Consider the following 54,583-nt stretch of genomic DNA (forward strand, 5'->3'; position numbering starts at 1 on the left):
GAACTGGGCAAGATCAATAGGATGCACGGCGGCAGCAGGGAGTGGGGGTTGGTGTGTTTGGCGACTGCCAATTTACCCACTTCCCTGACTGTCAACTCGCTCTTCCCCCAGACTCCGCGAAGAACCTAAAAAAAGGCCACCCGAGGGTGGCCTTTGAAGTCAGGAAAGAGGGTATTGCTTAAACGGCTGCTACCGGTCGCATGTAGGAGATAGGTGCAGTCCTGGCATCCTCGAAGGTCACCACTTCCCAGGCGTCCTTCTGCTCGATGAGCTGGCGCAACAGGCGGTTGTTCAGCGCGTGGCCGGACTTGAAGCCCCGGAACTCGCCGATCAGGCTATTGCCGAGCAGGTAGAGGTCACCGATCGCATCGAGAATCTTGTGCTTGACGAACTCGTCCTCGTAACGCAGGCCGTCTTCGTTGAGCACCTGGTTCTCGTCAACCACGATGGCATTCTCCACGCTGCCGCCGAGTGCCAGGTTCTGCGAACGCAGGAACTCGATGTCACGCATGAAGCCGAAGGTCCGCGCGCGGCTGACCTCCTTGACGAACGAGGTGCTGGAGAAATCCACGCTCGCACTCTGGGTACGGTTGCGGAATACCGGGTGATCGAAATCGATCTCGAAGCTCACCTTGAAACCGTCGAAAGGCACGAAAGTGGCGCGCTTGTCGCCTTCTTCCACTGTCACCTCGCGCAGGATCCGGATGAACTTCTTCGGCGCGTCCTGCTCCTGCAGACCGGCAGATTGAATCAGGAACACAAAGGGACCGGCACTGCCGTCCATGATCGGCACTTCCGACGCGGAGAGTTCGACGTAGGCGTTGTCGATGCCCAGGCCTGCCATGGCCGAAAGCAGGTGCTCCACGGTGTCCACCTTGACCTCACCGTTGATCAGTGTGGTCGACATGGTGGTCTCACCGACGTTCTCGGCACGGGCAGGGATATCCACCACGGGTTCGAGGTCGGTACGGCGGAACACTATGCCGGTATCCACCGGCGCGGGCTTGAGGGTTAGGTAGACCTTTTCCCCGGAATGCAGCCCTACGCCAGTGGCACGGATAATGTTCTTGAGAGTGCGTTGTCTGATCATGGCATTGGCCGCTTGTACGCAAGTTGCGAACTGTTTTCAACAATGGGCGGCGATAATAGCAGAACCGCCCTTTGCTGAACACCAATCACCCTAATACTCCTGATACAGTCCATCAATCAGCCTGGCGACGCAGGAATGCCGGAATATCCAGGTAATCCAGGTCATCCTGCGTATTGAGCTTTGCCGCGGTTGCCGCGCCGGCGTGTGCCTGGTTGCGCATCACGGTCGGGCGATCCAGGTCACGGTAGTTGACCGACGGCTGCTCCGGACGAGTGGCAACAGTGGCCGCGGCCACTGCGGCTGTCTGAACGGTGTTGTCGACCACCTTGACCGGCTTCTCGATGCGCGCACCCAGGCCAGTGGCCACGACCGTCACGTGCAGTTCGTCGCGCATGTCCGGATCGATCACGGTGCCCACCTTGACGGTGGCGTGGTCGGAAGCGAACTGCTCGATGATGTTACCCACGTCGGAGTACTCGCCGAGGGACAGGTCGGGACCGGCGGTGATGTTCACCAGGATGCCGCGGGCGCCCTGCAGGTTGACGTCGTCCAGCAGCGGGTTGCGGATGGCCGCTTCGGTGGCCTCGCGGGCGCGGTTCGGGCCGCTGGCGCAGCCGGTGCCCATCATCGCCATGCCCATTTCGCCCATGACGGTTTTCACGTCGGCGAAGTCGACGTTGATCATGCCGGGACGCTTGATGATGTCGGAGATGCCACGGACAGCGCCGGCGAGCACGTCGTCGGCCTTGGCGAAGGCGGCCAGCAGGCTGGCGTCCTTGCCGAGGATGGTCAGCAGCTTCTCGTTGGGGATGGTGATCAGCGAGTCGACGCTCTCGGCCAGCGAGCGGATGCCTTCGTCGGCGATCTGCATGCGCTTGCGACCTTCGAAGGGGAACGGACGGGTCACCACGGCGACGGTGAGGATACCCATCTCCTTGGCTACCGAGGCGATCACCGGAGCCGCGCCGGTACCGGTGCCGCCGCCCATGCCGGTGGTGATGAAGACCATGTCGGCACCCTGCAGCACTTCGGCGATGCGCTCACGGTCTTCCATCGCGGCCTGGCGGCCGACTTCAGGATTGGCGCCAGCGCCCAGTCCCTTGGTCACGCCCGGGCCGAGTTGCAGCACGGTACGTGCGCCGATGTTCTTCAGCGCCTGGGCATCGGTGTTGGCGCAGATGAACTCGACGCCTTCGATGTTGCTCTTGGACATGTGGTTCACGGCGTTGCCACCGCCACCACCGACACCTATCACCTTGATGACCGCTGTTTGCGGAACGTTATCTACGAGTTCGAACATATCCCCTCTCCTTCCTTTTTTAGTTTTTCGCCTACTGCGTACCGCGGTTAAAAATTGCCCTGGACCCAGCGCTTGAGCCGTTCCAGTACGGGAGCCTTGGCTTCTTCGGCAAAACCGAAGTTGCCGGAGGAAGAAGGCATGCCATCGGACTGCTTGCGCAGCCCGTACATCAGCAGGCCCACACCCGTTGAATAGATGGGGTTGCGCACGACGTCGGCGAGCCCCTTGATGCTATGTGGCAGGCCCAGGCGCACCGGCATGTGGAAGATTTCCTCGGCCAGTTCCACCGCACCTTCCATCTTTGCCGTGCCGCCGGTGAGCACGATGCCCGCCGGGATCAGGTCCTCGTAGCCGCTACGGCGCAGCTCCGCCTGGACCAGGGTGAAGAGTTCGTCATAGCGCGGCTCGACCACCTCGGCCAGGGCCTGGCGCGACAGTTCGCGCGGCGGACGGTCGCCGACGCTGGGCACCTTGATGGTCTCGCCGGCGCCGGCCAGCTTGGCCAGGGCGCAGGCGTAGCGGATCTTGATCTCTTCGGCGTACTGGGTCGGCGTACGCAGGGCCATGGCGATGTCGTTGGTCACCTGGTCGCCAGCGATCGGGATCACCGCCGTGTGACGAATGGCGCCCTCGGTGAAGATGGCGATATCCGTGGTGCCTCCGCCGATGTCCACCAGGCAGACACCCAGTTCCTTCTCGTCATCGGTGAGCACCGAATAGGCCGAGGCCAGTTGCTCGAGGATGATGTCGTCCACCTCGAGGCCGCAGCGGCGCACGCACTTTTCGATGTTCTGCGCCGCGTTCACCGCGCAGGTCACCACGTGCACCTTGGCTTCCAGGCGTACGCCGGACATGCCCAGGGGCTCGCGCACGCCTTCCTGGTTGTCGATCACATAGTCCTGGGCCAGGGTGTGCAGCACGCGCTGGTCGGCGGGGATGGCCACCGCCTGGGCGGCGTCCAGTACACGTTCGATATCGGCGCCGCTGACCTCGCGGTCGCGAATCGCCACGATGCCGTGGGAATTCAGACTGCGGATATGGTTGCCGGCGATGCCGACGAAAGCCGAGTGGATGCGGCAACCCGCCATCAACTGGGCTTCTTCCACCGCGCGCTGGATCGATTGCACGGTGGATTCGATATTCACCACCACGCCCTTCTTCAGGCCGCGCGACGGGTGGGTGCCAATGCCGACGATTTCCAGTTGGCCGTCGGCGGCGATCTCGCCCACCAGCGCCACCACCTTGGAAGTGCCGATGTCCAGGCCGACGATCATCTTGCCGCTCTGTACGTTTGCCATGGTTCTAACCTTCTCTCTAATTCACTGCACGGCGACCGTGGTCGCCGCGGGGGCCTCGACCGGCGCCCGCCAGGCCACGGCCAGGCCGTTGGGATAGCGCAGGTCGACGCGCTCTATGTTCGCTATCTGATCCTTCAGCGTTTTCTCGTAGATCGAGATGAAACGTCGCATCTTCTCCACCAGATGATCCCGCCCCAGCAGCAGCTCGACGCCCTGGCCGGTGGACAGGAACCAGCTGCCGCGCTCACGCAGCTCCAGCCGGGCAATGGAGAAGCCGAGCGGGCGCAGCATCTGGCTGAGCATCTGGTATTGCTGCATCACCTGCTCCTGGGCCCGCTGCGGGCCCCAGAGCTGGGGCAGTTGTTCGTAGTGGGCCAGCTCGCGCGGGGCGAAGGCCTGGCCCTGGTTGTTCAGCAGCGCCTCGTCGCCCCAGCGGGCGATGGGGAGCTGTTCTTCCAGGCGGACCATGACCTGGTCAGGCCACACCCGGCGTACCTCGGCATGGGCGATCCAGGGCATCTGCTCCAGCTCGCGGCGCATGCCCGCCAGGTCGATGCTGAAGAAGCTCGCGGCGATGTAGGGCGCAATGCGCTGCTGCACCGCCTGCTGGCTGACATAGCTCAGGTCGCCCTGGACATTCACCTTGGCGATCGGCCGGTCGGCGTAGGGCAATAGCCGCTGCGCCGCCTCGTAGGCGCCCAGGCCGAGCACTGCCAGCATCAGCGGCCACATCAGCTTCCTGAGGAAGCCGAAGCTGGGCTTTGGCAGGCGCTGCGACAGGGGCTCCTTGGCCACCATCCGACTGGCGCCACGCGGCACCGGCTTGCGCGACGGGACGGCGCGACCGATTACCGGTTCCTGACGACGGATAGTGGCGCTTCGCATGGGATCAGCCCCTTGCCTCGACGCTGTCAGCGAGGATCGCCAGCACCAGCTGCTGGAAATCCAGGCCTGCAGCGCGTGCGGCCATTGGCACCAGGCTGTGGTCGGTCATGCCCGGTGCGGTGTTGACTTCGAGGAGCCAGAAACGCCCTTCGGCGTCCTGCATCACGTCGGCACGGGCCCAGCCCTGAATGCCAAGCGTTTCGCAGGCGCGCGCGGTGAGCCGCTTCAGCTCCTCCTCCTTGTCCGCATCCAGGCCGCAGGGGATCTGGTAGCGGGTATCACTGGCCAGGTACTTGGCGTCGTAGTCATAGAAGGTGTGCGGGGTGCCGAGACGGATGGGCGGCAATACCTCGCCGCGCAGCCAGGCAACGGTGAACTCCGGCCCCTGGATCCACTGCTCCACCAGTACCTGCGGGTCGTAAACGGCGGCGTCACGCCAGGCCTCGACCAGCGCCTCGACGCTCTCAACCTTGGCCATGCCGATGCTGGAACCTTCATGGGCCGGCTTGACGATCAGCGGGAAGCCCATCTCGGCCGCGGCGCTGCGGCAGTCGTCCTCACTGGCGAGCACCGCGTGGCGCGGGGTCGGCAGGCCGAGGCTGATCCACAGCTGCTTGGTGCGCAGCTTGTCCATGGCCAGGGCGGACGCCAGGATGCCGCTGCCGGTGTAGGGAATGTCCAGGCACTCCAGCAGACCCTGCATGCTGCCGTCTTCGCCGCCACGGCCGTGGAGGATGATGAAGGCGCGGTCGATCCTTTCCGCCTGCAGGCGCTCGAGCAGGTCGTCGCCGACATCGATGCCGAAGGCGTCCACGCCAGCGGCCTGCAGGGCCTGCAGCACCATGGCGCCGGACTTCAGCGAAACCTCGCGCTCGGCACTCTTGCCGCCGTAGAGCACGGCGACCCGACCGAACGCAGCGGGCTCGAGGGTGGAATTCAGTTGCGCGCTCATTTCGTCTTCCTCTTGGCGGCGTCGTCGGACTGGCCACCAAACAGCGGGTTCTGGATCAGTTGCGGCGCCAGCGCGCCGATGTCACCGGCGCCCTGGCAGAGCAGGATGTCGCCGGGACGCAGCAGCGGTTTGACCAGGGGTGCCAGGTCGACACCGCGCTCGATATAGATCGGGTCCAGCTGGCCGCGCTGGCGGATGCTGTGACAGAGCTGACGGCTGTCGGCACCGGGGATCGGCTCTTCGCCGGCCGGATAGACCTCCATCAGCAACAGGACGTTGGCTTCGCCCAGCACCTGCACGAAATCGTCGTAGAGGTCGCGGGTGCGGCTGTAGCGGTGCGGCTGGTAGACCATCACCAGACGGCGCTCCGGCCAGCCGCCGCGCACGGCCTTGATCACCGCCGCCACTTCGCGGGGGTGGTGGCCGTAGTCATCCACCAGCATCACGTTGCCGCCTTCCACTTCCAGCTCGCCGTAGACCTGGAAGCGCCGGCCGACACCCTGGAAGCCGGACAAACCCTGGACGATGGCCTCGTCGCTGATACCTTCGTCGGTGGCGATGGCGATGGTGGCCAGGGAGTTCAACACGTTGTGGTTGCCCGGCATGTTCACCGAGACGTCCAGCGGCTCGCGGTCCTTGCGCAGGACGGTGAACCAGGTGTGCATGCCTTCCTGGCGAACGTTGATGGCGCGGACGTCGGCATCTTCGGCGAAGCCATAGGTCACGGTGGGACGCGCCACCTGCGGCAGGATCTCGCGGACTACCGGATCATCCACACAGAGCACGGCCAGGCCGTAGAACGGCAGGTTGTGGAGGAACTCCACGAAGGTCTTCTTCAGCTTGTTGAAGTCGCCCTCGTAGGTGCTCATGTGGTCCGCATCGATATTGGTGACCACGGCCACCATCGGCTGCAGGTGCAGGAAGCTGGCGTCGCTCTCGTCGGCCTCGGCCACCAGATAGCGGCTGGTGCCGAGCTGGGCGTTGGTGCCGGCGGCGTTCAGGCGACCGCCGATGACGAAGGTCGGGTCCAGTCCACCGGCAGCGAACACCGAAGCGATCAGGCTGGTGGTGGTGGTCTTGCCATGGGTTCCGGCGACGGCGATGCCATGGCGATAGCGCATCAGCTCGGCGAGCATCTCGGCGCGCGGCACCACCGGAATGCGGCGCTCGAGGGCGACGGCCACTTCGGGGTTGGACTTGTTGACGGCGCTGGATACCACCAGCACGTCAGCGTGCTCGGCGTTCTCGGCGCGGTGGCCGATGAAAATCTGCGCACCGAACTTTTCCAGGCGCTCGGTCACGGCCGAGGTCTTGAGGTCGGAACCGGACACCCGGTAGCCCAGGTTCAGCAGCACTTCGGCGATCCCGCACATGCCCACGCCGCCGATGCCGACGAAGTGAATGCGGCGGATCCGGCGCATCTCGGGCTGGGGCATGGCTTTCTGGCTCTCAACCACGGGCCACCTCCAGGCAGATCTCGACCACGGTACGGGTGGCGGCGGGTTTGGCCAGACGGCGGGCGGTGGCGCCCATGGCCTTGAGTTTCTCGGGCTGCATCAGGACCTCGGTCAGCTGAGCGGCCAGCTTGGCCGCGTCAGTGGAATGTTGCGGAAGAAGGACAGCCGCGCCCTCCTTCGCCAGGTATTGGGCATTGCGCGACTGGTGGTCGTCGATCGCATGGGGCAGCGGCACCAGGAACGAGGGCAGGCCGGCGGCGGCCAGTTCGCTCACGGTCAGGGCGCCGGCACGGCAGATGACCAGATCGGCCCAGGCATAGGCACGCGCCATGTCCTTGATGAAGGGCGCGACCTGGGCTTCGACCGCGACTTGGCGATAACGCTCCGCGGTGATCTCGTCATGTTTGCGACCAGCCTGGTGGAACACCTCCGGACGCAGGTCCGCGGGCACCTTGGCCAGGGCTTCCGGCAGCAGTTTGTTCAACGGCTCGGCGCCCAGGCTGCCGCCCAGCACCAGCAGGCGCGGCTTGCGGCCGCCCAGCGCGTCCCGCGGGGTCTCCAGGAACAGTTCCTCGCGTACCGGATTGCCGGTGGTACGCCGCTTGTCGCTTTTGCCGAAGGTGTCGGGGAAGGCTTCGCACACACGGCTGGCGAAGGGCACCAGGCTACGGTTGGCGGTACCGGCCACGGCGTTCTGCTCATGGATGACCAGCGGCACGCCGGACAGGCGCGCAGCCAGGCCGCCGGGGCCGGTGACATAGCCGCCCATGCCCAGTACACAGACCGGCTTGAGTTCGCGCAGGATGCGACGCGCCTGGAACAGCGACTTGAGCAGTACGAAGGGCGCCTTGAGCAATGACATCAGGCCCTTGCCGCGCAAGCCACTGACCTGGATCAGATGCAGCGGCAGGCCGGCCTGGGGTACCAGCTCGTTCTCGATGCCTTTCGGCGTGCCCAGCCAGTGCACCTTGAAACCGCGCGCCTGGAACTCGCGGGCGCAGGCCAGGGCCGGGAACACGTGGCCGCCGGTGCCGCCGGCCATGATCAGCACATTGCCGCTCATGGGCGCACCTCCTCGTCGAAGAAATCGCTCTCGACGAACTCCGTTTCCTCGTTGCCCAACTGGGTGCGCCGCTCCCACTCGATACGCAGCAGCAACGCGAGGCTGACGCAGCAGATCACCAGGGAGCTGCCGCCATAGCTGAGGAACGGCAGGGTCAGGCCCTTGGTCGGCAACAGACCGACGTTCACGCCGATGTTGATCAGTACCTGGCCGATCCAGAGGAAGGCCAGGCCATAGGCGACATAAGCGGAGAAATACTGACGTGCCTTCTCCGCCCAGAGGCCGATGTACAGGGCTCGGACGCTGACGAAGACGAACAGGCCGACAGTGGCCAGGGCACCGATCATGCCCAGCTCTTCGGCCAGCACGGCGAAGACGAAGTCGGTGTGCGCTTCCGGCAGGTAGAACTGCTTCTGGACGCTGTTGCCCAGCCCAACGCCGAACCATTCGCCACGGCCGAAGGCGATCAGCGCCTGGCTCAGCTGGTAGCCGGCGCCGTACTGGTCCGCCCAGGGATCGATGAAGTTGGTCAGTCGCTGCATCCGGTAGCTCTGGCTGGTCATCACCAGCACGCCGGCGGCGAGGACCCCACCGGCCAGGGGGATGAAGCGCAGCAGGTTGATGCCGCCGAGGAACAGCATGGCGATGCAGGAGCCCACCAGCACCACCGTGGCGCCGAAGTCCGGCTCGGCCAGGAGCAGCACGGCGATGGGGCCCAGCACCAGCATTGGCTTGATGAAACCGGTGAGCTTTTCGCGTACCTCGTCCTGCCGGCGAACCATGTAGCCGGCAATGAACATCACGGTGAACAGCTTGGCCAGCTCGGAGGGCTGCAGGTTGAACAGGCCGAAGCCGATCCAGCGCTTGGCACCGTTGATCTCACGGCCGATGCCGGGCAGCAGCACCAGGATCAGCAGGACAGTGGCGGCCAGCATCAGGCGCGCACCGTGGCGCTGCCAGAACGCCATGGGCACCTGCAGGGTGAGCACCCCGGCGCAGATTCCGATGGCCAGGTAAACCAGGTGGCGGATCATGTGGTACAGGGGATTGCCGGACTGCGCCGCAGCGACTTCCGACGAAGCCGAGGTGATCATCACCAGGCCCAGGCCGAGCAGCGTCAGGCAGCCGGCCAGCAGCGGGAAGTCGATGTCGATGCCGCGGCGGCTGCGCAGCGGCGACGGGGCGGCGAGCAGACGGGCCAGCATCAGGCGAGCCCCTCCACGGCCTGGGCGAACAGTCGCCCGCGCTCTTCGAAGTTCTTGAACATGTCCAGGCTGGCGCAGGCCGGGGACAACAGCACCGCATCCCCCGCCTCGGCCAGCTCGGCACAGCGCTGCACTGCCTCGTCCAGGGTCTTGACCCTTACCAGCGAAACGGCATCGCCCAGGGCCGCGGCGATCAGTTCGGCGTCGCGCCCCAGCAGCGCTACGGCCCGGCAGAAGCGTGCCACCGGCGCCTTCAGACCGGAAAAGTCTGCACCCTTGCCGTCGCCGCCGGCGATCAGCACCAGCTTGCCGTCGATATCGGCACCCAGGCCTTCGATGGCCGCCAGGGCCGCACCGACATTGGTGGCCTTGGAGTCGTCGTAGTAGGACACCCCGCGCAGCTCACGCACCCACTGGCAACGGTGGGCCAGGCCGGCGAAGGTCCGCAGGGTGTCCAGCATGGGCTGGAACGGCAGCCCCACGGCATGGCCCAGGGCCAGGGCGGCCAGGGCATTGGACTGGTTGTGGGCACCGCGGATCTTCAGTTCACGCACCGACATCAGCTTGTCGAACTGGTAGGCCAGGTACTTCTCGCCCTCTTCCTCGATCAGGCCGAAGGACTTGAAATCGGGTTTGTTCAGGCCGAAGGTCCAGCAGGGCAATTGGTCGGCCACCAGCGGACGCGACAGCGCATCGCCACGGTTGACCACCACTTGGCGCGCACCACGGAAGATGCGGTGCTTGGCCAGGTGGTAGGCCTGCATGTCGGCGTAGCGATCCATGTGGTCTTCGCTGATGTTGAGCACGGTGGCCACCTCGGCGTTCAGCCGGTCAGTGGTTTCCAGCTGGAAGCTGGACAGCTCCAGCACATAGAGCTCGATGTCATCGGCCAGCAGGTCCAGCGCCGGCGTACCGAGGTTGCCGCCCACGGCGACGCGCTTGCCGGCGGCCTTGGCCATGTCACCTACCAGGGTGGTGACGGTGCTCTTGGCGTTGGATCCGGTGATGGCGACGATCGGCGCCTTGGCATGGCGGGCGAACAGTTCGACGTCGCCAGACAGCCGGCTCCCGCGCCGCGCGGCTTCCTGCAGGGCAGGCGTGGCCAGGGCGAGGCCGGGGCTCACATAGAGCTCGCTGGCGCGGCAGAGGAAGTCCGGATCGAGCTCGCCACAGCGCACCTCCACCTGCGGGAACTGGCTCCGGAGCGTCGCCAGTTCCGGCGGGTTCGCGCGGGTATCGGCCACGGCAAACGGAACGCCCTGGCGCGCCAGGAAGCGCACCAGGGACATGCCGCTCTTGCCGAGGCCGACAACGATGCGGAACTGGTCGGAAGCGATCAGCGTCACTCTCGGTTACCTCAGTTTCAGGGTTGCAAGGCCGACCAGTACCAGGATCACAGTGATGATCCAGAACCGTACGATCACCCGGGGTTCGGGCCAGCCTTTCAGTTCAAAGTGGTGATGAATAGGGGCCATGCGGAAAACACGACGACCGGTCAGCTTGAAGGAAGCGACCTGGATCATCACCGACAGGGTCTCCATGACGAACACGCCGCCCATGATGAACAGCACCACTTCCTGGCGCACGATCACGGCGATGGTGCCGAGGGCGGCGCCCAGGGCCAGGGCGCCGACGTCGCCCATGAAGACCTGGGCCGGGTAGGTGTTGAACCAGAGGAAGCCGAGACCGGCTCCCACCAGGGCGGCGCAGAACACGATCAGCTCGCCCGAGCCCGCCACGTACGGGATCAGAAGGTAATCGGCGAATTTGATGTTGCCCGACAGGTAGCAGAAGATCCCCAGCGCACCGCCGACCATCACAGTGGGCATGATCGCCAGGCCGTCGAGGCCGTCGGTCAGGTTCACCGCGTTGCTGGAGCCGACGATCACGAAGTAGGTCAGCACCACGAAGCCGATGCCCAGAGGAATCTCGATGTTCTTCACCAGCGGCAGGATCAGCGTGGTCTCGGCCGGGGTGCTGGCGGTCATGTAAAGGAAGACCGCGGCGGCGATGCCGAACACCGACTGCCAGAAATACTTCCAGCGGCTCGGCAGGCCGCGGGAGTTCTTCTCGATCACCTTGCGGTAGTCATCCACCCAGCCGATGGCGCCGAAGGCCAGGGTCACGGCGAGCACGACCCAGACATAGCGGTTGGACAGGTCCGCCCAGAGCAGGGTGCTGATGGCGATGGCGGTCAGGATCAGCGCGCCGCCCATGGTCGGCGTGCCGGATTTCGACAGGTGCGATTGCGGGCCGTCATTACGCACGGCCTGGCCGATCTGGCGGATCTGCAGGGTGCGGATCATCCAGGGACCGAGCCAAAGCGACAGCGACAGGGCTGTCAGGACGCCGAGAATCCCGCGCAGGGTCAGGTACTGGAATACGCCGAACCCTTTGTAGAACTGTTGCAGGTACTCAGCGAGCAGCAGCAGCATGATTAGTGAGCCTCCCCCGTCCCACAGAATGCCGCGACGACTTTATCCATCGCCGCGCTGCGGGAGCCTTTGATCAGAATTGTGGTGTTTGTGTCCTGCTCGCCGGCCAGCGCCTGGATCAGGCTGGCCTGGTCGGCGAAGTGGCGACCCTGGGCACCGAAGGCAGCGACCGCGTGCGCCATCAGCGGACCGACGGCGTACAAGGCACTGACCTTGCCGCGAGCGTATTCGCCGACTTCGCGGTGGCCCTGCTCGGCCCATTCCCCGAGTTCGCCCATATCCCCGAGCACCAGGACGGTGCGACCGGAAAAGCCGGCGAGTATATCAACGGCGGCGAGCATCGACGCGGGGTTGGCGTTGTAGCTGTCGTCGATCACGCGCATACCGCTGGTGGCGAGTTGCGCTACGGCGCGGCCCTTCACGGGCTGCAGGTTTTCCAGGCCTGCCTTGATCCCGACCAGCGGCACGCCCAGCGCATGGGCGGCGGCAGCAGCGGCCAAGGCGTTGGCGACGTTGTGCGCCCCCAACAGGTTGAGCTGGATGTCCGCGTCGCCGACCACGCCACGGAGGCTGAAGGCCATGCAGCCGCGGGCATCGCGGGTCAGGTTCTCGGCGCGCAGGTCGGCGCCGACATCGTTCAGGGCGAAGCTCAGCACCTTGCGCCCGGCTGCGCGCTGGTGCCAGGTGGCGTAAGCGCGGTCGTCACGATTGAGCACCGCCACGCCGTCGGCGGACAGGCCTTCGAGGATCTCGCCCTTGGCCTCGACTATCTTCTCCGGGCCACCGAACTCGCCCACGTGGGCGGTACCGGCGTTGTTGATGATGGCCACCTGCGGCCGGGTCAGGCCGACGGTATAGAGGATCTCGCCCACGCGCGAGGCGCCCAGCTCGATGACCGCGCTGTCGTGTTCGGCGCCCAGCTCCAGCAGGGTCAGGGGTACACCGAGGTCGTTGTTCAGGTTGCCGCGGGTAGCCAGGACGGAACCCTGGGTACGGAGGATGCTGGCCAGCATTTCCTTGACCGTGGTCTTGCCGCTGGAACCGGTGACCGCCGCCACGCGACCGGTGAAGCCGTCGCGGTTGTAGGCGCCCAGGCGGCCCAGGCCTTCCCGGGTGTCGGCCACCAGCAGTTGAGGGATCGGTGCATCGGCCACCTTGCGCTGCACCAGGGCGGCGACGGCGCCCTTGGCGGCGACGTCGGCCAGGTAGTCATGACCGTCGAATCGCGGACCGACCAGGGCGATGAACAGGTGGCCCGACTCGATCTTGCGGCTGTCGCTGGAAACGCCGGTGAACCCGACGTCAGCGCCCACCAGCTCGGCCTGCAGCGGCCCGAGGAGTTCGGACAGACGGAAGGGCTTAAGCATGGGGCACCTCCCAGGCATCCAGGACCTTGGCGGCCTCGTCCAGATCGGAAAACGGATGGCGCACGCCAGAGATCTCCTGGTAATCCTCGTGGCCCTTGCCGGCCAGCAGCACCACATCGTCGACGCCAGCGGTACCAATCAACCGGGCGATGGCCTGGCCGCGACCGGCGACGAATTCCACGCTTGCGGCATCGGCGAAGCCCGGACGGATATCGTCGAAGATCTGTGCGGGGTCTTCGCTGCGCGGGTTGTCATCGGTGATCAGGACGTAGTCGGCCAGGCGCTCGGCCACTTCGGCCATCAGCGGACGCTTGCCGCGATCGCGGTCGCCGCCACAGCCGAACAGACAGAGCAGGCGGCCACGCACATGGGGACGCAGGGCTTGCAGGACTTTCTCCAGGGCATCCGGGGTGTGCGCGTAGTCGACCACCACCAGCGGTTTTTCTCCGCCGCCCAGGCGCTGCATGCGGCCGACCGGCCCTTGCAGCGACGGCAGGACTTGCAGCACTTCATCCAGCGGGTAATCCATGGCTAGCAGCGCGCCGACCACGGCCAGCAGGTTGCTCAGGTTGAAGCGGCCCAGCAGCGGGCTGCGCAGCAGGCCCTCGCCTTGCGGAGTGACCAGCTGCGCGCGTACGCCATGGTCGTCGAACTGCGCTTCGCGGCAATAAAGGAAGGCACCGGCGTCTTCCAGGCTGTAGCTCAGCAGACGCGACTCGCGCGGCTCGGCGGCGAGCTGGCGACCAAACTCGTCGTCCAGGTTGATCACCCGCGCGCGCAGGTCCGGCCAGCCGAACAGGCGGGCCTTGGCCGCCCCGTAGGCCTCCATGGAGCCGTGATAGTCCAGGTGGTCGCGGGACAGGTTGGTGAACACCGCCACGTCGAATGCCAGGGCGGCGACGCGCCCCTGCTCCAGGCCATGGGAGGAGACCTCCATGGCCACGGCGCGAGCGCCGGCCTGCTTCAGGTTCGCCAGGGTAGCCTGCACGGCCAGGGGATCGGGCGTGGTATGGCGGCCGCTTTCCAGCTCGCCATAGAAACCGGTGCCAAGGGTGCCGACGATGCCGCAGCGCTCACCAAGCAGGTCGAGGGCCTGGGCCAGCAACTGGCTGACGCTGGTCTTGCCGTTGGTGCCCGTTACGCCAACCAGGTTCAGGGCGCGGCTCGGCTCGCCATAGAAGCGGCCGGCGATGGCCGACAACTGGGCAGCCAGGCCCTTGATGGCGATCAGTTCAGCGCCGGCGATAGCGGCCACGTCGGCGCCTGCCGCCTCATAGGCAACGGCAACGGCACCACGGGTGACGGCATCGGCGATATGGGCGCGACCATCCTGCTGGGCGCCGGGCACAGCCAGAAACAGATCGCCCGGACGCACCTTGCGGCTGTCCAGGGTCAGTTCACGAATCAGAGTGGCGCCTTGCGCCTGGGGCAATAGCTGGTTCAGTGGCATGGGCATCAGATCCGCCCTCCTTTGCCGGTGGCCGCGTTCGCGGTCTGTTGTTCCTCGGTGGGCAGGTTGTCCGGCGCGATGTTCATCAGCCGCAGCGCGCCGGCCATGACCTTGCCGAATACCGGGGCCGAGACCAGGCCGCCGAAATAGCCCGCCTTGCTGGGTTCATCGATTACCACCACCATCGCGATGCGCGGGTTGGTGGACGGAGCGAAGCCGGCGAACAGCGAGCGGTAGGCGTTCTGGGTGTAGCCCTTGGTTCCTACGCTGGCTTTACGCGCGGTGCCACTCTTGCCGGACACGTGGTATCCGGGGACCTGGGCACGGAAGACACCGCCGGGCGCCTCGACCACCTGCTGGAGCATTCCCTGCAGGGTCTTGGCCACCTGCTCGTCGATCACTTGCACGCTTTCGACCTGGCTGTCGGTACGGGTCAGGGACAGCGGCACGCTCTTGCCGTTGTTGGCGATCACCGAATAGGCGTGGGCCAACTGTATGGCGGTCACCGAGAGGCCGTAGCCGTAGGCCAGGGTCGCGGTTTCGGCCTTGGGCCATTTGCGATGGTTGGGCAGGTTGCCCACACGCTCGCCGGGGAAGCCGAGGCCGGTGTCCTGGCCCAGGCCCACCTGCTGCATGACCCGGTAGATGGACTCGGCACCGATATCGAAGGCGATCTTGCTGATGCCGACGTTACTGGACTTGATCAGGATGCCGGTGAGGTCGAGCGCGCCACTGCTGCGCGAAACGTCGCGAATGGTATAGCGGCCGATCTGCAGTGTACCGGGGTACACATCGACCACGTCCGTCGGTTTCCAACGCCCGCTTTCCAGGGCTGCGCTCATGGAGAACGGCTTGACCGTCGAGCCGGGCTCGAACACGTCGATCATGGCGCGGTTGCGCATCGCCGCGGGCTGCAGGTTGCGGCGGTTGTTCGGGTTGTAGGTGGGCTGGTTGGCCATGGCCAGCACTTCGCCGGTCTTCACATCCATGATCACCAGGCTGCCGGCCTTGGCGCCGTTCTCCACCAGGGCGTTGCGCAGCTCGCGGTGGGCCAGGTATTGCAGGCGCAGGTCGATGGAGAGGGCCAGGGTCTTGCCGGGCTTGGCATTGCGCGCGACCTGCACATCCTTGATCAGGCGGCCGCGACGGTCCTTGAGCACCTGGCGCTTGCCGGGGACGCCGGCCAGCCACTCGTCGAAGGACAGTTCGACGCCTTCGCGGCCACGGTCGTCAACGTCGGTGAAACCCACCACATGGGCGGTCACCTCGCCGGCCGGGTAGAAGCGGCGAAACTCTTCAATGCCGTATACGCCAGGCAACTTGTTGACCAGGATGGCCTGCCCCTGCTCCGGGGTGAGGCCGCGAACCAGGTAGAGGAACTCGCGATTGGCGTTCTGCTCGATGCGCTGGGCGAAGGTCGTCGGGTCCTGGCCCAGCGACTCGGCGATACGTGGCCACTGGTCGCGCAGCCCCATCAGGTCCTTGGGGTTGGCCCAGAGGGTGGTGACCGGGGTACTCACAGCCAGGGGCTCGCCATTGCGATCCGTGATCAGGCCACGATGGGCGGGGATCGGAATGTGGCGGACACTGCGCGCATCACCATGGGCCTTGAGGAAGTCATGGTCGATCACATGCAGGTCGACGATGCGCCAGGAAATGGCGCCGACCATGATCGCGAGCAGACCCAGCACGAGGCGAAAGCGCCAGGGATAGAGCGCGCCTTCGAGCTTCATCATGGCGCCACCATCCGCACTTCGGCCGGATCGGGGATGCGCATCTTCAGCTGTTCGCTGGCCAGCGACTCGATGCGGTTGTGGGCGGTCCAGGTGCTCTGCTCGAGGATCAGGCGCCCCCATTCGGCCTGTGCCTTGTCGCGCACGCTGAGCTCGGCATAGAGCTCGTTGAGCAGCTTGCGATTCCAGTGCGCGCTATAGGACACGGCAATTGCCGACAGCAGCACCGCCACGAACAGCAGCAGCATCACCGTGCTGCCGGGGGGGAGTGGCTTGGCATAGAGGCGGCTCACCGCAGCTTCTCCGCCACACGCATGACCGCACTGCGCGAGCGCGGGTTGGCCTTGAGCTCGGCCTCGGAGGCGTACTGCGGCTTGCCCAGGAGCTTCAGGCGCGGATCGAAGGCCGCCTGGCGCACCGGCAGGTCGCGGGGCAGCTTGTCGGCTTCGCCCTTGGCGTGCTTGCGCATGAATTGTTTGACGATGCGGTCTTCCAGGGAGTGGAAGCTGATCACCACCAGGCGACCGCCAACCGCCAGGGCCTCGAGCGCGGCGTCCAGCCCCTGCTCCAGGTCGCCCAGCTCGTTGTTCACGTGGATTCGGATGCCCTGGAAGGCACGGGTCGCGGGATTCTTGCCCTTCTCCCAGGCCGGATTGGCGGCGCTCAGGACGGCCGCCAGGTCAGCGGTGCGCTCGAACGGCTTTTCCCCACGGCGCTGCACCACGGCGCGCGCCATGCGCTTGGCGAATCGCTCTTCGCCGTATTCCTTGAATACCCGGGCGATCTCATCCTCGCTGGCGCTGGCGATCCACTGCGCGGCGCTCTGGCCACGATCCGGATTCATGCGCATGTCCAGCGGGCCATCATTGAGAAAGCTGAAGCCACGTTCCGGGTCATCCAGCTGTGGCGACGACACCCCCAGGTCGAGCAGCACGCCGTCCACCTTGCCGTCCAGACCGCGCTGGTGCACCTCGTCTCCGAGCTCGGCAAAGCTGCGCTGCACAATGACAAAGCGGCCGTCTTCGGCCGCCAGAGCTTGCCCCGCCGCAATCGCTTGCGGGTCTTTATCGAACCCCAGCAAGCGCCCACCGGGCCCGAGCCGCTCGAGCACGAGCCGGCTATGCCCCCCGCGCCCGAAGGTCCCATCCAGGTAGCAGCCGTCCGCGCGCAGGGCGAGTCCCTCCACAGCCTCTTCGAGCAGTACGGTGATATGGCGGAAGCTGCTGATCGTGCTCACAGGATAAGGTCACGTAGTTCGTCCGGCAGGCCGCCGGGTTGTTTTATCGCCATGAGGTCGGCCTCGGAAATCGCGTTCCAGGCATCCTCATCCCACAGTTGAAATTTGTTCAGTTGGCCAACCAGCATCGCCCGCTTGTCCAGGCCGGCGTGTTCGCGCAGGCGCGGCGGGACCAGGAATCGCCCGGCGCTATCCAGCTCCAGATCCACGGCATTGCCGATCAGCAGACGTTGCAGGCGGCGAGTTTCCTCGCGCAGGGACGGCAGCTCACGCAGCTTGGCCTCGATGAGCTCCCATTCAGGCAGGGGGTAGACAGTCAGACAGGGATCCACGGCATCGATCGTGACGATGAGCTGCCCACCACAACGCGACATGAGCTCATCACGATACCTGCTAGGCATCGCGAGTCGGCCCTTTGCGTCGAGACTGATGGCGTTGGCTCCGCGAAACACGGCTGCGCTTCCCCTTTGATTGGCTTTCCCTGCCAGTAAATCCCACTTCTACCCACTTCGCTCCACTTGCGCACACTATAGAAATGGCCCCGCCCCACCGTCAAGGCAGGCAAAAGGGGAAAATTCCTTACAGGACGGCAATTTAGCGAGGGCAAAGAAGGGTTTTGGGCAGTTTTGACGGGATAAAGGAGGAATAAAATCCAGCACTTACGGGAGGCTGAACTTCGAACTTAAAGTGGATTGTTAAGATTAAGATCTTTTCGGTATTTCGACGGCAGGAAAGAAGGGAAAGCAGAGCTATGTCGAAGAGAAGAGAAAAGCAGAGAGTCGATCTGTAAGCCGGGTTCTGTCGAGGACAGTCATTCATCTACGGCTGCCATCACTGACAGCCTTTAGCAACCTACCCGAATCCGACGCGGGCCACGCCATGGATTCCTATTTGGTCTTGCTCCGAGTGGGGTTTGCCTAGCCACGAACTGTTACCAGTCGTGCGGTGCGCTCTTACCGCACCTTTTCACCCTTACCGGCGCTTGCGCGCTTAGGCGGTTATTTTCTGTGGCACTTTCCGTAGGCTTGCGCCTCCCAGGCGTTACCTGGCACTCCGCCCTGTGGAGCCCGGACTTTCCTCCCTCTCATAATCGTTGAACGATATGAGACAGCGACTGTCCGATCGACTCTCCGCCGCCAAGGTTACCGGCGGCGACTGCAAGCTGCAAGCTGCAAGCTGCAGCCTTAAGCGCAGTTACTCGCCCCTTCCGTTTTTGTCCGTTTTCGGTTGCCTGTCCAGCGCGGCCTGGTAGAGGAGATTCTTGCGCACGCCGGTAATCTCCGCCGCCAGTGCGGCGGCGCGCTTGACCGGCAACTCGCCCAGCAACAGGTCGAGCACTCGCAAGGCTTCCGCGCTCAAGGCACTCTCGCCCTCCGGCGCCTGCCAGCCCCCCACCAGCACCACGCATTCGCCACGCTGCTGATTGGTGTCGGCCGCAACCCAGCCGCACAGTTCGTGCAAGGCCGCACCCTTCAGGGTCTCGAAGGTCTTGGTCAGCTCCCGCGCCAGCACCGCCGGACGATCAGCACCAAAAACGCCGCGCATATCCTCCAGGGACTCCAGGAGGCGATGGGGCGCTTCATAGAAGATGAGGGTACGCGGCTCTTCCTTTATTTCTTCCAGACGCGAGCGGCGGGCAGTCGCCTTGGCCGGCAGGAAGCCTTCGAAGATGAAGCGGTCCGATGGCAGCCCCGCGGCGGACAGCGCCGCGATCAAGGCGCAGGCGCCGGGCACTGGCACCACCGGGATTCCAGCGGCGCGCGCCTGGCGCACCAGATGGAAGCCGGGATCGGAAATCAGCGGCGTGCCAGCGTCGGAGATCAACGCCACATCATCCCCCGCCTGCAGGCGCGCGAGGAAACGCCCACCCTGGTCGCGCTCGTTGTGTTCGTGGCAGGCAGCCAAGGGCGTTTCAATGCCGAAATGCTGCAGCAGACGAGACGAATGCCGCGTGTCTTCGGCTGCGATCAGTGCCGCTTCACGCAATACACGCAGGGCCCTGGCCGTGATGTCGTCCAGATTGCCGATCGGCGTTGCGACCACGTAGAGCGTGCCCGGGGCACTGCCAGCGGCTGAAGAAAGAGTCACAAGGCACCTCGGAAACGGCTGAAAGCGCGCATTGTATCCCGATTCACCGGCCCGACATCGCGCCCCAACCAGGGCTTGGGTACAATCGCCACTTTCTTTAACGAGTATCGGGACCGATAAATGATCGCTTGCCTGCGTCCGCTCTCCGCCCTCTGCCTCGCCGGCTTGCTGGCCGCCTGCGCCAGCTCGCCCTCGTCCAGCCTTGGCGAACTGCCCCGCACCCCCCAGGCCAGCATCGAGCAATTGCTGCAGCAGGCCGGCGAAGCCGAGCCGGAAGAGGCTGCCCTGCTGCGCCTGTCCGCCGCCGACCTCGCCTACCAGCAGAAGGATGTCGGCCGTTCGGCACGCATCCTCGAGCAGATCCCGCTGGACAGCCTGAAACCTGCTCAACAGGTCTTCGCCAGCACACTCACCGCCGAGCTGGCGATGGCCCGGAACCAGCCCAAGAGCGCCCTCAAGGCCCTGAACCATCCGAGCTTCGAACGCCTCGCCGAACTGCCGGTGGAACAGCAGGTGCGCACCCAACTGGTCCGTGCCCGCGCCCTGGAAGCCGACGGCCAGACCCTTGCCGCCGCCCGTGAGCGCGCCTACATCGCCCCCCTGCTCAGCGGCGAATCCGCGAACGCCAACCACGAAGCCATCTGGGCCCTGGTGTCCAGCCTACCGCTGGACCAACTGCAAGGCGGGGGCGACAAGGATCTGGCCGGCTGGCTGGAACTGGCGCGCCTGACCAAGACCGCCTCCACCCTGGAACAACAGCAAGCCGCCATCGACAACTGGCGCGCGCAGAATCCGGATCACCCGGCCGCCAAGCAACTGCCGGAAGCGCTCACCAAGCTCAAGGAGATCGCCGGCCAGCCGCTGACCAAGATCGCCCTGCTGCTGCCCCAGGAAGGCCAGCTCGCCTCGGTATCCCGCGCCCTGCGTGACGGCTTCCTCGCCGCCCACTACCAGGCCAAGCAATCCGGCCAGCCGCAACCGGCCATCGAAATCTACGACAGCTCCAAGCTGACCTCCATCGACGATTTCTACCGCAAGGCCCAGGCCGACGGTGTGCAACTGGTGGTCGGCCCGCTGGAAAAGCCCCTGGTGAAGCAACTCAGCGCCCGCGAGCAGTTGCCCATTACCACCCTGGCCCTGAACTACAGCGAATCCGGCCAGGAAGCGCCGGCCCAGCTCTTCCAGTTCGGCCTCGCCGCCGAGGACGAAGCCCGCGAAGTGGCCCGCCGCGCCTGGGCCGATGGCATGCGCAGCGCCGTTGCGCTGGTGCCGCGCGGCGAATGGGGTGACCGCGTCCTGCTCGCGTTCCAGCAGAGCTGGCAAGCCGAAGGCGGCCGCCTGATCGCCGCCGAGCATGTCGACCAGCCGGTCGCCCTGGCCCAGCAGATCGCCGATCTCTTCCAGCTCCGCCAGAGCGAATCCCGCGCCAAGCGCCTGCAGGGCACCCTGGGCGTACCGGTGGCCGCGCAACCCGCGCGCCGCCAGGACGTCGACTTCATCTTCCTCGCCGCCACCCCGCAGCAGGCCCAGCAGATCAAGCCGACCCTGGCCTTCCAGTACGCGGGCGACTTGCCGGTCTATGCCACCTCGCACCTCTACTCCGCGAGCAACGACCCATCCCAGTACCAGGACCTGAACGGCATTCGTTTCTGCGAAACCCCCTGGCTGCTGAACAGCGACGATCCGCTGCGCCAGCAGGTGGGCAACCAGTGGCCGCAGGCCGGCGGCAGCCTCGGACGCCTTTACGCCATGGGTGCCGACGCCTACCGCCTGGCGCCGCGCCTGGCACAGCTGAAAGCCCTGCCGGAAACCCAGGTGGACGGCCTGTCCGGCCGTCTGAGCCTCAGCCCCGCTCGCCGCATCGAGCGCCAGCTGCCCTGGGCGGAATTCCGCAATGGCCAGGTCCAGCGCCTGCAAGACAGCGGCTCTTGACCGATCGGCGAGCCCGCGGGCAGGCGGCGGAAGCCCTTGCCCGCACCCACCTAGAAGCACAGGGACTGCGCCTGCTGTCCCAGAATTGGCTGTGCCGGCGTGGCGAGCTCGATCTGGTCATGCTCGACGGCGATACAGTAGTATTCGCCGAAGTCCGCTACCGGCGTCATGCCGGCTGGGGCGGCGCCCTCGAGAGCGTCGATGCCCGCAAGCGCGAGAAACTGGCATACGCCGCCCAGCAGTTCCTGCAGCAGGAATCGCGCTGGGCAAAATACCCTTGTCGATTTGATGTGATCGCCGTCGATGCAATGGACGGCGATTCGCCCCCGCGACTGACCTGGCTGAAGAATGCCTTCGACACCTGATCGGTCGCCCCACTGAAGGTCTTACCCGATGGACATGCAACCCCGTATCCGACAACTCTTCCAGGCCAGCATCGACACCAAGCTGCAGGCCATGGAAGTGCTGGCTCCGCACATCGAGCACGGCAGCATGGTGATGGTCCACGCGCTGCTCAATGAGGGCAAGATCCTGTCCTGCGGCAACGGCGGCTCGGCCGGCGATGCCCAGCACTTCTCCTCGGAATTGCTCAACCGTTTCGAGCGTGAACGTCCAAGCCTGCCGGCGATCGCACTGACCACCGACAGCTCGACCATCACCTCCATCGCCAACGACTACAGCTACAACGAAGTCTTTTCCAAGCAGATCCGTGCACTTGGCCAGCCGGGCGACGTGCTGCTGGCCATTTCCACCAGCGGCAACTCGGCCAACGTGATCCAGGCCATCCAGGCCGCCCACGACCGGGAAATGGTAGTGGTCGCCCTCACCGGCCGCGACGGCGGCGGCATGGCCTCCCTGCTGCTGCCGGAAGACGTGGAGATCCGCGTCCCGTCCAAGATCACCGCACGCATCCAGGAAGTGCACCTGCTGACCATCCATTGCCTCTGCGACCTGATCGACCGTCAACTGTTTGGGAGTGAAGAATGACCCGTTCCCCCCTGCTGCTCGCCGGCCTCGCCCTCTGCCTCGCCCTGTCCGGCTGCGGCGGCCGCACCATCGGCAAGACCATCGACGACCAGTCCCTGCCGTCCAAGGTGCGCGCCAAGGTAGAGGGCGCAAGCGCCGATCTGAAGACCAACTCGCACGTCGTGGTCGCCAGCTACAACGGCGTGGTGCTGCTTGCCGGCCAGACGCCGCGAGCCGACCTCAAGGAGCTGGCCGGCCAGGCCGCCCAGACCGCCCAGGGCGTACGCCGCGTGCACAACGAGCTGCAGGTGATGCAGCCCTCATCCACCCTGGCGCGGATGAACGACAGCACCATCACCACCAAGATCACCACCCAGCTGCTGGCCGACGAAAAGGTTCCCAGCTCGCAGATCAAGGTGATCACCGAGAACGGCATCGTCTATCTGCTGGGCCTGGTGACCCGCCAGGAAGCGCAACTGGCCACCAGCATCGTCCAGAACGTTTCCGGCGTGCAGAAGATCGTCCGACTCTTCGAGTACACCAACTGACCGGCTACGGCGGGCAGAAAAAAGGCGATCCGGAGGATCGCCTTTTTTATTACTTGACCACTTTCAGGCTGGGGCGGCCGCTGGGGCGCGAAGGTTCACCCCCCGGACCCGGCGGCTCACCGCCGGACGGGCCGTCATCCTCCGGCCCCGGGTCATCCCCAGGCAGTGGAGGCTCCAGGTCGAAGACCATGCCCTGACCGTTCTCGCGGGCATAGATCGCCATGACCGCAGCCGAGGGAATGTAGAGGCTGTGGGCAACCCCGCCGAAACGCCCCTCGAAGCTGACCGCTTCGTTGTCCATGTGCAGGTGGCGCACGGCGCTGGGCGAGACATTGAGCACGATCTGACCGTCATTGGCGTAGCCGGGCGGCACGCGCACGCCGGCATGCTCGGCATTGACCAGCAGATGGGGTGTGCAATTGTTGTCGACTATCCACTCGTAGAGGGCGCGAACCAGGTAGGGACGACTGGAATTCATCTTGGTCTCCTCAGCGCATATCGCGCTCGACGGCGGACAGGCTGGCCCGGAATGAGTCGCGCGCGAAGCCCCGCTCCATATAGTCCAGCAGCGGCTTGGCCGGTCGCGGCAGCTCGATGCCCAGGACAGGAAGGCGCCAGAGTATCGGCAGCAGGCAGCAATCCACCAGACTGAAATCTTCGCTCAGAAAGAAGGGCTTGTCCGCAAACAGCGGCGAAACACCGGTCAGGCTCTCCCGCAGCTCCTTGCGCGCCTGGGCCTTCTCGGCATCCTTGCTGCGGGGATCGAGAATGCGGTCCACCAGAGAGCACCAGTCGCGCTGCACGCGATGGATGAGCAGACGGCTGTTGGCACGCGCCACCGGATAGACCGGCAGCAGGGGGGGATGGGGATACCGCTCTTCGAGGTACTCCATCACCACGGTCGATTCGTAGAGCGCCAGATCACGGTCCACCAGGGTCGGCACGCTGCCGTAGGGGTTGACCTCAGCCAGTTTGGGCGGGCAACGCCCCGGCTCGACATTGATGATTTCGGCGGCGACACCCTTCTCGGCGAGCACGATGCGCACGCGATGGGAATAGTGGTCGGCAGGGTCGGAATAACAGGCCAGCCTGTTGGTGACGGCCATTGCGCCCTCCTCGCTTGGGATTATTCAGGGGCAGAAAGACGCGCGCGCCCATGAAGGGCGCGCGCTTTTACAAAGGTGCAGCAGTGTATCAGTGCACGTCCTTCCAGTACTCGCGCTTGAGCAGGTAGGCGAACACGAAGAAGAACGCCAGGTACAGCAGGACGTAGGTACCGATGCGCTGGCTTTCCAGCTTGACCGGGTTGGCCGAGTAGGCGAGGAAGGTCACCAGGTTCTGGACCTTCTCGTCGAACTCGGCTTCGGTCAGCTTGCCGGTCTTCGGCAGAACGGTGAGCTGGTCGCAGGCCTCGTGGGTCAGCGGAGCACCGGTCAGCGGGTCGAACTGCTTCTTGCCGCCCTCAACCACCTGGACCTGCTTGCAACCGACAACCTGACGACCCTGCAGGCCGGCCAGGACGTTCGGCATGCCGACGTTCGGGAAGACCTTGTTGTTCACGCCCCACGGACGCGCCGGATCTTCATAGAAGGCGCGCAGGTAGCTGTACAGCCAGTCGGTGCCGCGTACGCGGGCAACCAGGGTCAGGTCGGGCGGAGCGGCACCGAACCACACCTTGGCATCCTGGGGCTGCATGCCGGTCTTCATGTGGTCGCCGATCTTGGCGCCGGTGAGGACCAGGTTTGCCATCATCAGCTCTTCAGGAATGCCCAGGTCCTTGCCCACACGCTCATAGCGCTGGAACTTGGCGCTGTGGCAGCCCATGCAGTAGTTCGCGAAGGTACGCGCGCCGTCCTGCATGGCGGCCTTGTCGGTCAGGTCGATATCGACCTTGTCCAGATGCACGTCATGACCACCGGCGGCAAAGGAAAGAGCCGGCAGCGCAGCAAAAACAAATGCAGCAAATAGCTTTTTCATCAGCCTGTCACCCTTTCCGGTACCGGTTTGGTTTTTTCCATCCTTGTGTAGAACGGCATCAGGATGAAGTACGCGAAGTACAGGATGGTGCACACCTGGGACAGCAACGTACGTTCCGGGGTCGGCGCCAGAACACCCAGCACGCCGAGGATGACAAAGGAGATGCAGAACACCAGCAGCCAGATCTTGCTCAGCCAGCCCTTGTAGCGCATGGACTTGACGGGACTGCGGTCCAGCCACGGCAGCACGAACAGCACAGCGATGGCGGCACCCATGGCGATTACGCCAAGGAGCTTGTCCGGTACTGCACGGAGAATCGCGTAGAAGGGGGTGAAGTACCACACCGGCGCGATGTGCTCAGGGGTCTTGAACGGGTTGGCCTGTTCGAAGTTCGGCTTCTCGAGGAAGTAACCGCCCATTTCCGGGAAGAAGAACACCACGAAGCAGAACACGAAGAGGAACACCACCACGCCGACGATATCTTTCACGGAGTAGTAGGGGTGGAACGCGATGCCATCCAGCGGGATGCCGTTCTCGTCCTTCTTCTTCTTGATGTCCACGCCGTCCGGGTTGTTCGAACCCACTTCGTGCAGCGCCAGGATGTGCAGCACCACCAGGCCGAGCAGGACGATCGGCAGGGCGATCACGTGCAGGGCGAAGAAGCGGTTCAGGGTGATACCGGAGATCAGGTAGTCACCACGGATCCACTGGGTCAGGTCATCGCCCACCACCGGAATCGCACCGAACAGCGAGATGATCACCTGGGCACCCCAGTAGGACATCTGGCCCCAGGGCAGCAGGTAGCCCATGAAGGCCTCGGCCATCAGGGCGAGGTAGATCAGCATGCCGAAGATCCACACCAGCTCGCGCGGCTTCTGGTAGGAGCCGTAGAGCAGACCGCGGAACATGTGCAGGTAGACAACGATGAAGAACGCCGATGCACCGGTGGAGTGCAGGTAGCGGATGATCCAGCCGTACTCCACGTCGCGCATGATGTACTCAACGGACGCGAAAGCTTCTTCGGCGGACGGGGTGAAGCTCATGGTCAGCCAGATCCCGGTGAGGATCTGGTTGACCAGTACCAGCAGTGCCAGCGAACCGAAGAAGTAGAAGAAGTTGAAGTTCTTCGGGGCGTAGTACTTGCTCAGATGGTCTTCCCACATCTTGGTCGCGGGGAAGCGCGCATCGACCCATTCCATGAATTTGCTCATTTAAGCCTTCTCCTGGTCCACACCGACGACGATGACGTCATCCGACTCGTACGTGTGCGGCGGCACCGGCAGGTTTATAGGCGCTGGCTGCGCCTTGTAGACACGACCAGCCAGGTCGTAGCGGGAACCGTGGCAAGGGCAGAAGTAGCCACCGACCCACTCGGCGCCCAGGTCAGCCGGCGCGACTTCCGGGCGGAAGGACGGCGAGCAGCCCAGGTGGGTGCAGATGCCGACCAGCACCAGGATCTCGGGCTTGATCGAACGACTTACCGGGTCCACGTAGGTCGGCTGCACGGAAACCTTGGACTCCGGGTCAGCCATGCGGTCGTGGATCTTCGGCAGGTTCGCCAGGATTTCCTCGGTACGACGCACGATGAACACCGGCTGACCACGCCATTCGGCAATGATCTGCTGGCCGGCCTCGACCTTGCTTATGTTTACCTTGACCGGTGCACCCGCGGCTTTCGCCTTGGCACTTGGCAGCCATGACCCCACGAACGGGACAGCAGCCCCGACCGCTCCCGCCGCACCGACCACGGACGTGGCCGCTACGAGGAAGCGACGCCGGCCTGCATTCACGCCGTCATTGCTCATTCAGTCGTCTCCCATCAGCTTCTAGGCCTGTTGTTCAGGCCTTTACTAAGTAAAAAATCGAGCCGCGCAAAAAATTCGCCAAATGGTAAAGAAAACCCCCTTTGCTGACAAGGTAATAGCCGGATACAAATTGGCCAGAAGCCTTGAATGACGGGGGATTCAGGAGTGCGACAAGCTGTCGCAGGGCATAACTTTCAGCGCATAAAAAAACGCCCAGTTCCGAAGAAACTGGGCGCTTTTGGCAAGCGTCGAATTAACGCTTGGAGTACTGCGGACGCTTACGCGCTTTACGCAGACCGACTTTCTTACGTTCAACTTCGCGAGCGTCGCGAGTCACGTAGCCGGCCTTACGCAGCGGGCTGCGCAGGGTCTCGTCGTATTCGATCAGGGCGCGGGTGATGCCGTGGCGGATAGCGCCGGCCTGACCGCTAACACCACCGCCAACGACGGTGACGTAGATGTCGAACTTCTCGACGGTCTCGGTCAGCTCCAGCGGCTGACGCACGACCATGCGAGCGGTCTCGCGGCCGAAGAAGGTATCCAGGCTGCGGTTGTTGATGGAAATCTTGCCAGTGCCCGGACGCAGGAAGACGCGAGCGGTAGCAGTCTTGCGACGGCCGGTGCCGTAGTTTTGAGTCGCCGACATAATGAACTTATCCCGTTAAATCTTCAGTTCTTGGGGCTGCTGAGCGGTGTGCGGGTGAACAGCACCCTTGTACACCTTCAGCTTGCGATACATGTCGCGGCCCAGCGGGTTCTTCGGCAGCATGCCTTTTACCGCGGTCTCGATCACGCGCTCGGGGGCCTTGGCAATCAGCTTCTCGAAGTTGATTTCCTTGATGCCACCCGGGAAGCCGGAGTGAGAGTAGTACATCTTGTCGGTGGTCTTGGCACCGGTAACACGTACCTGCTCGGCGTTGATCACGACGATGTAGTCGCCGGTGTCAACGTGCGGGGTGTATTCCGGCTTGTGCTTGCCACGCAGACGGCTGGCAATTTCGGTGGCCAGACGACCCAGGGTCTGACCTGCAGCGTCGACGACGTACCAGTCGCGCTTAACAGTTTCCGGTTTTGCAGTAAAAGTCTTCATTCGCTATAGCCTCAGGGGCCGCCCTGAAAATAAGACGGCGGATCTTACTGAATAGTGCTCGCCCTGGCAATACAGGGCAGCCGGAAACAGACGCTATCGGGGGCTCGGGTCAGCGCGTCCGCTACGGCAAAGGTTTGTTCGGCAGGCTAGGCATCCCCGCCTTCCTTCTCCGCAGGCTAGGCATCCCCGCGAAGAAAGCCGCGGAATTATGCCGATTGCAGGAAAAATTTCAACCTGATTTCATGCCTTCTTCACTTGAACCAAGGAGGCAGCGATGGAATACCGCCAACTCGGCCGCACCGACCTCAAGGTCAGCAGCCTTTGCCTGGGCACCATGACCTGGGGCGAGCAGAACACCGAGGCAGACGCCTTCGCCCAGATCGAGCGCGCCAAGGCCTACGGCATCAACTTCATGGATACGGCGGAGATGTATCCGGTGCCGCCGCGGGCGGAGACCTACAGCGCCACCGAAACCATCATCGGCAATTGGTTCGCCAGGCGCGGCGACCGCGCCGACTGGATCCTGGCGAGCAAGGTGGCCGGCCCCGGCAACGGTATCAGCCATATCCGCGGCGGCAACCTGAAGCACAACCGCGAGCACATCACCGCCGCCCTGGACGCCAGCCTCAAGCGCCTCAAGACCGACTGGATCGACCTCTACCAGCTGCACTGGCCCGAGCGCAGCACCAACTTCTTCGGCCAGCTCGGTTATCAGCACAAGGGCGAAGACTTCACGCCGCTGCAGGAAACTCTCGAAGTCCTCGGCGAACAGGTCAAAGCCGGCAAGATCCGCCATATCGGCCTGTCCAACGAAACTCCCTGGGGCGCCATGAAGTTCCTCCAGTTGGCCGACCAGCGCGGCCTGCCTCGCACCGTGTCGATCCAGAATCCCTACAACCTGCTCAACCGCAGCTTCGAGATTGGCCTGGCCGAAGTGGCGCTCCGCGAACAGTGCGGCCTGTTGGCCTACTCGCCGATGGCCTTCGGCATGCTTTCCGGCAAGTACGAGAACGGCGCGCGACCGGCCAATGCACGGATCACCCTGTTCAGCCGCTTCACGCGCTACACCAATCCGCAATCCCAGGCGGCCTGCTCGCGCTATGTGCAACTGGCCCGCGAACACGGACTCGACCCTGCGCAGATGGCCCTGGCCTTCGTCACGGCGCAGCCCTTCGTGACCAGCAACATCATCGGTGCCACTTCGCTGGAGCAACTGGAAGCCAACCTGCGCAGCACCGAGCTGAGGTTGTCCGACGCGGTACTGGAGAGCATCGCCGCCATCCACAAGGACCAGCCGAACCCGGCCCCCTGAGCACGAAATAGCCCGGCGAATGCCGGGCTTCTTTTTCCACTCGCTGCCTCAGACGAGGGAGCGGGCGATGATTTCCTTCATGATTTCGTTGGTACCGGCGTAGATCCGCTGCACCCGCGCATCGGCCCAGGCCCGCGCCACCGCGTATTCCCACATGAAGCCGTAGCCGCCGTGCAGTTGCACGCACTCGTCCAGCACCTTGCACTGCAGGTCGGTACCCCAGTACTTGAGCATGGCCGCGGTCGGCACATCCAGCTTGCCCTCCAGGTGCAATTCCAGGCAGCGGTCGACGAAGACGCGCCCGACCTGGATCTCGGTGGCCATCTCCGCCAGCTTGAAGCGGGTGTTCTGGAATTCGGCGATGGATTTGCCGAAGGCCTTTCGATCGCGGGTGTAGTCCAGGGTCCACTTGAGCGCCGCCTCGGCCGAAGCCAGCGCACCGATGCCCACGGTCAGGCGCTCCTGCGGCAGCTCCTGCATCAGGTACGCGAAGCCCATGCCCGCCTGGCCCAGCAGGTTTTCCTTGGGTACGCGGACGTCCTGGAAGAACAGCTCGGAGGTGTCCTGGGCCTTCATGCCCACTTTTTCCAAGCGCTTGCCTTTGGCGAAGCCCGGGGTGCCCGCCTCGACCAGGAACAGACTGGTGCCCTTGGCACCGGCCTTGGGATCGGTCTTGGCCACCACTATCACCAGGTCGGCGAGAAAGCCGTTGGTGATGAAGGTTTTGGAACCGTTGATGACGTATTCGTCACCATCGAGCACCGCAGTGGTCTTGACGCCCTGGAGGTCGGAGCCGGCGCCGGGCTCGGTCATGGCGATGGCGGTCACCAGTTCGCCGCTGACCAGCTTGGGCAAGTAGTTCTTTTTCTGCGCCTCGGAGCCGTAGTGAAGGATGTAGGGCGCGACTATGTCCGAATGGAGCGAGAAGCCGATACCGGTCAGGCCCAGGCGACCGATCTCCTCGATCACCACTGCGCTGTAGAGAAAATCGGCGCCCATGCCGCCATATTCTTCCGGGATGTGCGAGCAGAGCATCCCTGCCTCGCCAGCCTTGTTCCAGAGGGCGCGATCGATATGCCCGTCCTTTTCCCACTGCTGGTGATAGGGCACCGCCTCCTGTTCGAGGAACTTGCGCACGCTGTCGCGGAAGAGTTCGTGATCGGAGCTGAACAAGGTTCTTGGAATCATGGCTTCACCTGGAGTCGGTATTCATGTCGTTGCTGGGAGAGGCGGAGGCCAACGACTCTAGGCTAGTCCCCTCCCCCGCCATACTGGACACTTAGGACAAAAAATAAGACGATCCAGCCGAAGAATGACCGCTTTCCCCTAATAAGAACAACACCATGACCACGACGCAGCCCCCCACCCTTCGGCAGGTCAGCATCCTGGCCACCGAAGGTGTCTTCGCCTCCACCCTGATGCAGGCCAAGGACTTCTTTCACATGGCCAGCCTTCGCTTCGGCAAGCTGCAGGGAAAGGGCCTGACCCCCGCCTTCCAGACTCGCCTGGTCAGCCCCGACGGCCATCCCGTGGGCAGCTTCAGCGAAGTGCGCATTCCGGTGGACGGTCCACTGGATGCAGCGGACATCGTCATTATTCCGACCTTCTGGGGCGACTTCGACGCCCTGCTCGCACGTTATCCACAGGTCTGTGACTGGCTGCGCGAGCGCCATGCCGCCGGCAGCGCCATCTGCGGCGAGGCTTACGGGGTATTCTGGATGGCCCAGGCCGGCCTGCTGGACGGCAAGGAAGCCACCACCTACTGGCGCTTCTTCGGCGAGTTCGCCGAACGCTTCCCGAAGGTGCTGTTGAACCAGGAAAAACACCTGTCCGACGCCGACAACCTCTATTGCGCCGGTGGCGTTACCTCGGCCTGCGACCTGTACATTTACCTGATCGAACGCTTCTGTGGCGTCAGCATCGCCCAGGCGGTCGCCCGCGACATCCTCTACGAAGTCCAGCGCAGCTACACCCCGGGGCGCATCGGCTTCGGCGGGCAGAAGCTGCACCACGACATGACCATCCTGCAGATCCAGCGTTGGCTGGAGGAACACTTCGCCGACAAGTTCCGCTTCGAGGACGTCGCCCGCGACCACGGCATGAGCATTCGCAACTTCATGCGCCGGTTCCAGGCCGCCACCGGCGACAAGCCCCTGCACTACCTGCAGCGGCTACGCATCGAAACGGCCAAGGGGCTGCTCTCGGCCACCCGCAAGAGCATCAAAACCATCAGTTACGAAGTGGGCTACGACGACGCCAGCTTCTTCGCCCGCCTGTTTCGCCAGCACACCCAGCTGTCGCCAAACCAGTATCGACGCCAGTACCAGCAGAAAGGCGAGTAAAAGCTACTGCGCTCGCTCGTGACGTTTTCACGTTGGTAGCGCGGCCATCCCAAGGATGGGTTGGCCTCGGCCGGCGCCGCCCTATGATCGACCCATGCCCGATCGGGACGCCCGCACCCGCGCCAACCCGGCGCGGGCGGACGACAACAAGAAAAGGTCCATCGCCATGCGCCGCTACCTGCTTGTCCTGCTGGCCGCCTGCAGCCTCACCGCTGTTGCGGACGAGAACTGGAAACCCTTTCCCTACAACCAGGCCGCCTATGACTATTCCGGCGACAAGCTGCGCCAGGCCTGGCCGCGCCTGACCCGCGGTTTCGGCCCCGACTACCCCTACCCGGATGCCGACTGGGTGGTGAGCATGGCCACGAAATACCCCAAGGCGCTGGAGCTGACCGTGACCGGCAATACCGGCTTCACCGGCAAGCCCGAGGACGCCGAGGCCTACGCGGCCAAACTGCAGGACGTCTGGCGCCTGATGTTCCGCGGCGACTTCGCCGAAGCCAAGAAGCAGGGCCTGGCCCTGGGTGTCGGCGGCCAGGTGCCGGCGATGTTCGCCCAGGTGGTCTACGCCCTGTTCCTGGTGCCGGACCAGGCTGAGAAGCACCGGTTGCTGGAAGAAGTGATCCGCTACACCGACGAGGCCGGCGACCTGGTCAAGGCCGATGTGGTCGCCCAGTTCGGCCGCGCCTACGCCAAGGCCCGCCTGGGCGAGGAGTTGCCGGTTGCGGTGGTGCTCAAGCGCGGCTACACCAGCCAGATTCCCGAGGAGTTGGACGCCCTGCTGGCCCGCCAGCCGCAGCAACCCTTTGCCCTCGCCCTCTACGGTGGCTATGAAGCCGGCGTGATCCGCAAGGTGGGCACGCTGGTGGGCAAGATGACCTATGGGGTCAGCCCGGAAAAGATGGAGCAGTACTTCGCCCGCTCCTTCACGGCCGCCAGCGACCTGCCCATCGGCCACTACGAATACGCCAACGCCCTGGTCTACAGCTATGGCGAAGATGAGGAGAGCAAGGTGCTGGAACACCTGAAGAAGGCCGTATCGATCAAGCCGATCAATGCCATGGAGGCCCTGGAGGTCGCCCATGCGCAGCAACTGCTGAAGCAGCAGGAGCAGAACTAGCCGGCCGGAGGCCGGAGCTGCAAGTGACAAGCTACAAGCTTCAAGAGATCGGTCTTGCAGCTTGTAGCTTGTAGCTTGCCGCTGCCGTTAGGGTTTGTGCGGCCGCGACAGGAATTCGTGGGACTGCATCTCCAGCAGGCGGCTCAGGGTGCGCTGGAACTCGAAGTTCAGGCGACCGCCCGAATACAGGTCCTTCAGCTCCACCTCGGCGGAGATGATCAGCTTCACGTTGCGGTCGTAGAACTCGTCCACCAGGTTGATGAAGCGCCGCGCCATGTCGTCCTTGGTCACGCCCATCTGCTCGACGTTGGCGAGGATCACCGCGTGGAAGATCTTGCCCAGCTCGATGTAGTCGTTCTGGCTGCGCGGGCCGTCGCAGAGCTCGCGGAACTCGAACCAGGCGACGTCTTCGCAGACGCGCACGGCGCGGATCTCGCGGTTTTCGATCATCAGGGCTTCGTCTTCCTGGGCCATGGTGCAGTCCGGCAGCAGGCTCTTGAAACTGCGGCTCAGGCTGGCCTCGGCCTCGGCGTCCAGCGGGAAGTGGAACAGCTCGGCCTGCTCCAGGGCGCGCAGGCGGTAGTCCACGCCGCTGTCGACGTTGACGATATCCGTGTGCTCCTTGAGCAGGGCGATCGCCGGCAGGAAGCGCGCGCGCTGCAGGCCGTCCTTGTAGAGGCCGTCGGGGACGATGTTGGAGGTCGCCACCAGGCTGACGCCATTCTTGAACAGCTCCTCGAGGAGCGTGGCCAGAATCATGGCGTCGGTGATATCCGACACGAAGAATTCGTCGAAGCAGATCACCCGGGCTTCGTCGGCGAAACGCTTGCCGATGATGGTCAGGGGGTTCTTCTCGCCCTTGAGGGTCTTCATCTCCTCGTGGACGCGCTTCATGAAGCGGTGGAAGTGGGTACGCATCTTCTGCTTGAACGGCAGCGCGTCGTAGAAGGTATCCACCAGGTAGGTCTTGCCGCGACCGACGCCGCCCCAGAAGTAGAGGCCCTTCACGGGGCCCTGGCGCTTCTTGCCGAACAGGCTGCCAAGCAGACCAGGCTTGCCGCGGTCGTCGGCGATCAGGTCGTCATACAGCCGCTGCAAATGACGAACAGCGTTTTCCTGGGCAGCGTCGTGGAAGAAGTCCGGCCGCTTCAAATCGGCCTGGTAGCGCTCGAGGGGGGTCATGATCGGTAGCAAGGCAACGAAAAACGGGGCAGGTACTTTAGAGCCTGCCCCGTGGATTGGCAATCGGCCGGCAGTGTCGGCCGCTGGAAAGACAGTTATTCCTGGGGTGCGAGGGCCGTGTACAGGCGCTGGATGGCCGCATCGCGGGCGGCGTCATCGGCGAAGGCCGGGCTGGTCGCCACCTGCTCGTCGTCCAGCCAGATACCGAAGGTTTCGCCCTCGACGCGCAGATCCAGTTCATCGCCGGCCTGCAGTCGCTTGCTGACCTGGCCCGCGGCCTTGCCATCGGCGAAGGAACGGGACAGCAGCAGTTGCTCGCCATCGGCGTCCAGCAGCCGGAAGCGGAAACTGCCGTCCTCGTCGCGGAAGCTGACGAAGCGCGCACTCTTGGCCGCCTTCTTCTTCACTTCACCGGCCTGCACACTGGTGCGGAAGGAGCGCAGGCCAACGGCCTCGCGCAATTCGCCGAGGAAGGGCGTGGCAATCCTGCGGGCCTTGGCGGCGCCGGCGAGGAGGATGTCCTCCAGGTCGGACGGACGCTCGATCAGCGCCTGGTAGCGCTCGCGAGCTTCGCCCAACTCGTTGTCGAGCAACTGGAACAGGCGTTGCTTGGCTTCGCCCCAGGCGAGGCCGGCCAGCAGGTCGGCACGGAACTCGGCAAGCTGCGCCGGGGTGGCAAAGGCCTGGTAGAGGGTGAACAGGTGGGAGTTGTCCGGATCCTTCGGCTCGCCCGGCGCGCGGGAGTCGGTGACGATGCGCGCGATGGCGTCCTTCAGCTGTTTGGCGCTGCCGAACAACGGGATGGTGTTGTCATAGCTCTTGGACATCTTGCGGCCGTCGAGACCAGGCAAGGTGGCCACTTCTTCCTCGATCACCGCTTCCGGCAGGGTGAAGAATTCGCGGCCGGCGCCGAACAGGTGGTTGAAGCGCTGGCCGATGTCGCGGGCCATCTCCACGTGCTGAATCTGGTCGCGGCCGACCGGCACCTTGTGGGCGTTGAACATCAGGATGTCCGCCGCCATCAGCACCGGGTAGCTGTACAGGCCCATGGTGACGCCGGCATCCGGGTCTTCACCGTTCTCCAGGTTCTTGTCCACCGAGGCCTTGTAGGCATGGGCGCGGTTGAGCAGGCCCTTGGCGCTGACGCAGGTGAGCAGCCAGGTGAGCTCGGGGATCTCGGGAATGTCGGATTGGCGGTAGAAGGTCGCCTTGTCGGTATCCAGGCCGCAGGCCAGCCAGGTGGCGGCGATTTCCAGGCGCGAACGCTGGATGCGGGCCGGGTCGTCGCACTTGATCAGGGCGTGGTAGTCGGCCAGGAAGTAGAAGGAATCGACGTCGCTGGCGCGGCTGGCAACGATGGCCGGGCGAATGGCGCCCGCGTAGTTGCCGAGGTGCGGCGTGCCGGTGGTGGTGATGCCGGTGAGGATACGAGTGGTCATGGTGTTCGCTTGTCGGACTTCGTTCGGAATCAGAGACGCGGCAGGACCAGGTCCTTGAGATCGGTCAGCTTGCCGTGGAAGAAGTGCCCGCATTCTGCCACTTTCAGCAGCTCATGGGGGCGCGTCAGGCCGGCGGACCAGTCGTAGACCGCCTGGGGCGGTACGACCTCGTCGGCGTCGGGCTGGATCACCGTCAGCTCACCGCCTTCGGGTAGTGGCTGGTCCGCGGTCATGCGCATCACCGCGGGCGCCACCATGAACAGGCGCGGCACCGGGATGCCCTGGCGCTCCAGGCGCCCGGCGAGAGTGGCGGCGACGAAGCCGCCGAAGGAGAATCCGAGCAGGGTCAGCGGCAGCTCCGGGCGCTGGGCGCGGAACCAGTGGGCGACGGCTTCGGCATCGTCCACCTCGCCGGTGTCCATGTCATGGCTGCCGGCACTGGCGCCGACGCCCCGATAGTTGAAGCGCAGGGTGCTGTAGCCCGCGTCACGGGCGGTGCGCTGCAGGGTGGAAACCACCTTGTTGAGCATGGTGCCGCCCTGCACCGGGTTGGGATGGCAGATCAGCGCCAGGCCCCGGGCCTCCGGCAGATCGAGATGCAGCGCTTCGAGCTGGCCACAGGGGCCATCGAGCAGAAGAGGGTTTTCGCGGCTCAACTAGGGAAACTCCGTGACCCCGTGGCGGGTCGACTCGTCTTGGATTAGCACAACAGGGCTTGCGTCGCGGTATACAGCGCGGATTCGAGCCGTTAACGTAAAGCAAAGCCGCTTATAGAGGAAGGACTCGTGGAACAGTCGCTCATCATCTGGTTGCTACCAGTCTTGACCCTGCTCGCCGGTATCGGCATCGGTTTCCTGATCGCCCGTCTGGTGCCCAACGCCGCCCCGGGCCGGACGCAGCGCCAACTGGATGACCTGCAGGAACGCTTCGATACGTACCAGAGCGAGGTGGTCACCCACTTCAACACCACTGCCAACCTGGTGAAGAAGCTCACCCAGAGCTACCAGGAAGTGCAGGAGCACCTCTCCGAGGGCGCCAGCCGCCTGGCCCTGGACGAGCTGACCCGCCAGCGCCTGCTGGCCGCGCTGCACGCCGACGAGGCCGCCAGCCCGCGCGAGCGCCTGACTCCGCCGAAGAGCAACGAGGCACCCAAGGACTATGCGCCCAAGGCGCCGGACGCTCCCGGCACCCTGGACGAGACCTTCGGCCTGAAAGGCAAGTACTGATTCCCCTTCGGCTGAGCCGGGCACCCGGCCGGCCGAACTGCAAGCCAACAAAAAGCCCCGCATCTGCGGGGCTTTTCGTTACCGGGCCGTTTAGATCGCGCCGCGTTCGCGGAGCAGATCCAGCACCTGCTTCACACCCTCTTCCACATTGGTGGACTGGGTGTCGATCACCAGGTCGGCATCCAGCGGGACGTCGAAGGGGAAGGACTCGCCCGGGATGTTGTCCTGACCGGCAGCGTATAGACCCTGGGGGTCGCGCTCGCGGCAGGCCATGGGCGATGCCTGGACGTACACGGTGATCAGGCGCTCGGCGCCGATCAGCGCCTTGGCCTGCTCGCGGCCTTCGGCATCGGGGGCGACGAAAGCAGCCAGGGTCAGCATGCCGGCTTCGTTGAACTGACGGGCGACGTGGGCGGCGCGGCGCCAGTTCTCGGTACGGCCAGCGCGATCCTGCGGCAGCCCCTTGTTCAGGTCGTGGCGCAGATTCTGACCATCCAGCACGTAGACGGCGCGGCCCATGTCGAACAGCTTGCGCTCCACGGCATAGGCCAGGGTGCTCTTGCCGGCGCCGGAGAGGCCGCTGAACAGCACGGTAGCCGGCTTCTGGCCGAAGCGCGCGGCACGCTCCTCGGGAGACACGTGGGCCTGCTTGCCATGGTGGCCTTGGACATTACGCCCGGCCTGCGGGTCGGCGATGATCATGCCGGCGCCGACGGTGCCATTGGTCAGGCGGTCGATGACGATGAAGGCACCGGTGGTGCGGTTCTGCTCGTAGCCATCGAGGGCGATGGGCGCATCCAGGCTGACCTTGACCTTGGCGATCTCGTTCAGCTGCAGGCTGCTGGCAGCGGTTTCCTCGAGGGTGTTCACGTCCACCTTGTGCGCGATGCTCGGGATGGAACCCGGCACGTAGCTGGTGGCGCGCTTGATGTCGTACTTCTTGCCCGGGAGCATCGGCTCCTCGGACATCCACACCAGCATGGCGTCGAAGCCGTCGACCACCTCGGGCTGGTTGTCAGCGTGCACCAGCATGTCGCCGCGGGACACGTCGATCTCGTCTTCCAGGGTCAGGGTAACGGCCTGGCCCGGACCGGCCTGCTCAAGTTCGCCCTCGAAGGTGACGATGGACTTGATCCGGCTGCCCTTGCCCGACGGCAGGGCCACCACGTCGTCGCCCTTGCGCACGATGCCGCTGGCCAGGGTGCCGGCGAAACCGCGGAAGTTCAGGTTCGGGCGGTTCACGTACTGCACCGGGAAGCGCATGTCGGAGACGTTGCGGTCGCCAGCGATTTCCACGGTCTCGAGGATTTCCATCAGCGACTGACCGGAGTACCAGGGCGAACGCTCGCTCTTGTTGACCACGTTGTCGCCCTTCAGCGCCGACATCGGCACGAAGTGGATCGAGGTGGGATTGAGCTTGATGCGTTCGGCGAACTGCAGGTAGTCGGCCTTGATCGCTTCGAAGACGCCCTGATCGAAGTCCTTCAGGTCCATCTTGTTGACCGCGACGACGATGTGCTTGATCCCCAGCAGCGACGCGATGTAGCTGTGCCGGCGGGTCTGGGTCTGCACGCCGTAGCGGGCGTCGACGAGGATGATGGCCAGGTCGCAGGTCGACGCGCCGGTGGCCATGTTGCGGGTGTACTGCTCATGGCCGGGGGTGTCGGCAATGATGAACTTGCGCTTGGCGGTGCTGAAGTAGCGATACGCCACGTCGATGGTGATGCCCTGCTCGCGCTCGGCCTGCAGGCCATCGACCAGCAGCGCCAGGTCGACGTCGTCACCGGTGGTGCCGACTTTCTTCGAATCGCGGGTAATGGCTTCCAGATGGTCTTCGTAGATCATCTTGGAGTCGTGCAGCAGGCGCCCGATCAGGGTGCTCTTGCCGTCATCGACGTTGCCGCAGGTGAGAAAGCGCAGCAGTTCCTTGCGTTCGTGCTGGGCCAGGTAGGCGAGGATATCCTCGCTGATCAGATCGGATTGATGACTCATTCTTCGTCGCTCCAAGCTGCAAGCTTCAAGCGGCAAGCTAAAAGCATGCAGCTAGCCTGAAATTCTGTTGATCAACCCACTGAGCATTCTGGAAAGCTCGCGGGTTTCCTGTATCCACTGAGTTGCAAGCGGCTCGGGGATATAGCCGATATCACTGCCTATCAGGAGTTGCGTACGAAGCTCGGCGCAAGAGCCCTTGGCGATACGCAGGTAATGGCATTTCTCTCTGCCACTCCCTCGCTCCATGCCCTCGGCAATATTGCTGGGGACGGATAGTGCCGAACGGCCTACTTGATCCCGAAAGCCGTAATCACGGCAGTCACGCAACGCCTGAAAGACCTGGACGGCCAGTTGCCTGGCCCGCTGCCAGACTTCGAGTCGTTCGAAATCCATTTCCCCGGGCTCCGCTCCACTTGAAGCTTGTCGCTTGCAGCTTGTGGCTTAGAAATACCCCTGACGTTTTTTCTCTTCCATCGACCCGGCGGCGTCGTGGTCGATGACCCGCCCCTGGCGTTCGGAAGTTCGGGTCAGGAGCATTTCCTGGATGATTTCCGGCAACGTGGTCGCCGTGGATTCCACCGCGCCGGTCAGCGGGTAGCAGCCGAGGGTGCGGAAACGCACCATGCGCTTCTCGATGCGTGCTTTCTCTTCGTCGGAGAGGTGCTCGAGGATGCGCTCGTCGTCGATCATGATCAGCGTGCCGTTCTTCTCGATGACCTCGCGCTCGGCGGCGAAGTACAGCGGGACGATCGGGATCTGTTCCAGATAGATGTATTGCCAGATGTCCAGCTCGGTCCAGTTGGACAGCGGGAAGACGCGGATCGATTCGCCCTTCTTCACCTTGCCGTTGTAGACGTTCCACAGCTCGGGGCGCTGGTTCTTCGGGTCCCAGCGGTGCTTGCTGTCGCGGAAGGAGTAGACGCGCTCCTTGGCGCGGGACTTCTCCTCGTCGCGGCGGGCGCCGCCGAAGGCTGCGTCGAAGCCGTACTTGTCGAGCGCCTGCTTGAGGCCCTCGGTCTTCATCACGTCGGTATGCTTCGCGCTGCCATGGGTGAAGGGGTTGATGCCCTGGGCGACGCCTTCCGGATTCACGTGGGTGATCAGGTCCAGGCCCATCTCGGCGACCATCTTGTCGCGGAAGCTGTACATCTCCTGGAACTTCCAGCGGGTATCGACGTGCATGACCGGGAACGGCAGCTTGCCGGGGAAGAACGCCTTGCGCGCCAGGTGCAGCATGACGGCGGAGTCTTTGCCGATGGAGTAGAGCATCACCGGGTTGTCGAATTCGGCGGCCACTTCACGAATGATGTGGATGCTCTCCGCCTCCAGCTGTTTCAGGTGCGTCAGTTTATCGAGCATGGCTACTCACGAAGGTCTTTCTGATACGACGGCCGGCGGGCCGTGGACGAAGCGGCACTCTAACACAGCCCCTCATTCTATTGAGGGACCTGGTTAGATCGAAACAATCTAGCGATATACCTGCCCGATAGGTGCCTGCAGGCCGCGCATCACACGGGATTCGGGCAATCGATGAAGAGGTGTTCGAGGGCGAAGCGCCGCGCCAGGTAATCCCCCAGCGCCTGTATCCCGTAGCGCTCGGTGGCGTGGTGGCCGGCAGCGATGAAGCTGATGCCGTTCTCCCGCGCACTGTGGAAGGTCTGCTCCGAGGCCTCGCCGGTCAGGTACAGGTCGACGCCCGCGGCGATGGCCTGGTCGATATAGCCCTGGCCGCCGCCGGTACACCAGCCGATCCGGCTGATCATCCGTTCACCCTCGACCAGCAACGGCTCGCGCCCCAGCACCTCACGCACACGGCGGGTGAAGTCTCTGGCGGTCATGGGCTCGGCCAGGGAGCCGATCAGCCCGACGGTACGCGGGTTGTCCGGTTCCAGCGGGCCTTCGACAATGATGTCCAACTGACGCGCCAGCTGCACGTTGTTGCCGACTTCGGGGTGCACATCCAGGGGCAGGTGATAGGCCAACAGGCTGATGTCGTTGGCCAGCAGGGTCTTCAGACGACGCTGCTTCATACCCACCACGCACGGATTCTCGCCTTTCCAGAAGTAGCCGTGGTGCACCAGGATCACGTCGGCCTCAGCCTCCACCGCTGCGTCCAGCAACGCCTGGCTGGCGGTGACGCCAGTGACGATCCGGCTGACCTGGGGACGCCCCTCGACCTGCAGGCCGTTGGGGCAGTAATCCTGGATGCGCGAGGCGTTCAGATAGCGCTCCGCTTCTTCCACCAGGGTGTTCAGGGCAATGGCCATGGCATTCCTCACAAGCTGTTTCGGACGACTCGTTTTTGACACGCGCCCTCGTATAATGGCGCCACCTTAAGGGGCACCCCTGCCCCTCGCAACCCTCAGGATTCCCCCTCGATGCTCAAGGCCCTGCGATTTATCGGCTGGCCCCTGATTGTCGGCGTGCTCGTTGCACTGCTGATCATCCAGCAATACCCGGACTGGGTCGGCCTGCCCCGCGAGGAAGTGCATCTGCAGGAAGCGCCCAAGTTCAACTTCACCCGCCAGGGGCCGGACTCCTATGCCGATGCCGTGACCAGCGCATCCCCCGCCGTGGCCAACCTCTACACCACCAAGATGGTCAGCAAGCCGGCCCACCCGCTGTTCGAGGACCCGCAGTTCCGCCGCTTCTTCGGTGACAACCTGCCCCGCCAGCGGCGCATGGAGTCGAGCCTGGGTTCGGCGGTGATCATGAGCCCCGAAGGCTATCTGCTCACCAATAACCATGTGACCGCCGGCGCCGACCAGATAGTGGTAGCCCTCAAGGACGGCCGCGAAACCCTGGCACGCCTGGTGGGCAGCGACCCGGAAACCGACCTCGCAGTACTGAAGATCGACCTCAAGGACCTGCCGCCCATCACCCTCGGCCGCTCGGACAACATCCGTATCGGCGACGTCGCCCTCGCCATCGGCAACCCCTTCGGCGTCGGCCAGACCGTGACCATGGGCATCATCAGCGCCACCGGCCGCAATCAGCTGGGCCTGAATACCTACGAGGACTTCATCCAGACCGACGCGGCGATCAACCCTGGCAATTCCGGCGGCGCCCTGGTGGATGCCAGCGGCAACCTGATCGGCATCAACACCGCGATCTTCTCCAAGTCCGGCGGTTCCCAGGGCATCGGCTTCGCCATCCCGACCAAGCTGGCGCTGGAGGTGATGAAGGCGATCATCGAGCACGGCCAGGTCATCCGTGGCTGGCTCGGCATCGAAGTCCAGCCGCTGACCCCGGAACTGGCCGAATCCTTCGGCCTGGAAGGCCGCCCAGGAATCGTCGTCGCCGGCATTTACCGCGACAGCCCGGCCCAACGCGCCACCCTGCAACCGGGCGACATAATCCTCAGCATCGATGGCGAGCCGGCCGGCGATGGCCGCAAGTCGATGAACCAGGTCGCCCGCACCCACCCGGGCGAGAAGGTCGCCATCCAGGTGATGCGCAACGGCCAGGAACTGGACCTGACCGCCGAGGTCGGCGTCCGCCCGCCGGCCAGCAGCAACGGCGGCAACTGATTCATGCGAACGGCGCCCCAGGGCGCCGTTCTTCGTTTCAAGATTGGAACATGCCTGCGGCAGGCACTAAGGCTCGCTAACAAGCGCCCAAGAAAAAGCCGAGGCAATGGCCTCGGCTTTTTTGTCCCTCACCGGGGATCACAGTCTACCCAGCGCATCCAGCAATGCCTGGTTCTGCTCCGGCGTACCGACGGTGATGCGCAGGAACTGGGCAATGCGCTCCTGCTTGAAGTGCCGCACGATCACGCCCTGCTCACGCAGGCCGGCGGCGATGCCGGCGGCATCCTTTTGCGGGTGGCGGGCGAAGACGAAGTTGGCGGCCGAAGGCAGCACCTGGAAGCCCAGCTTGCCCAGTTCAGCCACCAGCTTCTCGCGGCTGTCGATCACCTTGCGGCAGGTTTCCTCGAAGTAGGCCGTGTCCTCGAAGGCCACCGCCGCGCCGGCGATGGCCATGCGGTCCAGCGGGTAGGAGTTGAAGCTGTTCTTGATCCGCTCCAGCGCCTCGATCAGGTCCGGATGGCCCACTGCCAGGCCCACCCGCAGGCCCGCCAGGGAACGGGACTTGGACAGGGTCTGGGTCACCAGCAGGTTCGGGTAGCGATCCACCAGACTGATGGCGGTCAGGCCGCCGAAGTCGATGTAGGCCTCATCCACCAGCACCACCGAATCCGGGTTGGCCTGCAGCAGACGCTCGATGGCCTCCAGTGCCAGCAGGCAGCCGGTGGGTGCGTTGGGATTGGGGAAAACGATACCGCCGTTGGGGCGCGCGTAGTCCTCGACCCGGATCTGGAATTGCTCATCCAGCGGCACCGCCTCGAAAGGAATGCCATAGAGCCCGCAGTAGACCGGGTAGAAGCTGTAGCTCACGTCGGGGAACAGCAGCGGCTCGCCGTGCTGGAACAGGCCGTGGAAGGCGTGGGCCAGGACTTCGTCCGAGCCGTTGCCGACGAACACCTGGCTGGGCTGCACGCCGTAGTAGTCGGCCACCGCATGCTTCAGGCGATCGCTGTTCGGGTCCGGGTAGAGCCGCAGGTTATCGCCCACTTCGGCCTGCATGGCCGCTATCGCCTTGGGCGACGGGCCATAGGGATTCTCGTTGGTGTTCAGCTTGACCAGTTTGGCCAGCTTGGGCTGCTCGCCCGGAACGTAAGGCACCAGGTCCTTGACGAAGGGACTCCAGAACTTGCTCATGCTCACTCCCCCTTGATTCGATATTCGGCGCTGCGTGCGTGGGCGGTCAGCGACTCGCCACGGGCCAGCACGGACGCGGTCCTGCCCAGTTCGGACGCGCCATCGGCCGAACAGAAGATGATCGACGAACGCTTCTGGAAGTCATACACGCCGAGCGGCGAGGAGAAACGCGCGGTGCCGGAAGTCGGCAGGACGTGGTTCGGGCCGGCACAGTAGTCGCCCAGGGCTTCGGCGGTGTAGCGCCCCATGAAGATGGCGCCGGCGTGGCGGATCTGCGGCAGCCAGGCCTGCGGGTCGGCCACCGACAGCTCCAGGTGCTCGGGGGCGATGCGGTTGGCCACCTGGCAGGCCTGGGCCTGGTCGGCGACCAGAATCAGCGCGCCACGGTTCTGCAGCGAGGTGCGGATGATCTCGGCACGCTCCATGGTGGGCAGCAGCTTGTCGATGCTGGTGGCCACCTTGTCGAGGAAGGCGGCGTCGGGACTGACCAGGATGGCCTGGGCGTCCTCGTCGTGCTCGGCCTGAGAGAACAGGTCCATGGCGATCCAGTTCGGATCGGTCTCGCCGTCGCAGACCACGAGGATTTCCGACGGGCCGGCGATCATGTCGATGCCCACCTGGCCGAATACGTGGCGCTTGGCGGTGGCGACGTAGATGTTGCCGGGACCGACGATCTTGTCCACCTGGGGCACGCTTTCGGTGCCATAGGCCAGTGCGGCCACGGCCTGGGCGCCGCCGATGGTGAAGACACGGTCAACGCCGGCCACGCAGGCCGCGGCGAGGACGATTTCATTGATCTCACCGCGCGGGGTCGGCACCACCATCACCACCTCGGCGACTCCGGCGACCTTGGCAGGAATCGCGTTCATCAGCACGGACGAGGGATAGGACGCCTTGCCGCCCGGCACATAGAGGCCGGCGCGATCCAGCGGGGTGACCTGCTGGCCCAGCACGGTGCCGTCGGCCTCGGTGTAGGTCCAGGAGTCCTGCTTCTGCTTCTCGTGGTAGCTGCGCACGCGGGCAGCGGCGGTTTCCAGGGCCTTGCGCTGCTCGGGGGTGATCCGGGTCAGGGCCAGCTCCAGGCGCTCGCGCGGCAGGATCAGCTCGGCCATGGAGGCGGCCTGCACGCCGTCGAAGCGCTGGGTGAATTCCACCACCGCGGCGTCACCGCGCTCGCGCACGGCCTGGATGATATCGAGGACCCGTTGGTTGACCGCGTCGTCGGACACGCTTTCCCAGCTCAGCAGATGATCCAGGTGTCGCGCGAAATCCGGATCAGCGGCATTGAGTCGGCGGATGGCGATAGGAGCGGTCATAGCGGGCCTCATGAATGGCAAATGCTCGGGCGCCGCTAGAGTAGCAAGCCCACCGTGCGGGCACCCGAGAATATTGGCTATGACACGGATAGGCGCGTGCGGCGCTGGGCCGCACTCAAGGTGTCAGTTTTGGTGTCGAGACTCGACGGCGTTGCGCAGTACGTCGATCAACGCCTGGATACGCCCGTGCTGCATCTTCATCGATGCCTTGTTGACGATCAGCCGCGAGCTGATGGTGGCGATCAGTTCCTGGGGTTCCAGGCCGTTGGCGCGCAGGGTGTTGCCGGTGTCGACCACGTCAATGATCTTGTCGGCCAGACCTACCAGCGGTGCCAGCTCCATGGAGCCGTACAGTTTGATCACGTCCACCTGGCGGCCCTGCTCGGCGTAGTAGCGCTTGGCGACGTTGACGAACTTGGTGGCCACGCGCAGGCGCCCTTTGGGCTCGGGCACACCGACTGCACCGGCGGTCATCAGCTTGCAGCGGGCAATCTTCAGGTCCAGGGGCTCGTACAGGCCCTGGCCGCCGTACTCCATCAGCACGTCCTTGCCGGCGACGCCGAGGTCGGCCGCGCCATGCTCGACATAGGTCGGCACGTCGGTGGCACGCACGATGAGCAGGCGCACATCCTCCTGGGTGGTGGGGATGATCAGCTTGCGGCTCTTGTCCGGATTCTCGGTGGGGACGATACCGGCTTCGGCGAGCAACGGCAGGGTGTCGTCGAGAATACGGCCCTTGGACAGCGCGATGGTGAGCATGAAACTGGATTTCCTTGGCTACGGCCCATCAGGGCCTGTTGCACGGTCAGCGTGACCGGCCCCGTTCAGGGCCGGCCAGCATTGCGACCTAGCCCGGTACGCGACGGATCTTGGCGCCGAGCAACTGCAGTTTTTCTTCGATGCACTCGTAACCACGGTCGATGTGGTAGATGCGGTCGATCAGGGTGTCGCCCTCGGCCACCAGACCGGCGATCACCAGGCTGGCGGAAGCCCGCAGGTCGGTTGCCATCACCGGGGCGCCCTTGAGCTTCGGCACGCCGGTAACGATGGCGGTGTTGCCTTCAACCAGGATCTGCGCGCCCATGCGGTTCATTTCATAGACGTGCATGAAGCGGTTCTCGAACACGGTCTCGATCACCGCACCGGTGCCTTCGGCCACGGCGTTCATGGAGATGAACTGGGCCTGCATATCGGTGGGGAACGCCGGGTACGGCGCGGTACGCAGGTTGACCGCTTTCGGGCGGTTGCCCTTCATGTCCAGCTCGATCCAGTTGTTGCCGGTGTTGATGTGGGCACCCGCCTCTTCCAGCTTCTGCAGCACGGCTTCGAGGATGGTCGGATCGGTGTCCTTGAGCTTCACCCGGCCGCCGGTAGCGGCGGCCGCCACCAGGTAGGTACCGGTTTCGATACGGTCGGGCATCACGTTATAGCGAGCACCGCCCAGGCGCTTGACGCCATCGATGGTGATGGTGTCGGTACCGGCGCCGTGGATCTGCGCGCCCATGGCGATCAGGCAGTTGGCCAGGTCGACCACTTCCGGCTCGCGGGCGGCGTTCTGCAGCACGCTGCGGCCGTTGGCCAGGGCCGCAGCCATCATGATGTTCTCGGTGCCGGTCACGCTGACGGTATCGAAGAAGAAGTTGGCGCCGCGCAGCCCACCGGCCGGAGCACGGGCCTTGATGTAGCCGCCTTCGACATCGATCTTCGCACCCATGGCCTCGAGGCCGCGGATGTGCAGGTCCACCGGGCGCGAGCCGATGGCGCAACCGCCGGGCAGGGCCACTTCGGCTTCGCCGAAGCGGGCCACCATGGGACCGAGCACCAGGATGGAGGCACGCATGGTCTTGACCAGCTCGTACGGCGCCACCAGGGTCTTGATGCTGCTGGCGTCGACCTCGACCGCCAGCTTCTCATCGATCACGGGCTGCACGCCCATGCGACCGAAGAGCTCGATCATGGTGGTGATGTCGTGCAGGTGCGGCAGGTTGGCCACGGTAACCGGCGTGTCGGCCAGCAGGGTGGCGGCGAGGATCGGCAGCGCGGAGTTCTTGGCGCCGGAAATGCGGATTTCGCCGTCGAGGCGTTGACCGCCGGTAATAATCAGTTTGTCCATAGTTCTCTCGGCAGCTGAGCTCAGGAACGCTCGGCCCAGGCGGCGCGGCTGAAGAATTTCATGGTGACGGCATGGATGCTGCCATCGGCGATCCAGGCGTTCAGGTGGGCGTAAACCTGCTGTTGACGCTTCACCGGGCTCAGGCCGGCCAGCTCGTCATTGATCAGGTTCAACTGGAAATTGCAGCCTTCCCCTTCGACTTCCACCTGGGTACCTGGGAGTTTCGCCTCCAGGAGGCTTTTCACTTCTACGGCCTGCATGCTCAACCTCAATCGGCGCCCAACGCGCGCGGGTCGGCCATGATACAAAAAAGCCCCCCGCCTGCGAACCCCGCGCACGCGGGGCCTGACGGAGGGCCGTTGGACCGGCTCAGGCCTCTGTGGGCAGCAGCTCGGTCAATCCGGAAACCTCGGAGATCTGCCGCATGTCCTCGGGCAGACCGCGCAGCGTCAATGTCTTGCCCGCGGCCTCGGCATCCCGCATGAAGGCGAGCAGCAGAGCGAGACCCACGCTGCTGCTCTTCTCCACCGCCGAACAGTCCAGCACCAGGCGGTTGGCGCCATTGCTCGCGCGGATCAGTTGCCTGCCCGTTTCGCGCAGCTGCGGCCCGGTGCCGTGATCGAGCACGCCGACCAGGCGCAGCTCGCCCGGCACGGTCTGTTCGATGCGGGCATCACTCATTGCCTTTCGCCTGCTTGGCTTCCTCGGATTCCTTGGCCTTGGCCACCACATCGGCCCAGCCGTTGATGGTCTTGTCCAGGTCGTTGCCATTGCGCTGCATGGCGTCGGCGAACTGGTCGCGGAACAGCTTGCCGATATTGATGCCGTTGATGATCACGTTACGCAGCATCCACTGCCCGTTGACGTTCACCATGGTGTAGGAAACCGGGTAGATGGTGCCGCTGCGACCGGTGACTTCCATGCCTACGCTGGTGCGCTCGGGGTCTTCCTTCTTGGCAGGCAGCACGCGGATGTTCTGGTTGTCGTATTCCAGCAGGGCGTTTCCGTAGAACTGGATCAGGCTGCGCTTGAAGTTCTCCTGGAAACGGGTCATCTGCTCGGGCGTGGCCTTGCGCGAGTACTTCACGGTCATGATGCTGCGCGAAATACCGTCGGCGTCCACCACCGGGCCGAGGATGCGATTCAGGGAGTCGTAGAAGGCATTCGGGTCGCTGCGGTATTGCTCTTTGTTGGCCTTGAGGTCGGTCAGCAACTGGTCGGTGGTCTTCTGGATGATTTCGTGCGCGCTCGGTGCAGCGGTGGCCAGCAGAGGCAGAGCCGCCAGCAACACCAGCAGGCCGTTACGCAGGGCTTTGATCATGTCTCGAATCCTCATTTGCTTTCTTTGTTGACCGTGTTCAGCAGGAACTTGCCGATCAGGTCTTCCAGCACCAGGGCCGACTGGGTGTCACGGATGGTACCGCCTTCCTTCAACAGCTCCTCGTCGCCGCCGACGCTGATACCGATGTACTTCTCGCCCAGCAGGCCGGCAGTGAGAATGGACGCGGTCGAGTCCACGGGCAGGTTGTCCACGCGCTTCTCGACTTCCATCGTCACGCGACCGGTATAGCTGTCGCGATCCAGGTCGATGGCGGTGACCTTGCCGATGGTGACGCCGGCCATGGTTACCTTGGCTCTGACAGTCAGACCGGCGATATTGTCGAAGTGCGCATAAAGTTTGTAGGTATCGTCACTTGCGCCATAGGACAGACCGCTGACCCGCAGGGCCAGAAGCAGCAAGGCCAGAAGACCGGCCAGGAGGAACAGGCCGACACCAATCTCCAAGGTGCGGATTTGCATCAGAAATCTCCAAACATCAAAGCGGTCAGGATGAAGTCCAGCCCCAGCACGGCCAGCGAGGCGTAGACCACGGTTTTAGTCGTTGCGACGCTGATCCCTTCCGAGGTCGGCTCGCAGTCATAACCCTGGAACACGGCGATCCAGGTCACCACGAAGGCGAACACGACGCTCTTGATCACGCCGTTCAGCACATCCTCGGTGAATTCGACACTGTTCTGCATGTTGGACCAGAAAGAGCCTTCATACACTCCCAGCCAGTCCACGGCCACCATGGCGCCGCCCCAGATGCCCACCACGCTGAAGATCATCGCCAGCAGCGGCATCGAGATGAAACCTGCCCAGAGGCGAGGCGCAATGATGTACTTGAGCGGGTCGACGCCGATCATCTCCAGGCTGGAAAGCTGCTCGGTGGCTTTCATATTGCCGATCTCGGCGGTCAGCGCGGAGCCCGCGCGGCCGGCGAAGAGCAGGCCGGTCACCACCGGGCCCAGCTCACGCAGCAGGGTCAGGGCGACCATCTGCCCCACCGCCTGCTCGGAGCCGTAGTCGACCAGGATGTTGTAGCCCTGCAGGGCCAGCACCATGCCGATGAAGACGCCGGAGACGACGATGATCGCCAGCGACAGCACACCGACCGCGTAGAGCTGCTTGACCAGCAGGTGAAAGCCTTGGCCAACACCGGTACGACCGAACAGCGCGTGTATCAGGAACAGCGTGGAGCGCCCCAGCGCCTCCACCACGTCGAGACCGGAACGCCCGAGCAGGCGAATGCGCTCGAGCAAGGACTTCTTGCGCATCAGCGCCCCCCCAGCAGGTCTTTGCGGTAATCAGGCGCCGGGAAATGGAAGGGTACCGGGCCATCCGGAATGCCTTTCATGAACTGGCGGATACGCGGGTTATCGGAATTCATCAGCTCTTCGGGCGTACCCTGCCCCAGGACCTGGGCATCGCCCACCACATAGAGGTAGTCGGCGATGCTGGCGGTTTCCGCGAGATCGTGGGAGACCACGATGCTGGTGATGCCAAGGGCATCGTTGAGCAGGCGGATCAGCCGCACCAGTACGCCCATGGCGATGGGATCCTGCCCGACGAACGGTTCGTCGTACATCAGGATCTGCGGGTCCAGGGCGATGGCGCGCGCCAGTGCCACGCGGCGCTTCATGCCGCCGGAAAGCTCATCCGGCATCAGGTCGATGGCGCCGCGCAGGCCGACGGCCTGAAGTTTCATCAGGACGATGTCACGAATCATTTCCTCGGGGAGCTTGGTATGCACCCGTAGCGGAAAGGCAACGTTCTCGAACACATCCAGGTCGGTGAACAGGGCACCGCTCTGGAACAGCACCCCGAATTCCTTGCGCATGTCGAACAGATCGGCCCGCGACAGCTTCGGCAGGTTCTGGCCATTGACCCAGACTTCGCCGCTGGCGGGCTTGAGCTGGGCGGCGATCAAGCGCAGCAATGTGGTCTTGCCGCAGCCGGAAGGCCCCATGATGCCGGTGACCTTGCCGCGCGGGATGCGGATATCGACATCTTGGAAAATGCTTCGCGTACCGCGCTTGAAGGTAACCCCCTTCAATTCCACGGCATAGGCGTTTTCGGCGCTCATCTAGACTCCTTGCGATACAGCCTCCCTGAAAGACGACGCGCCCCGACGCAAGGACACCCCGCCCAGGACGGGCCGAACAAGGGGCGAACTATATCACCGCGCCGTGGCGCCTCCCAAGGCCGCGCAGCACCATGTTCAGGATTGCGACAGCCTCCACGGCATTGGCGCGTGAGCTGAATCACCTTTATCGCTATAATCCCTGCCTTTTCCTTCGGCAACTGCACGCCTTCCATGAGCCAATCCAGCGATCTGACCAAGTCCGCCAAACGTACTATCCAACTCGAACGCGAGGCGATCGACGCCCTTCTGCAGCGCATCGACGGCGATTTCGTTCGCGCCTGCGAGCTCATCCTGGCCTGCAAGGGGCGCGTGGTGGTGGTGGGCATGGGCAAATCGGGGCACATCGGCAAGAAGATCGCCGCCACCCTGGCCAGCACCGGCACGCCGTCCTTCTTCGTGCACCCGGCCGAAGCCAGCCATGGCGACATGGGCATGATCACCCCCGATGACGTGGTCCTGGCCCTGTCCAACTCCGGCTCCACCGCCGAAATCGTCACCCTGCTGCCGCTGATCAAACGCCTCGGCATCACCCTGATCAGCCTTACCGGCAACCCTGATTCTGCCCTGGCCAAGGCCGCCGCGGCCAACCTGGACGCCCGTGTGGACCAGGAAGCCTGCCCGCTGAACCTTGCCCCGACCTCCTCCACCACGGCCGCCCTGGTACTGGGCGACGCCCTGGCCATCGCCCTGCTGGAAGCCCGCGGCTTCACCGCGGAGGATTTCGCCTTCTCCCACCCGGGCGGCGCCCTTGGCCGTCGCCTGCTGCTGAAGGTGGAGAACATCATGCACAGCGGCGACAGCCTGCCCGGCGTCGCCCGCGGTACGCCGCTGCGCGAAGCGCTGCTGGAAATGACCCGCAAGGGCCTGGGCATGACCGCGGTACTGGAAAGCGACGGCCGCCTCGCCGGCATCTTCACCGACGGCGACCTGCGCCGCACCCTGGACAAGGGTGTCGACGTGCGCCTGGCCAGCATCGACGAGGTCATGACCGTCCACGGCAAGACCGTGCGCCCGGACATGCTTGCGGCCGAAGCCCTGAAGATCATGGACGACCACAAGATCAACGTGCTGGTGGTGGTCGATGCAGACGACCGCCCCATCGGCGCCTTGCACATCCATGACATGACCCGCGCCGGAGTGATCTGATGAGCAATGAACTCCTTGCCCGTGCCAAGGCCATCCGCCTGGCGGTGTTCGACGTAGACGGCGTGCTGACCGATGGCCGCCTGTACTTCCTCCCCGGTGGCGGCGAATTCAAGACCTTCAATACCCTCGACGGCCACGGCATCAAGATGCTGATGAACGCCGGCGTGAGCACCGCCATCATCAGCGGCCGCCAATCAGAAGTGGTCGAGCGCCGGGCGCAGAACCTCGGTATCCAGCACCTGTTCCAGGGTCGCGAGGACAAACTCGTGGTGCTCGATGGCCTGCTCGCCGAACTCGGCCTGACCCATGACCAGGTCGCCTACCTGGGCGACGACCTGCCCGACCTGCCGGTGATCCGCCGCGTCGGCCTCGGCATGGCGGTAGCCAACGCCGACGCCTTCGTGCGCCAGCACGCCCATGGCGTCACCCAGGCCCGCGGCGGCGAAGGCGCGGCCCGCGAGTTCTGCGAGCTGATCCTGCGCGCCCAGGGCAGCCTGGAAGCGGCCCAAGCCGCCTACCTCTGAGGCCCGCCATGTCGAAGAACTTGCGCCTGGCGCTGACCTTCACGCCCATCGCTGCACTGCTTATCGCGCTCGGCTACTGGAACATCAGCCCGGAAAGTTTCATGGACCGATCGCCAGCCCAGGGTAATGACAACGCCATCGACTTCTACGTCGAGAACGGCAAGAGCACCCAGTTCCAGGCTGACGGCAAGCTGCACTACGAAATGACCGCGACGCGCCTCGAACATATCAAGGCCAGCGATGTCACAATGCTGACCAATCCCGACCTGCTGCTGCATCGCGGCACGGCCTATCCCTGGCACGTGCAGAGCGAGCGCGGCGAAGTCGGCCCCGAAGGCAAGCAGGTTGAACTGATCGACAAGGTCAGGGTGGCCCGCACCGACGCCAAGGGTCGACCCACCATCCTGACCACCAGCCGCCTGACCGTGTTCCCCGACCAGGAATATGCGCAGACCCAGCAAGCCGTTAGAATCGAGGCGGCCAATGGGGTGACTACGGCGAATGGAATGAAAGCGTACTTGAATGACAGCAGGATGCTCCTGCAGTCCAACGTAAGAGGCCAGCATGAGGTTCGTTAATACCCTCCCCCTGTTGCTCAGCCTGGGCGTCGCACTCGGAAGTGCCGCTGCCTGGGCACTGCCTTCTGACCGCGATCAGCCGATTCGCGTGCAGGCCGACAGCGCCGAGCTCGATGACAAGCAAGGTGTCGCGGTCTACCGCGGCAATGTGGTGATCACCCAGGGCACCCTGAAGATCACCGGTGACACCGTCACCATCACCCAGGACGCCAACGGCGACGTCGAGGTCTTCACCTCGGTGGGCAAGCCCGCCTACTACGAGCAGAAGCCGGCCGTGGACAAGGAAATCGTCAAGGCCTATGGCCTGACCATCCAGTACTTCGCCGCCAACGAGCGCATCATCCTGCTCGACCAGGCCAAGGTGGTCCAGGAGGGCAATACCTTCGAAGGCGAGAAGATCGTCTATGACACCCAGCGCCAGATCGTCAACGCGGGCCGCGCCACCGGCGCCAATGTCAGCACCCCGCGACCGCGGATCGACATGGTGATCCAGCCGAAGAAGAAAGAGCAGAAAGCACAGTAATGGCGACTCTCAAAGCCCAGCACCTGGCCAAGAGCTACAAGAGCCGCCAGGTGGTCCGCGACGTCAGCCTGTCCATCGACAGCGGTCAGATCGTCGGCCTCCTCGGCCCCAACGGCGCGGGCAAGACCACCTGCTTCTACATGATCGTCGGCCTGGTGAAGGCTGACCAGGGCCGCGTCCTGATCGACCAGCAGGATGTTACCCACCAGCCCATGCACGGCCGCGCCCGCGCCGGCATCGGCTATCTGCCGCAGGAAGCCTCGATCTTCCGCAAGCTCAGCGTGGCGGACAACATCATGGCGATTCTCGAGACCCGCAAGGACCTCGACCGCGCCGGACGCCGCAAGGAGCTGGAAAGCCTGCTGCAGGAATTCCACATCAGCCACATCCGCGACAGCCTCGGCATGAGCCTGTCGGGCGGCGAGCGCCGCCGCGTGGAAATCGCCCGCGCGCTGGCCACTGCCCCCAAGTTCATCCTGCTGGACGAACCCTTCGCCGGCGTGGACCCGATCTCCGTGGGCGACATCAAGCAGATCATCCACCACCTCAAGGCGAAGGGCATCGGCGTGCTGATCACCGACCACAACGTCCGCGAAACCCTGGATATCTGCGAGACCGCCTACATTGTCAGTGAAGGCCAACTGATCGCCGAAGGTGATGCGCAAGCCATCCTGGCCAACCAGCTGGTGAAGGACGTCTACCTGGGCCACGAGTTCCGCCTGTAACCGCAGGCGAATTGGCCTGCTGGACGACTTGCGATAACTAGGAAAATCCTTCAAGGTCAGGCATATAATTTGCTTCTGGTGGCGCTCAACGCGCCCTGTAGTGGATGGCGCGCGAGCGCCGGCGAATAAGGTGCTAAGCCCTCTGCCATGAAACCATCGCTAGTCCTCAAGATGGGCCAGCAGCTGACGATGACCCCGCAGCTGCAACAGGCCATCCGCCTACTCCAACTCTCCACCCTGGACCTCCAGCAGGAGATCCAGGAGGCGCTGGAATCCAATCCCATGCTGGAACGGCAGGAGGATGGAGACGACTTCGACACCTCCGACCCCATGGCCGAAGGCGACCAGATGCCCAACTCCGGCAGCCAGGAAGCGAGCTTCCAGGAGTCCAGTGTCGCGACCAATGCCGAAGCCCTCGAAGATGGCGAATGGCATGAACGCATCCCCAGCGAGCTGCCCGTCGACACGGCCTGGGAAGACGTCTACCAGACCAGCGCCAGCAGCCTGCCGAGCAACGATGACGACGAGTGGGACTTCACCTCGCGCACTTCGGTGGGCGAAAGCCTGCAGAGTCACCTGCTCTGGCAGCTCAACCTGGCGCCCATGTCCGATACCGACCGGCTGATCGCGGTCACCCTGGTCGACTGCATCAACAACGACGGCTACCTCGAGGAGTCCCTCGCCGAGATCACCGAATCCTTCGACCCTGAGCTCGGCATCGAGCTGGATGAAGTCGAGGTGGTGCTGCATCGCATTCAGCAATTCGAGCCCGCCGGCGTCGGCGCCCGCGACCTGCGCGAATGCCTCGTCCTGCAACTTCGCCAGCTGCCGCCGAACACCCCCTGGCTGAGCGAGGCCCAGCGCCTGGCTGGCGACTACCTCGACCTGCTCGGCAGCCGCGACTACAGCCAGCTGATGCGGCGCATGAAGGTGAAGGAAGACGAACTGCGCCAGATCATCGAACTGATTCAGGCGCTCAA

The 54,583-nt window shown here is 64.3% G+C and carries 57 protein-coding genes and 1 other RNA gene (1 of these 58 cut by a window edge); 15 read left to right on the forward strand and 43 right to left on the reverse strand.

Annotated features, from left to right (window positions below):
- Nucleotides 1-178: 178 nt before the first annotated feature.
- The 18 genes from lpxC to rsmI all read right to left on the reverse strand — a co-directional run bounded on the left by lpxC (nucleotide 179) and on the right by rsmI (nucleotide 19,560).
- Complete coding sequence (gene lpxC / locus ACFW0H_RS14115) at nucleotides 179-1,090, reverse strand: UDP-3-O-acyl-N-acetylglucosamine deacetylase (RefSeq protein ID WP_044872041.1); 912 nt, start codon at nucleotides 1,088-1,090, stop codon at nucleotides 179-181.
- Nucleotides 1,091-1,202: 112 nt separating this feature from the next.
- Nucleotides 1,203-2,390, reverse strand: a complete 1,188-nt coding sequence (gene ftsZ, locus ACFW0H_RS14120) for a cell division protein FtsZ (protein ID WP_422914518.1) — start codon at nucleotides 2,388-2,390, stop codon at nucleotides 1,203-1,205.
- Nucleotides 2,391-2,437: 47 nt separating this feature from the next.
- On the reverse strand, nucleotides 2,438-3,688 hold the full coding sequence (gene ftsA, locus ACFW0H_RS14125) for a cell division protein FtsA (protein ID WP_422914519.1): 1,251 nt from the start codon (nucleotides 3,686-3,688) through the stop codon (nucleotides 2,438-2,440).
- 21 nt (nucleotides 3,689-3,709) lie between these two features.
- Complete coding sequence (locus tag ACFW0H_RS14130) at nucleotides 3,710-4,573, reverse strand: cell division protein FtsQ/DivIB (protein WP_377690814.1); 864 nt, start codon at nucleotides 4,571-4,573, stop codon at nucleotides 3,710-3,712.
- 4 nt (nucleotides 4,574-4,577) lie between these two features.
- Entirely contained in the window at nucleotides 4,578-5,525 is a 948-nt protein-coding gene (locus tag ACFW0H_RS14135; protein ID WP_422914520.1) for a D-alanine--D-alanine ligase, read from the reverse strand.
- On the reverse strand, nucleotides 5,522-6,982 hold the full coding sequence (gene murC / locus ACFW0H_RS14140) for a UDP-N-acetylmuramate--L-alanine ligase (protein WP_459077301.1): 1,461 nt from the start codon (nucleotides 6,980-6,982) through the stop codon (nucleotides 5,522-5,524). The genes ACFW0H_RS14135 and murC overlap by 4 nt, the downstream gene beginning before the upstream one ends.
- A complete protein-coding gene (murG, locus tag ACFW0H_RS14145) occupies nucleotides 6,975-8,045 on the reverse strand; it encodes an undecaprenyldiphospho-muramoylpentapeptide beta-N-acetylglucosaminyltransferase (RefSeq protein WP_422914521.1) in 1,071 nt (356 codons plus the stop codon). Before murG ends, murC begins: the two co-directional genes overlap by 8 nt.
- Entirely contained in the window at nucleotides 8,042-9,250 is a 1,209-nt protein-coding gene (ftsW, locus tag ACFW0H_RS14150) for a putative lipid II flippase FtsW (protein ID WP_422914522.1), read from the reverse strand. Before ftsW ends, murG begins: the two co-directional genes overlap by 4 nt.
- Nucleotides 9,250-10,596 carry a UDP-N-acetylmuramoyl-L-alanine--D-glutamate ligase gene (gene murD / locus ACFW0H_RS14155; RefSeq protein ID WP_422914523.1) on the reverse strand — a complete coding sequence of 449 codons (1,347 nt, stop codon included), beginning with the start codon at nucleotides 10,594-10,596 and terminating at the stop codon, nucleotides 9,250-9,252. Before murD ends, ftsW begins: the two co-directional genes overlap by 1 nt.
- 6 nt (nucleotides 10,597-10,602) lie before the next feature.
- The gene (gene mraY / locus ACFW0H_RS14160; protein ID WP_422914524.1) at nucleotides 10,603-11,685 is read right to left on the reverse strand and encodes a phospho-N-acetylmuramoyl-pentapeptide-transferase; all 1,083 of its coding nucleotides are present in this window, start codon (nucleotides 11,683-11,685) and stop codon (nucleotides 10,603-10,605) included.
- 2 nt (nucleotides 11,686-11,687) lie between these two features.
- Nucleotides 11,688-13,052, reverse strand: coding sequence for a UDP-N-acetylmuramoyl-tripeptide--D-alanyl-D-alanine ligase (locus tag ACFW0H_RS14165; RefSeq protein ID WP_422914525.1), 1,365 nt, complete (start codon nucleotides 13,050-13,052; stop codon nucleotides 11,688-11,690).
- A complete protein-coding gene (gene murE / locus ACFW0H_RS14170) occupies nucleotides 13,045-14,508 on the reverse strand; it encodes a UDP-N-acetylmuramoyl-L-alanyl-D-glutamate--2,6-diaminopimelate ligase (RefSeq protein ID WP_422914526.1) in 1,464 nt (487 codons plus the stop codon). Before murE ends, ACFW0H_RS14165 begins: the two co-directional genes overlap by 8 nt.
- Nucleotides 14,508-16,238 (reverse strand): peptidoglycan D,D-transpeptidase FtsI family protein, encoded by a 1,731-nt coding sequence (locus ACFW0H_RS14175; protein ID WP_422914527.1) that lies wholly within the window; start codon nucleotides 16,236-16,238, stop codon nucleotides 14,508-14,510. The genes murE and ACFW0H_RS14175 overlap by 1 nt, the downstream gene beginning before the upstream one ends.
- On the reverse strand, nucleotides 16,235-16,528 hold the full coding sequence (ftsL, locus tag ACFW0H_RS14180; protein WP_422914528.1) for a cell division protein FtsL: 294 nt from the start codon (nucleotides 16,526-16,528) through the stop codon (nucleotides 16,235-16,237). The genes ACFW0H_RS14175 and ftsL overlap by 4 nt, the downstream gene beginning before the upstream one ends.
- Entirely contained in the window at nucleotides 16,525-17,472 is a 948-nt protein-coding gene (rsmH, locus tag ACFW0H_RS14185) for a 16S rRNA (cytosine(1402)-N(4))-methyltransferase RsmH (protein ID WP_422914529.1), read from the reverse strand. Before rsmH ends, ftsL begins: the two co-directional genes overlap by 4 nt.
- The gene (gene mraZ, locus ACFW0H_RS14190) at nucleotides 17,469-17,924 is read right to left on the reverse strand and encodes a division/cell wall cluster transcriptional repressor MraZ (RefSeq protein ID WP_377690803.1); all 456 of its coding nucleotides are present in this window, start codon (nucleotides 17,922-17,924) and stop codon (nucleotides 17,469-17,471) included. Before mraZ ends, rsmH begins: the two co-directional genes overlap by 4 nt.
- A 319-nt stretch (nucleotides 17,925-18,243) precedes the next feature.
- An RNA gene (gene rnpB / locus ACFW0H_RS14195) (RNase P RNA component class A) lies at nucleotides 18,244-18,602 on the reverse strand.
- A gap of 64 nt (nucleotides 18,603-18,666) precedes the next feature.
- On the reverse strand, nucleotides 18,667-19,560 hold the full coding sequence (rsmI, locus tag ACFW0H_RS14200; RefSeq protein ID WP_422914530.1) for a 16S rRNA (cytidine(1402)-2'-O)-methyltransferase: 894 nt from the start codon (nucleotides 19,558-19,560) through the stop codon (nucleotides 18,667-18,669).
- Nucleotides 19,561-19,680: 120 nt separating this feature from the next.
- Here rsmI and ACFW0H_RS14205 point away from each other — a divergent pair, with 120 nt between their 5' ends.
- Genes ACFW0H_RS14205 through ACFW0H_RS14220 form a run of 4 tightly spaced genes read left to right on the forward strand, consistent with a single transcriptional unit; the run spans nucleotide 19,681 to nucleotide 23,006 of the window.
- Complete coding sequence (locus tag ACFW0H_RS14205) at nucleotides 19,681-21,492, forward strand: penicillin-binding protein activator (RefSeq protein WP_422914531.1); 1,812 nt, start codon at nucleotides 19,681-19,683, stop codon at nucleotides 21,490-21,492.
- A complete protein-coding gene (locus tag ACFW0H_RS14210; protein WP_422914532.1) occupies nucleotides 21,489-21,857 on the forward strand; it encodes a YraN family protein in 369 nt (122 codons plus the stop codon). The genes ACFW0H_RS14205 and ACFW0H_RS14210 overlap by 4 nt, the downstream gene beginning before the upstream one ends.
- A gap of 28 nt (nucleotides 21,858-21,885) precedes the next feature.
- Nucleotides 21,886-22,479, forward strand: coding sequence for a phosphoheptose isomerase (locus ACFW0H_RS14215; RefSeq protein ID WP_377690799.1), 594 nt, complete (start codon nucleotides 21,886-21,888; stop codon nucleotides 22,477-22,479).
- Entirely contained in the window at nucleotides 22,476-23,006 is a 531-nt protein-coding gene (locus ACFW0H_RS14220) for a BON domain-containing protein (RefSeq protein ID WP_422914533.1), read from the forward strand. Before ACFW0H_RS14215 ends, ACFW0H_RS14220 begins: the two co-directional genes overlap by 4 nt.
- Nucleotides 23,007-23,055: 49 nt before the next feature.
- Here ACFW0H_RS14220 and ACFW0H_RS14225 read toward each other — a convergent pair whose 3' ends face one another.
- From ACFW0H_RS14225 to rplM, 7 genes are all read right to left on the reverse strand, one after another.
- On the reverse strand, nucleotides 23,056-23,484 hold the full coding sequence (locus ACFW0H_RS14225) for a ClpXP protease specificity-enhancing factor (RefSeq protein WP_422914534.1): 429 nt from the start codon (nucleotides 23,482-23,484) through the stop codon (nucleotides 23,056-23,058).
- 10 nt (nucleotides 23,485-23,494) lie between these two features.
- A complete protein-coding gene (locus tag ACFW0H_RS14230; protein ID WP_422914535.1) occupies nucleotides 23,495-24,112 on the reverse strand; it encodes a glutathione S-transferase N-terminal domain-containing protein in 618 nt (205 codons plus the stop codon).
- Between the two features lie 88 nt (nucleotides 24,113-24,200).
- Nucleotides 24,201-24,983, reverse strand: a complete 783-nt coding sequence (locus tag ACFW0H_RS14235; protein ID WP_422914536.1) for a cytochrome c1 — start codon at nucleotides 24,981-24,983, stop codon at nucleotides 24,201-24,203.
- Nucleotides 24,983-26,194 (reverse strand): cytochrome b, encoded by a 1,212-nt coding sequence (locus tag ACFW0H_RS14240; RefSeq protein WP_422914537.1) that lies wholly within the window; start codon nucleotides 26,192-26,194, stop codon nucleotides 24,983-24,985. The genes ACFW0H_RS14235 and ACFW0H_RS14240 overlap by 1 nt, the downstream gene beginning before the upstream one ends.
- On the reverse strand, nucleotides 26,195-26,788 hold the full coding sequence (gene petA, locus ACFW0H_RS14245) for a ubiquinol-cytochrome c reductase iron-sulfur subunit (RefSeq protein ID WP_422914538.1): 594 nt from the start codon (nucleotides 26,786-26,788) through the stop codon (nucleotides 26,195-26,197). It lies immediately after the preceding gene.
- A gap of 253 nt (nucleotides 26,789-27,041) precedes the next feature.
- A complete protein-coding gene (gene rpsI / locus ACFW0H_RS14250) occupies nucleotides 27,042-27,434 on the reverse strand; it encodes a 30S ribosomal protein S9 (protein ID WP_003448478.1) in 393 nt (130 codons plus the stop codon).
- A 15-nt stretch (nucleotides 27,435-27,449) separates the two neighbouring features.
- Entirely contained in the window at nucleotides 27,450-27,878 is a 429-nt protein-coding gene (gene rplM / locus ACFW0H_RS14255) for a 50S ribosomal protein L13 (RefSeq protein ID WP_016490991.1), read from the reverse strand.
- 274 nt (nucleotides 27,879-28,152) lie between these two features.
- Here rplM and ACFW0H_RS14260 point away from each other — a divergent pair, with 274 nt between their 5' ends.
- Nucleotides 28,153-29,190, forward strand: a complete 1,038-nt coding sequence (locus tag ACFW0H_RS14260) for an NADP(H)-dependent aldo-keto reductase (RefSeq protein ID WP_422914539.1) — start codon at nucleotides 28,153-28,155, stop codon at nucleotides 29,188-29,190.
- 48 nt (nucleotides 29,191-29,238) lie between these two features.
- Here ACFW0H_RS14260 and ACFW0H_RS14265 read toward each other — a convergent pair whose 3' ends face one another.
- A complete protein-coding gene (locus ACFW0H_RS14265) occupies nucleotides 29,239-30,378 on the reverse strand; it encodes an acyl-CoA dehydrogenase family protein (protein WP_422914540.1) in 1,140 nt (379 codons plus the stop codon).
- Nucleotides 30,379-30,533: 155 nt separating this feature from the next.
- On the opposite strand from ACFW0H_RS14265, the gene ACFW0H_RS14270 reads away from it, so the two are divergent.
- Nucleotides 30,534-31,532 (forward strand): GlxA family transcriptional regulator, encoded by a 999-nt coding sequence (locus ACFW0H_RS14270; RefSeq protein ID WP_459077302.1) that lies wholly within the window; start codon nucleotides 30,534-30,536, stop codon nucleotides 31,530-31,532.
- A 166-nt stretch (nucleotides 31,533-31,698) separates the two neighbouring features.
- Entirely contained in the window at nucleotides 31,699-32,652 is a 954-nt protein-coding gene (locus tag ACFW0H_RS14275; RefSeq protein ID WP_422914712.1) for a hypothetical protein, read from the forward strand.
- Between the two features lie 87 nt (nucleotides 32,653-32,739).
- Here ACFW0H_RS14275 and zapE read toward each other — a convergent pair whose 3' ends face one another.
- From zapE to ACFW0H_RS14290, 3 genes are all read right to left on the reverse strand, one after another.
- Complete coding sequence (gene zapE, locus ACFW0H_RS14280; protein WP_422914541.1) at nucleotides 32,740-33,834, reverse strand: cell division protein ZapE; 1,095 nt, start codon at nucleotides 33,832-33,834, stop codon at nucleotides 32,740-32,742.
- A gap of 95 nt (nucleotides 33,835-33,929) precedes the next feature.
- Nucleotides 33,930-35,273, reverse strand: a complete 1,344-nt coding sequence (locus ACFW0H_RS14285) for a tryptophan--tRNA ligase (protein ID WP_422914542.1) — start codon at nucleotides 35,271-35,273, stop codon at nucleotides 33,930-33,932.
- Nucleotides 35,274-35,302: 29 nt separating this feature from the next.
- Nucleotides 35,303-35,929, reverse strand: a complete 627-nt coding sequence (locus tag ACFW0H_RS14290) for an alpha/beta hydrolase (protein ID WP_422914543.1) — start codon at nucleotides 35,927-35,929, stop codon at nucleotides 35,303-35,305.
- A 129-nt stretch (nucleotides 35,930-36,058) separates the two neighbouring features.
- Here ACFW0H_RS14290 and ACFW0H_RS14295 point away from each other — a divergent pair, with 129 nt between their 5' ends.
- Nucleotides 36,059-36,499, forward strand: a complete 441-nt coding sequence (locus ACFW0H_RS14295) for a Z-ring associated ZapG family protein (protein WP_422914544.1) — start codon at nucleotides 36,059-36,061, stop codon at nucleotides 36,497-36,499.
- Between the two features lie 90 nt (nucleotides 36,500-36,589).
- On the opposite strand, the gene cysN is transcribed toward ACFW0H_RS14295, so the two are convergent.
- The 4 genes from cysN to ACFW0H_RS14315 form a co-directional block, all read right to left on the reverse strand.
- Nucleotides 36,590-38,491 carry a sulfate adenylyltransferase subunit CysN gene (gene cysN / locus ACFW0H_RS14300; protein ID WP_422914545.1) on the reverse strand — a complete coding sequence of 634 codons (1,902 nt, stop codon included), beginning with the start codon at nucleotides 38,489-38,491 and terminating at the stop codon, nucleotides 36,590-36,592.
- A gap of 51 nt (nucleotides 38,492-38,542) precedes the next feature.
- Complete coding sequence (locus tag ACFW0H_RS14305; RefSeq protein ID WP_422914546.1) at nucleotides 38,543-38,884, reverse strand: four helix bundle protein; 342 nt, start codon at nucleotides 38,882-38,884, stop codon at nucleotides 38,543-38,545.
- A gap of 48 nt (nucleotides 38,885-38,932) precedes the next feature.
- Nucleotides 38,933-39,850 (reverse strand): sulfate adenylyltransferase subunit CysD, encoded by a 918-nt coding sequence (gene cysD, locus ACFW0H_RS14310; protein WP_069082310.1) that lies wholly within the window; start codon nucleotides 39,848-39,850, stop codon nucleotides 38,933-38,935.
- A 149-nt stretch (nucleotides 39,851-39,999) separates the two neighbouring features.
- Nucleotides 40,000-40,758, reverse strand: a complete 759-nt coding sequence (locus ACFW0H_RS14315) for a Nif3-like dinuclear metal center hexameric protein (RefSeq protein ID WP_422914547.1) — start codon at nucleotides 40,756-40,758, stop codon at nucleotides 40,000-40,002.
- A 111-nt stretch (nucleotides 40,759-40,869) separates the two neighbouring features.
- On the opposite strand from ACFW0H_RS14315, the gene algW reads away from it, so the two are divergent.
- The gene (gene algW, locus ACFW0H_RS14320; RefSeq protein ID WP_422914548.1) at nucleotides 40,870-42,021 is read left to right on the forward strand and encodes a Do family serine endopeptidase AlgW; all 1,152 of its coding nucleotides are present in this window, start codon (nucleotides 40,870-40,872) and stop codon (nucleotides 42,019-42,021) included.
- A gap of 138 nt (nucleotides 42,022-42,159) precedes the next feature.
- Here algW and hisC read toward each other — a convergent pair whose 3' ends face one another.
- The 10 genes from hisC to ACFW0H_RS14370 all read right to left on the reverse strand — a co-directional run bounded on the left by hisC (nucleotide 42,160) and on the right by ACFW0H_RS14370 (nucleotide 50,047).
- Nucleotides 42,160-43,212, reverse strand: a complete 1,053-nt coding sequence (gene hisC / locus ACFW0H_RS14325; protein WP_422914549.1) for a histidinol-phosphate transaminase — start codon at nucleotides 43,210-43,212, stop codon at nucleotides 42,160-42,162.
- A 2-nt stretch (nucleotides 43,213-43,214) separates the two neighbouring features.
- Entirely contained in the window at nucleotides 43,215-44,528 is a 1,314-nt protein-coding gene (gene hisD, locus ACFW0H_RS14330; protein ID WP_422914550.1) for a histidinol dehydrogenase, read from the reverse strand.
- A gap of 123 nt (nucleotides 44,529-44,651) precedes the next feature.
- Entirely contained in the window at nucleotides 44,652-45,287 is a 636-nt protein-coding gene (gene hisG / locus ACFW0H_RS14335; protein WP_422914551.1) for an ATP phosphoribosyltransferase, read from the reverse strand.
- A gap of 88 nt (nucleotides 45,288-45,375) precedes the next feature.
- Complete coding sequence (gene murA, locus ACFW0H_RS14340; RefSeq protein ID WP_422914552.1) at nucleotides 45,376-46,641, reverse strand: UDP-N-acetylglucosamine 1-carboxyvinyltransferase; 1,266 nt, start codon at nucleotides 46,639-46,641, stop codon at nucleotides 45,376-45,378.
- A gap of 20 nt (nucleotides 46,642-46,661) precedes the next feature.
- On the reverse strand, nucleotides 46,662-46,901 hold the full coding sequence (locus tag ACFW0H_RS14345; RefSeq protein WP_422914553.1) for a BolA family protein: 240 nt from the start codon (nucleotides 46,899-46,901) through the stop codon (nucleotides 46,662-46,664).
- A gap of 109 nt (nucleotides 46,902-47,010) precedes the next feature.
- Nucleotides 47,011-47,322 (reverse strand): STAS domain-containing protein, encoded by a 312-nt coding sequence (locus ACFW0H_RS14350; RefSeq protein WP_422914554.1) that lies wholly within the window; start codon nucleotides 47,320-47,322, stop codon nucleotides 47,011-47,013.
- The gene (locus tag ACFW0H_RS14355) at nucleotides 47,315-47,962 is read right to left on the reverse strand and encodes an MlaC/ttg2D family ABC transporter substrate-binding protein (RefSeq protein ID WP_422914555.1); all 648 of its coding nucleotides are present in this window, start codon (nucleotides 47,960-47,962) and stop codon (nucleotides 47,315-47,317) included. The genes ACFW0H_RS14350 and ACFW0H_RS14355 overlap by 8 nt, the downstream gene beginning before the upstream one ends.
- 11 nt (nucleotides 47,963-47,973) lie before the next feature.
- Nucleotides 47,974-48,441 (reverse strand): outer membrane lipid asymmetry maintenance protein MlaD, encoded by a 468-nt coding sequence (gene mlaD, locus ACFW0H_RS14360; RefSeq protein WP_422914556.1) that lies wholly within the window; start codon nucleotides 48,439-48,441, stop codon nucleotides 47,974-47,976.
- On the reverse strand, nucleotides 48,441-49,238 hold the full coding sequence (mlaE, locus tag ACFW0H_RS14365; RefSeq protein ID WP_422914557.1) for a lipid asymmetry maintenance ABC transporter permease subunit MlaE: 798 nt from the start codon (nucleotides 49,236-49,238) through the stop codon (nucleotides 48,441-48,443). The genes mlaD and mlaE overlap by 1 nt, the downstream gene beginning before the upstream one ends.
- On the reverse strand, nucleotides 49,238-50,047 hold the full coding sequence (locus ACFW0H_RS14370; RefSeq protein WP_422914558.1) for an ATP-binding cassette domain-containing protein: 810 nt from the start codon (nucleotides 50,045-50,047) through the stop codon (nucleotides 49,238-49,240). The genes mlaE and ACFW0H_RS14370 overlap by 1 nt, the downstream gene beginning before the upstream one ends.
- A gap of 231 nt (nucleotides 50,048-50,278) precedes the next feature.
- Between ACFW0H_RS14370 and ACFW0H_RS14375 the strand changes: the two genes are divergently transcribed.
- The 6 genes from ACFW0H_RS14375 to ACFW0H_RS14400 all read left to right on the forward strand — a co-directional run.
- Nucleotides 50,279-51,253, forward strand: coding sequence for a KpsF/GutQ family sugar-phosphate isomerase (locus tag ACFW0H_RS14375; RefSeq protein WP_422914559.1), 975 nt, complete (start codon nucleotides 50,279-50,281; stop codon nucleotides 51,251-51,253).
- Nucleotides 51,253-51,777: a KdsC family phosphatase gene (locus ACFW0H_RS14380; protein WP_422914560.1), complete on the forward strand. Its 525-nt coding sequence runs from the start codon at nucleotides 51,253-51,255 to the stop codon at nucleotides 51,775-51,777. Before ACFW0H_RS14375 ends, ACFW0H_RS14380 begins: the two co-directional genes overlap by 1 nt.
- 8 nt (nucleotides 51,778-51,785) lie before the next feature.
- The gene (lptC, locus tag ACFW0H_RS14385; RefSeq protein WP_422914561.1) at nucleotides 51,786-52,355 is read left to right on the forward strand and encodes an LPS export ABC transporter periplasmic protein LptC; all 570 of its coding nucleotides are present in this window, start codon (nucleotides 51,786-51,788) and stop codon (nucleotides 52,353-52,355) included.
- Complete coding sequence (lptA, locus tag ACFW0H_RS14390) at nucleotides 52,342-52,878, forward strand: lipopolysaccharide transport periplasmic protein LptA (protein ID WP_422914562.1); 537 nt, start codon at nucleotides 52,342-52,344, stop codon at nucleotides 52,876-52,878. Before lptC ends, lptA begins: the two co-directional genes overlap by 14 nt.
- On the forward strand, nucleotides 52,878-53,603 hold the full coding sequence (lptB, locus tag ACFW0H_RS14395) for an LPS export ABC transporter ATP-binding protein (RefSeq protein WP_422914563.1): 726 nt from the start codon (nucleotides 52,878-52,880) through the stop codon (nucleotides 53,601-53,603). The genes lptA and lptB overlap by 1 nt, the downstream gene beginning before the upstream one ends.
- Nucleotides 53,604-53,750: 147 nt before the next feature.
- Nucleotides 53,751-54,583, forward strand: the 5' portion of a protein-coding gene (locus ACFW0H_RS14400; protein WP_422914564.1) for an RNA polymerase factor sigma-54. Its footprint extends 664 nt past the window's final position; only the first 833 of its 1,497 coding nucleotides appear in the window; it begins with the start codon at nucleotides 53,751-53,753; its stop codon lies beyond the right edge, outside the window.

The organism is Metapseudomonas cellulosilytica, assembly GCF_049334135.1.
GTDB lineage: Bacteria > Pseudomonadota > Gammaproteobacteria > Pseudomonadales > Pseudomonadaceae > Metapseudomonas.

What these genes read in the sequence shown, in the direction of transcription:
- ftsW (WP_422914522.1), bottom strand. Translation starts at nt 9,250, where the DNA reads ATGCTGGCCCGTCTGCTCGCCGCCCCGTCGCCGCTGCGCAGCCGCCGC.
- ACFW0H_RS14275 (WP_422914712.1), top strand. Translation starts at nt 31,699, where the DNA reads ATGCGCCGCTACCTGCTTGTCCTGCTGGCCGCCTGCAGCCTCACCGCT.
- murG (WP_422914521.1), bottom strand. Translation starts at nt 8,045, where the DNA reads ATGAGCGGCAATGTGCTGATCATGGCCGGCGGCACCGGCGGCCACGTG.
- ACFW0H_RS14135 (WP_422914520.1), bottom strand. Translation starts at nt 5,525, where the DNA reads ATGAGCGCGCAACTGAATTCCACCCTCGAGCCCGCTGCGTTCGGTCGG.
- ACFW0H_RS14130 (WP_377690814.1), bottom strand. Translation starts at nt 4,573, where the DNA reads ATGCGAAGCGCCACTATCCGTCGTCAGGAACCGGTAATCGGTCGCGCC.
- lptC (WP_422914561.1), top strand. Translation starts at nt 51,786, where the DNA reads ATGTCGAAGAACTTGCGCCTGGCGCTGACCTTCACGCCCATCGCTGCA.
- ACFW0H_RS14235 (WP_422914536.1), bottom strand. Translation starts at nt 24,983, where the DNA reads ATGAAAAAGCTATTTGCTGCATTTGTTTTTGCTGCGCTGCCGGCTCTT.
- lpxC (WP_044872041.1), bottom strand. Translation starts at nt 1,090, where the DNA reads ATGATCAGACAACGCACTCTCAAGAACATTATCCGTGCCACTGGCGTA.
- ACFW0H_RS14350 (WP_422914554.1), bottom strand. Translation starts at nt 47,322, where the DNA reads ATGAGTGATGCCCGCATCGAACAGACCGTGCCGGGCGAGCTGCGCCTG.
- mlaE (WP_422914557.1), bottom strand. Translation starts at nt 49,238, where the DNA reads ATGCGCAAGAAGTCCTTGCTCGAGCGCATTCGCCTGCTCGGGCGTTCC.
- mraY (WP_422914524.1), bottom strand. Translation starts at nt 11,685, where the DNA reads ATGCTGCTGCTGCTCGCTGAGTACCTGCAACAGTTCTACAAAGGGTTC.
- petA (WP_422914538.1), bottom strand. Translation starts at nt 26,788, where the DNA reads ATGAGCAATGACGGCGTGAATGCAGGCCGGCGTCGCTTCCTCGTAGCG.
- ftsZ (WP_422914518.1), bottom strand. Translation starts at nt 2,390, where the DNA reads ATGTTCGAACTCGTAGATAACGTTCCGCAAACAGCGGTCATCAAGGTG.
- ACFW0H_RS14370 (WP_422914558.1), bottom strand. Translation starts at nt 50,047, where the DNA reads ATGAGCGCCGAAAACGCCTATGCCGTGGAATTGAAGGGGGTTACCTTC.
- ACFW0H_RS14355 (WP_422914555.1), bottom strand. Translation starts at nt 47,962, where the DNA reads ATGATCAAAGCCCTGCGTAACGGCCTGCTGGTGTTGCTGGCGGCTCTG.
- ACFW0H_RS14220 (WP_422914533.1), top strand. Translation starts at nt 22,476, where the DNA reads ATGACCCGTTCCCCCCTGCTGCTCGCCGGCCTCGCCCTCTGCCTCGCC.
- ACFW0H_RS14375 (WP_422914559.1), top strand. Translation starts at nt 50,279, where the DNA reads ATGAGCCAATCCAGCGATCTGACCAAGTCCGCCAAACGTACTATCCAA.
- ACFW0H_RS14260 (WP_422914539.1), top strand. Translation starts at nt 28,153, where the DNA reads ATGGAATACCGCCAACTCGGCCGCACCGACCTCAAGGTCAGCAGCCTT.
- ACFW0H_RS14175 (WP_422914527.1), bottom strand. Translation starts at nt 16,238, where the DNA reads ATGATGAAGCTCGAAGGCGCGCTCTATCCCTGGCGCTTTCGCCTCGTG.
- hisC (WP_422914549.1), bottom strand. Translation starts at nt 43,212, where the DNA reads ATGAGCAAGTTCTGGAGTCCCTTCGTCAAGGACCTGGTGCCTTACGTT.
- mlaD (WP_422914556.1), bottom strand. Translation starts at nt 48,441, where the DNA reads ATGCAAATCCGCACCTTGGAGATTGGTGTCGGCCTGTTCCTCCTGGCC.
- murE (WP_422914526.1), bottom strand. Translation starts at nt 14,508, where the DNA reads ATGCCCATGCCACTGAACCAGCTATTGCCCCAGGCGCAAGGCGCCACT.
- rpsI (WP_003448478.1), bottom strand. Translation starts at nt 27,434, where the DNA reads ATGTCGGCGACTCAAAACTACGGCACCGGCCGTCGCAAGACTGCTACC.
- ACFW0H_RS14265 (WP_422914540.1), bottom strand. Translation starts at nt 30,378, where the DNA reads ATGATTCCAAGAACCTTGTTCAGCTCCGATCACGAACTCTTCCGCGAC.
- zapE (WP_422914541.1), bottom strand. Translation starts at nt 33,834, where the DNA reads ATGACCCCCCTCGAGCGCTACCAGGCCGATTTGAAGCGGCCGGACTTC.
- ACFW0H_RS14230 (WP_422914535.1), bottom strand. Translation starts at nt 24,112, where the DNA reads ATGGCCGTCACCAACAGGCTGGCCTGTTATTCCGACCCTGCCGACCAC.
- lptA (WP_422914562.1), top strand. Translation starts at nt 52,342, where the DNA reads ATGAGGTTCGTTAATACCCTCCCCCTGTTGCTCAGCCTGGGCGTCGCA.
- ACFW0H_RS14285 (WP_422914542.1), bottom strand. Translation starts at nt 35,273, where the DNA reads ATGACCACTCGTATCCTCACCGGCATCACCACCACCGGCACGCCGCAC.
- ACFW0H_RS14380 (WP_422914560.1), top strand. Translation starts at nt 51,253, where the DNA reads ATGAGCAATGAACTCCTTGCCCGTGCCAAGGCCATCCGCCTGGCGGTG.
- ACFW0H_RS14270 (WP_459077302.1), top strand. Translation starts at nt 30,534, where the DNA reads ATGACCACGACGCAGCCCCCCACCCTTCGGCAGGTCAGCATCCTGGCC.
- lptB (WP_422914563.1), top strand. Translation starts at nt 52,878, where the DNA reads ATGGCGACTCTCAAAGCCCAGCACCTGGCCAAGAGCTACAAGAGCCGC.
- algW (WP_422914548.1), top strand. Translation starts at nt 40,870, where the DNA reads ATGCTCAAGGCCCTGCGATTTATCGGCTGGCCCCTGATTGTCGGCGTG.
- cysD (WP_069082310.1), bottom strand. Translation starts at nt 39,850, where the DNA reads ATGCTCGATAAACTGACGCACCTGAAACAGCTGGAGGCGGAGAGCATC.
- ACFW0H_RS14305 (WP_422914546.1), bottom strand. Translation starts at nt 38,884, where the DNA reads ATGGATTTCGAACGACTCGAAGTCTGGCAGCGGGCCAGGCAACTGGCC.
- ACFW0H_RS14240 (WP_422914537.1), bottom strand. Translation starts at nt 26,194, where the DNA reads ATGAGCAAATTCATGGAATGGGTCGATGCGCGCTTCCCCGCGACCAAG.
- ACFW0H_RS14315 (WP_422914547.1), bottom strand. Translation starts at nt 40,758, where the DNA reads ATGGCCATTGCCCTGAACACCCTGGTGGAAGAAGCGGAGCGCTATCTG.
- cysN (WP_422914545.1), bottom strand. Translation starts at nt 38,491, where the DNA reads ATGAGTCATCAATCCGATCTGATCAGCGAGGATATCCTCGCCTACCTG.
- rplM (WP_016490991.1), bottom strand. Translation starts at nt 27,878, where the DNA reads ATGAAGACTTTTACTGCAAAACCGGAAACTGTTAAGCGCGACTGGTAC.
- ACFW0H_RS14225 (WP_422914534.1), bottom strand. Translation starts at nt 23,484, where the DNA reads ATGAATTCCAGTCGTCCCTACCTGGTTCGCGCCCTCTACGAGTGGATA.
- ACFW0H_RS14205 (WP_422914531.1), top strand. Translation starts at nt 19,681, where the DNA reads ATGATCGCTTGCCTGCGTCCGCTCTCCGCCCTCTGCCTCGCCGGCTTG.
- hisD (WP_422914550.1), bottom strand. Translation starts at nt 44,528, where the DNA reads ATGACCGCTCCTATCGCCATCCGCCGACTCAATGCCGCTGATCCGGAT.
- ACFW0H_RS14215 (WP_377690799.1), top strand. Translation starts at nt 21,886, where the DNA reads ATGGACATGCAACCCCGTATCCGACAACTCTTCCAGGCCAGCATCGAC.
- ACFW0H_RS14165 (WP_422914525.1), bottom strand. Translation starts at nt 13,052, where the DNA reads ATGCTTAAGCCCTTCCGTCTGTCCGAACTCCTCGGGCCGCTGCAGGCC.
- ACFW0H_RS14345 (WP_422914553.1), bottom strand. Translation starts at nt 46,901, where the DNA reads ATGCAGGCCGTAGAAGTGAAAAGCCTCCTGGAGGCGAAACTCCCAGGT.
- murA (WP_422914552.1), bottom strand. Translation starts at nt 46,641, where the DNA reads ATGGACAAACTGATTATTACCGGCGGTCAACGCCTCGACGGCGAAATC.
- ftsA (WP_422914519.1), bottom strand. Translation starts at nt 3,688, where the DNA reads ATGGCAAACGTACAGAGCGGCAAGATGATCGTCGGCCTGGACATCGGC.
- hisG (WP_422914551.1), bottom strand. Translation starts at nt 45,287, where the DNA reads ATGCTCACCATCGCGCTGTCCAAGGGCCGTATTCTCGACGACACCCTG.